At 57.7% G+C, this 55,772-nt stretch carries 51 protein-coding genes, 2 tRNA genes and 1 pseudogene; 35 read left to right on the top strand and 19 right to left on the bottom strand.

Annotated features, from left to right (window positions below):
• Both AB3U87_RS20035 and AB3U87_RS20030 read left to right on the top strand, forming a co-directional pair.
• Nucleotides 1–77: transfer RNA gene (locus AB3U87_RS20035), tRNA-Pro, on the top strand.
• 68 nt (nucleotides 78–145) lie between these two features.
• Nucleotides 146–222: transfer RNA gene (locus AB3U87_RS20030), tRNA-Pro, on the top strand.
• Nucleotides 223–889: 667 nt separating this feature from the next.
• On the opposite strand, the gene hemY is transcribed toward AB3U87_RS20030, so the two are convergent.
• Genes hemY through hemC form a run of 4 tightly spaced genes read right to left on the bottom strand, consistent with a single transcriptional unit; the run spans nucleotide 890 to nucleotide 4,912 of the window.
• The gene (hemY, locus tag AB3U87_RS20025; RefSeq protein ID WP_394150251.1) at nucleotides 890–2,080 is read right to left on the bottom strand and encodes a protoheme IX biogenesis protein HemY; all 1,191 of its coding nucleotides are present in this window, start codon (nucleotides 2,078–2,080) and stop codon (nucleotides 890–892) included.
• 2 nt (nucleotides 2,081–2,082) lie between these two features.
• Nucleotides 2,083–3,210 (bottom strand): uroporphyrinogen-III C-methyltransferase, encoded by a 1,128-nt coding sequence (gene hemX / locus AB3U87_RS20020; protein WP_394150249.1) that lies wholly within the window; start codon nucleotides 3,208–3,210, stop codon nucleotides 2,083–2,085.
• 23 nt (nucleotides 3,211–3,233) lie between these two features.
• Nucleotides 3,234–3,974 (bottom strand): uroporphyrinogen-III synthase, encoded by a 741-nt coding sequence (gene hemD / locus AB3U87_RS20015; RefSeq protein WP_253457220.1) that lies wholly within the window; start codon nucleotides 3,972–3,974, stop codon nucleotides 3,234–3,236.
• The gene (gene hemC / locus AB3U87_RS20010) at nucleotides 3,971–4,912 is read right to left on the bottom strand and encodes a hydroxymethylbilane synthase (RefSeq protein WP_125290718.1); all 942 of its coding nucleotides are present in this window, start codon (nucleotides 4,910–4,912) and stop codon (nucleotides 3,971–3,973) included. Before hemC ends, hemD begins: the two co-directional genes overlap by 4 nt.
• 287 nt (nucleotides 4,913–5,199) lie before the next feature.
• Here hemC and AB3U87_RS20005 point away from each other — a divergent pair, with 287 nt between their 5' ends.
• The 3 genes from AB3U87_RS20005 (at nucleotide 5,200) to AB3U87_RS19995 (ending at nucleotide 10,482) form a co-directional block, all read left to right on the top strand.
• Entirely contained in the window at nucleotides 5,200–7,749 is a 2,550-nt protein-coding gene (locus AB3U87_RS20005; RefSeq protein WP_253457223.1) for a class I adenylate cyclase, read from the top strand.
• Between the two features lie 168 nt (nucleotides 7,750–7,917).
• A complete protein-coding gene (locus tag AB3U87_RS20000) occupies nucleotides 7,918–9,180 on the top strand; it encodes an MFS transporter (RefSeq protein ID WP_253457226.1) in 1,263 nt (420 codons plus the stop codon).
• A 3-nt stretch (nucleotides 9,181–9,183) separates the two neighbouring features.
• A complete protein-coding gene (locus tag AB3U87_RS19995) occupies nucleotides 9,184–10,482 on the top strand; it encodes a BNR repeat-containing protein (RefSeq protein WP_394150246.1) in 1,299 nt (432 codons plus the stop codon).
• An 11-nt stretch (nucleotides 10,483–10,493) separates the two neighbouring features.
• Here the strand turns inward: AB3U87_RS19995 and AB3U87_RS19990 are convergent, their stop codons facing one another.
• Nucleotides 10,494–11,306: a helix-turn-helix domain-containing protein gene (locus AB3U87_RS19990; RefSeq protein ID WP_394150244.1), complete on the bottom strand. Its 813-nt coding sequence runs from the start codon at nucleotides 11,304–11,306 to the stop codon at nucleotides 10,494–10,496.
• Nucleotides 11,307–11,570: 264 nt separating this feature from the next.
• Between AB3U87_RS19990 and AB3U87_RS19985 the strand changes: the two genes are divergently transcribed.
• The 9 genes from AB3U87_RS19985 (at nucleotide 11,571) to corA (ending at nucleotide 18,966) form a co-directional block, all read left to right on the top strand.
• Nucleotides 11,571–11,891, top strand: a complete 321-nt coding sequence (locus AB3U87_RS19985; RefSeq protein WP_301253042.1) for a cupin domain-containing protein — start codon at nucleotides 11,571–11,573, stop codon at nucleotides 11,889–11,891.
• A 156-nt stretch (nucleotides 11,892–12,047) separates the two neighbouring features.
• Nucleotides 12,048–12,257 (top strand): LPS translocon maturation chaperone LptM, encoded by a 210-nt coding sequence (gene lptM / locus AB3U87_RS19980; RefSeq protein ID WP_253461191.1) that lies wholly within the window; start codon nucleotides 12,048–12,050, stop codon nucleotides 12,255–12,257.
• A 27-nt stretch (nucleotides 12,258–12,284) separates the two neighbouring features.
• On the top strand, nucleotides 12,285–13,109 hold the full coding sequence (dapF, locus tag AB3U87_RS19975) for a diaminopimelate epimerase (RefSeq protein WP_253457236.1): 825 nt from the start codon (nucleotides 12,285–12,287) through the stop codon (nucleotides 13,107–13,109).
• Nucleotides 13,106–13,807: a DUF484 domain-containing protein gene (locus AB3U87_RS19970; protein ID WP_253457239.1), complete on the top strand. Its 702-nt coding sequence runs from the start codon at nucleotides 13,106–13,108 to the stop codon at nucleotides 13,805–13,807. Before dapF ends, AB3U87_RS19970 begins: the two co-directional genes overlap by 4 nt.
• Complete coding sequence (gene xerC / locus AB3U87_RS19965; RefSeq protein ID WP_253457242.1) at nucleotides 13,804–14,709, top strand: tyrosine recombinase XerC; 906 nt, start codon at nucleotides 13,804–13,806, stop codon at nucleotides 14,707–14,709. Before AB3U87_RS19970 ends, xerC begins: the two co-directional genes overlap by 4 nt.
• Entirely contained in the window at nucleotides 14,709–15,425 is a 717-nt protein-coding gene (yigB, locus tag AB3U87_RS19960; protein ID WP_253457245.1) for a 5-amino-6-(5-phospho-D-ribitylamino)uracil phosphatase YigB, read from the top strand. The genes xerC and yigB overlap by 1 nt, the downstream gene beginning before the upstream one ends.
• Before the next feature lie 54 nt (nucleotides 15,426–15,479).
• Nucleotides 15,480–17,642 carry a DNA helicase II gene (gene uvrD / locus AB3U87_RS19955; protein WP_253457248.1) on the top strand — a complete coding sequence of 721 codons (2,163 nt, stop codon included), beginning with the start codon at nucleotides 15,480–15,482 and terminating at the stop codon, nucleotides 17,640–17,642.
• A 194-nt stretch (nucleotides 17,643–17,836) separates the two neighbouring features.
• Nucleotides 17,837–17,893: a YsgD/CorL family protein gene (gene ysgD / locus AB3U87_RS19950; RefSeq protein WP_367317867.1), complete on the top strand. Its 57-nt coding sequence runs from the start codon at nucleotides 17,837–17,839 to the stop codon at nucleotides 17,891–17,893.
• A gap of 119 nt (nucleotides 17,894–18,012) precedes the next feature.
• Nucleotides 18,013–18,966 carry a magnesium/cobalt transporter CorA gene (corA, locus tag AB3U87_RS19945; protein ID WP_253457251.1) on the top strand — a complete coding sequence of 318 codons (954 nt, stop codon included), beginning with the start codon at nucleotides 18,013–18,015 and terminating at the stop codon, nucleotides 18,964–18,966.
• Nucleotides 18,967–19,003: 37 nt separating this feature from the next.
• On the opposite strand, the gene mdtI is transcribed toward corA, so the two are convergent.
• From mdtI to AB3U87_RS19925, 4 genes are all read right to left on the bottom strand, one after another.
• Nucleotides 19,004–19,333: a multidrug/spermidine efflux SMR transporter subunit MdtI gene (gene mdtI, locus AB3U87_RS19940; protein ID WP_301731022.1), complete on the bottom strand. Its 330-nt coding sequence runs from the start codon at nucleotides 19,331–19,333 to the stop codon at nucleotides 19,004–19,006.
• Nucleotides 19,320–19,670 (bottom strand): multidrug/spermidine efflux SMR transporter subunit MdtJ, encoded by a 351-nt coding sequence (mdtJ, locus tag AB3U87_RS19935; RefSeq protein WP_394150239.1) that lies wholly within the window; start codon nucleotides 19,668–19,670, stop codon nucleotides 19,320–19,322. Before mdtJ ends, mdtI begins: the two co-directional genes overlap by 14 nt.
• A 374-nt stretch (nucleotides 19,671–20,044) precedes the next feature.
• Nucleotides 20,045–20,944: an EamA family transporter RarD gene (gene rarD, locus AB3U87_RS19930; protein ID WP_253457257.1), complete on the bottom strand. Its 900-nt coding sequence runs from the start codon at nucleotides 20,942–20,944 to the stop codon at nucleotides 20,045–20,047.
• 28 nt (nucleotides 20,945–20,972) lie between these two features.
• Nucleotides 20,973–21,446: a thioesterase family protein gene (locus AB3U87_RS19925; RefSeq protein ID WP_125290702.1), complete on the bottom strand. Its 474-nt coding sequence runs from the start codon at nucleotides 21,444–21,446 to the stop codon at nucleotides 20,973–20,975.
• Nucleotides 21,447–21,607: 161 nt separating this feature from the next.
• On the opposite strand from AB3U87_RS19925, the gene pldA reads away from it, so the two are divergent.
• Both pldA and recQ read left to right on the top strand, forming a co-directional pair.
• Nucleotides 21,608–22,486: a phospholipase A gene (gene pldA / locus AB3U87_RS19920; protein WP_253457259.1), complete on the top strand. Its 879-nt coding sequence runs from the start codon at nucleotides 21,608–21,610 to the stop codon at nucleotides 22,484–22,486.
• Nucleotides 22,487–22,536: 50 nt separating this feature from the next.
• The gene (recQ, locus tag AB3U87_RS19915) at nucleotides 22,537–24,363 is read left to right on the top strand and encodes an ATP-dependent DNA helicase RecQ (protein WP_253457261.1); all 1,827 of its coding nucleotides are present in this window, start codon (nucleotides 22,537–22,539) and stop codon (nucleotides 24,361–24,363) included.
• A 77-nt stretch (nucleotides 24,364–24,440) separates the two neighbouring features.
• Here recQ and rhtB read toward each other — a convergent pair whose 3' ends face one another.
• Nucleotides 24,441–25,064, bottom strand: coding sequence for a homoserine/homoserine lactone efflux protein (gene rhtB / locus AB3U87_RS19910; protein WP_125290699.1), 624 nt, complete (start codon nucleotides 25,062–25,064; stop codon nucleotides 24,441–24,443).
• Between the two features lie 103 nt (nucleotides 25,065–25,167).
• Here rhtB and pldB point away from each other — a divergent pair, with 103 nt between their 5' ends.
• Nucleotides 25,168–26,148, top strand: coding sequence for a lysophospholipase L2 (gene pldB, locus AB3U87_RS19905; protein ID WP_253457263.1), 981 nt, complete (start codon nucleotides 25,168–25,170; stop codon nucleotides 26,146–26,148).
• Nucleotides 26,149–26,197: 49 nt separating this feature from the next.
• Nucleotides 26,198–26,998: a sugar/pyridoxal phosphate phosphatase YigL gene (gene yigL, locus AB3U87_RS19900; RefSeq protein WP_253457265.1), complete on the top strand. Its 801-nt coding sequence runs from the start codon at nucleotides 26,198–26,200 to the stop codon at nucleotides 26,996–26,998.
• Nucleotides 26,999–27,038: 40 nt separating this feature from the next.
• Here yigL and glpQ read toward each other — a convergent pair whose 3' ends face one another.
• Entirely contained in the window at nucleotides 27,039–28,067 is a 1,029-nt protein-coding gene (gene glpQ / locus AB3U87_RS19895; RefSeq protein ID WP_394150253.1) for a glycerophosphodiester phosphodiesterase, read from the bottom strand.
• A 14-nt stretch (nucleotides 28,068–28,081) separates the two neighbouring features.
• Nucleotides 28,082–29,425: a glycerol-3-phosphate transporter gene (glpT, locus tag AB3U87_RS19890; protein WP_253457269.1), complete on the bottom strand. Its 1,344-nt coding sequence runs from the start codon at nucleotides 29,423–29,425 to the stop codon at nucleotides 28,082–28,084.
• Between the two features lie 329 nt (nucleotides 29,426–29,754).
• Here glpT and AB3U87_RS19885 point away from each other — a divergent pair, with 329 nt between their 5' ends.
• Nucleotides 29,755–30,606 (top strand): carboxylate/amino acid/amine transporter, encoded by an 852-nt coding sequence (locus tag AB3U87_RS19885; protein WP_253457272.1) that lies wholly within the window; start codon nucleotides 29,755–29,757, stop codon nucleotides 30,604–30,606.
• A gap of 441 nt (nucleotides 30,607–31,047) precedes the next feature.
• On the opposite strand, the gene AB3U87_RS19880 is transcribed toward AB3U87_RS19885, so the two are convergent.
• A complete protein-coding gene (locus AB3U87_RS19880; RefSeq protein WP_301253051.1) occupies nucleotides 31,048–31,527 on the bottom strand; it encodes a YehS family protein in 480 nt (159 codons plus the stop codon).
• Nucleotides 31,528–31,685: 158 nt separating this feature from the next.
• Nucleotides 31,686–32,627 carry an HTH-type transcriptional regulator MetR gene (gene metR, locus AB3U87_RS19875; protein WP_253457277.1) on the bottom strand — a complete coding sequence of 314 codons (942 nt, stop codon included), beginning with the start codon at nucleotides 32,625–32,627 and terminating at the stop codon, nucleotides 31,686–31,688.
• A 135-nt stretch (nucleotides 32,628–32,762) separates the two neighbouring features.
• Between metR and metE the strand changes: the two genes are divergently transcribed.
• Nucleotides 32,763–35,033 carry a 5-methyltetrahydropteroyltriglutamate--homocysteine S-methyltransferase gene (gene metE / locus AB3U87_RS19870; protein WP_394150234.1) on the top strand — a complete coding sequence of 757 codons (2,271 nt, stop codon included), beginning with the start codon at nucleotides 32,763–32,765 and terminating at the stop codon, nucleotides 35,031–35,033.
• Nucleotides 35,034–35,415: 382 nt separating this feature from the next.
• Here the strand turns inward: metE and AB3U87_RS19865 are convergent, their stop codons facing one another.
• The gene (locus AB3U87_RS19865) at nucleotides 35,416–36,243 is read right to left on the bottom strand and encodes a dienelactone hydrolase family protein (protein ID WP_394150232.1); all 828 of its coding nucleotides are present in this window, start codon (nucleotides 36,241–36,243) and stop codon (nucleotides 35,416–35,418) included.
• Nucleotides 36,244–36,511: 268 nt separating this feature from the next.
• Here AB3U87_RS19865 and udp point away from each other — a divergent pair, with 268 nt between their 5' ends.
• The 9 genes and pseudogenes from udp to tatD all read left to right on the top strand — a co-directional run bounded on the left by udp (nucleotide 36,512) and on the right by tatD (nucleotide 45,003).
• A complete protein-coding gene (gene udp, locus AB3U87_RS19860) occupies nucleotides 36,512–37,273 on the top strand; it encodes a uridine phosphorylase (RefSeq protein WP_253457286.1) in 762 nt (253 codons plus the stop codon).
• A gap of 252 nt (nucleotides 37,274–37,525) precedes the next feature.
• Complete coding sequence (rmuC, locus tag AB3U87_RS19855) at nucleotides 37,526–39,058, top strand: DNA recombination protein RmuC (RefSeq protein WP_301253054.1); 1,533 nt, start codon at nucleotides 37,526–37,528, stop codon at nucleotides 39,056–39,058.
• A gap of 74 nt (nucleotides 39,059–39,132) precedes the next feature.
• Nucleotides 39,133–39,888: a bifunctional demethylmenaquinone methyltransferase/2-methoxy-6-polyprenyl-1,4-benzoquinol methylase UbiE gene (gene ubiE, locus AB3U87_RS19850; protein WP_125290686.1), complete on the top strand. Its 756-nt coding sequence runs from the start codon at nucleotides 39,133–39,135 to the stop codon at nucleotides 39,886–39,888.
• Between the two features lie 12 nt (nucleotides 39,889–39,900).
• On the top strand, nucleotides 39,901–40,506 hold the full coding sequence (gene ubiJ, locus AB3U87_RS19845) for a ubiquinone biosynthesis protein UbiJ (RefSeq protein WP_394150229.1): 606 nt from the start codon (nucleotides 39,901–39,903) through the stop codon (nucleotides 40,504–40,506).
• Nucleotides 40,503–42,140 carry a ubiquinone biosynthesis regulatory protein kinase UbiB gene (gene ubiB / locus AB3U87_RS19840; protein WP_253457296.1) on the top strand — a complete coding sequence of 546 codons (1,638 nt, stop codon included), beginning with the start codon at nucleotides 40,503–40,505 and terminating at the stop codon, nucleotides 42,138–42,140. The genes ubiJ and ubiB overlap by 4 nt, the downstream gene beginning before the upstream one ends.
• Nucleotides 42,141–42,239: 99 nt before the next feature.
• Nucleotides 42,240–42,485 (top strand): Sec-independent protein translocase subunit TatA, encoded by a 246-nt coding sequence (tatA, locus tag AB3U87_RS19835; protein ID WP_125290683.1) that lies wholly within the window; start codon nucleotides 42,240–42,242, stop codon nucleotides 42,483–42,485.
• Nucleotides 42,486–42,488: 3 nt separating this feature from the next.
• A pseudogene (tatB, locus tag AB3U87_RS19830) lies at nucleotides 42,489–42,998 on the top strand (Sec-independent protein translocase protein TatB); the annotation flags it as partial.
• 401 nt (nucleotides 42,999–43,399) lie between these two features.
• A complete protein-coding gene (gene tatC / locus AB3U87_RS19825; protein WP_253457299.1) occupies nucleotides 43,400–44,149 on the top strand; it encodes a Sec-independent protein translocase subunit TatC in 750 nt (249 codons plus the stop codon).
• Between the two features lie 65 nt (nucleotides 44,150–44,214).
• Nucleotides 44,215–45,003 carry a 3'-5' ssDNA/RNA exonuclease TatD gene (gene tatD, locus AB3U87_RS19820; protein WP_253457301.1) on the top strand — a complete coding sequence of 263 codons (789 nt, stop codon included), beginning with the start codon at nucleotides 44,215–44,217 and terminating at the stop codon, nucleotides 45,001–45,003.
• A 2-nt stretch (nucleotides 45,004–45,005) separates the two neighbouring features.
• On the opposite strand, the gene rfaH is transcribed toward tatD, so the two are convergent.
• On the bottom strand, nucleotides 45,006–45,494 hold the full coding sequence (rfaH, locus tag AB3U87_RS19815; protein WP_253457303.1) for a transcription/translation regulatory transformer protein RfaH: 489 nt from the start codon (nucleotides 45,492–45,494) through the stop codon (nucleotides 45,006–45,008).
• Between the two features lie 290 nt (nucleotides 45,495–45,784).
• Between rfaH and ubiD the strand changes: the two genes are divergently transcribed.
• Both ubiD and fre read left to right on the top strand, forming a co-directional pair.
• Complete coding sequence (ubiD, locus tag AB3U87_RS19810; protein ID WP_253457306.1) at nucleotides 45,785–47,287, top strand: 4-hydroxy-3-polyprenylbenzoate decarboxylase; 1,503 nt, start codon at nucleotides 45,785–45,787, stop codon at nucleotides 47,285–47,287.
• Between the two features lie 21 nt (nucleotides 47,288–47,308).
• Complete coding sequence (fre, locus tag AB3U87_RS19805; RefSeq protein WP_253457309.1) at nucleotides 47,309–48,010, top strand: NAD(P)H-flavin reductase; 702 nt, start codon at nucleotides 47,309–47,311, stop codon at nucleotides 48,008–48,010.
• Nucleotides 48,011–48,055: 45 nt separating this feature from the next.
• On the opposite strand, the gene fadA is transcribed toward fre, so the two are convergent.
• Nucleotides 48,056–49,219 (bottom strand): acetyl-CoA C-acyltransferase FadA, encoded by a 1,164-nt coding sequence (gene fadA, locus AB3U87_RS19800; RefSeq protein ID WP_253457311.1) that lies wholly within the window; start codon nucleotides 49,217–49,219, stop codon nucleotides 48,056–48,058.
• Between the two features lie 10 nt (nucleotides 49,220–49,229).
• Complete coding sequence (gene fadB, locus AB3U87_RS19795; protein ID WP_394150224.1) at nucleotides 49,230–51,413, bottom strand: fatty acid oxidation complex subunit alpha FadB; 2,184 nt, start codon at nucleotides 51,411–51,413, stop codon at nucleotides 49,230–49,232.
• Between the two features lie 179 nt (nucleotides 51,414–51,592).
• Between fadB and pepQ the strand changes: the two genes are divergently transcribed.
• The 4 genes from pepQ to hemG are packed head-to-tail and all read left to right on the top strand — an operon-like array spanning nucleotide 51,593 to nucleotide 55,565.
• Nucleotides 51,593–52,924 carry a Xaa-Pro dipeptidase gene (gene pepQ, locus AB3U87_RS19790; RefSeq protein ID WP_301253065.1) on the top strand — a complete coding sequence of 444 codons (1,332 nt, stop codon included), beginning with the start codon at nucleotides 51,593–51,595 and terminating at the stop codon, nucleotides 52,922–52,924.
• The gene (locus AB3U87_RS19785; protein ID WP_253457317.1) at nucleotides 52,924–53,535 is read left to right on the top strand and encodes an IMPACT family protein; all 612 of its coding nucleotides are present in this window, start codon (nucleotides 52,924–52,926) and stop codon (nucleotides 53,533–53,535) included. Before pepQ ends, AB3U87_RS19785 begins: the two co-directional genes overlap by 1 nt.
• Nucleotides 53,536–53,561: 26 nt before the next feature.
• Entirely contained in the window at nucleotides 53,562–55,013 is a 1,452-nt protein-coding gene (gene trkH / locus AB3U87_RS19780) for a Trk system potassium transporter TrkH (RefSeq protein WP_125290673.1), read from the top strand.
• Nucleotides 55,014–55,028: 15 nt separating this feature from the next.
• The gene (gene hemG / locus AB3U87_RS19775; RefSeq protein WP_253457320.1) at nucleotides 55,029–55,565 is read left to right on the top strand and encodes a menaquinone-dependent protoporphyrinogen IX dehydrogenase; all 537 of its coding nucleotides are present in this window, start codon (nucleotides 55,029–55,031) and stop codon (nucleotides 55,563–55,565) included.
• Here hemG and AB3U87_RS19770 read toward each other — a convergent pair.
• Nucleotides 55,548–55,772: hypothetical protein (locus tag AB3U87_RS19770; protein ID WP_394150221.1), on the bottom strand; the 225-nt coding region annotated here is incomplete at its 5' end. The genes hemG and AB3U87_RS19770 overlap by 18 nt on opposite strands.

Here is a 55,772-nt window from a genome sequence, read left to right as displayed (position 1 = left end):
CGGCGAGTAGCGCAGCTTGGTAGCGCAACTGGTTTGGGACCAGTGGGTCGGAGGTTCGAATCCTCTCTCGCCGACCATATTCCTGAAACCTTGCCGAGGCAGGGTTTTCGCTTAAAGCGATTTAAGCCGCAGTAAAAGCAGTATTCGGCGAGTAGCGCAGCTTGGTAGCGCAACTGGTTTGGGACCAGTGGGTCGGAGGTTCGAATCCTCTCTCGCCGACCACTTTAAGAAAAAGCCAGCTCTCGAGCTGGCTTTTTTGTCTCTGTAGCTTCCAGAGGATGAGAAGCTCCGAAGGAGGTTTGCGCCGAGCGCAGCGAGACAACGTTGCTTCCCGCCTTCATAACGTCCCGGCTTTCGTGCGTTTTACAGTAAACAGCGCTTCCGGCGAGGGCTTCTCTGCTTTGTCTCTGAAAGACGACATTCATCTCATTGTTATTTAAAAGGTTTACCCGCCTGTACATAAGCTGTCGCTGACTGACGACGCTGTAAACGGCCTCTGTTGTTTTTTAGCGACGGCCCCTGAAAAGTAATATAAGAATATTTTCAGGATAACAGGCTGAATTTAATAAAAATAAGCATTGTTCACAGGCGTAGCTGAAGACCTGGCACGGTATATGCTACAATCCCCCTGTAGAATGCTCATTCCATCTCTTATGTTCGCGTAAGCTTCATAAACCCGGGAATGATGCAGAGCCATTAGGGTACCTGTTGTCCATCTGCCGCTATCGCCGTCAGGCCTTAACGGAGGTTCAGGGCAAAACGTTGAGTCAGGTACCAGCCGGTCTTTCGGCCTGTTTATTTACACCCGCCAAATCGGCGGGTGTTTTTTTATCGGGCTACAGGTAAAAAAAAGCCGGGCAGGGCGCCCGGCTCGTTAATCCAGCCTGGATCAGGGATTGTTTTTCAGCGTTAGCAGCAAACCGTCGCGACGCATTTGCGCGGCTTCTTCCGGCTTGTGCTGACGATCCAGCGTGTCGGCCAGCCAGGCGTAGTCAAACGCGTCAGGACGCTGCTTCAGCGCCTCACGGAAAGCTTCGCTCGCCTGCTCCCACTCGCCGTGCTTCATCAACAGCTGACCCAGCGTACTGTGCAGCAGCGGCGTAGCGCCGTGCTGCTTGATCTGCTGGCGGAGCGCTTTTTCAAGCTGTTCAGGATTGCCGGTTTTCAGGCGCGGCATCAGCAGCACCAGTCGCTCATCGTAACCGCGCTTCAGGCCGTCCAGCACGATGGTCTGCGCGCTGTCATGATCGTCACAAACGATCAGATGATCCGCCATTGCCACCTGCAATGCCGTTTCCTGACGCGTTTTACGACTCTGGCCATGCCACCAGCGCTTCAGGCCTTCGCTGCCCTGATCGGCCATCGCCTGATTCATCAGGCCCAGCCAGGCCTGCTGCTGTAGCGCCAGACGGTGCGTTTCATCGGCAACGTGCGCTTTTTCCATAGCGGGCAGGATATCCAGCAAGGCGCTCCATGCGCCGGTGCGAACGTAGGCCTGCTCGGCCAGACGCAGCACTTCCGGATGGCGAGGCGCGACCTCCAGCAGGCGATCAACGCCGTTACGCGCAGCATGATCTTCATTACGCGCCAGCTGTAAACGCACGCGCGTAATTTCCACCGGCAGCTGATCGTTGCCGGCCAGCTCGGTAGCGCGTTCCAGATGCTGATTAGCGCGCGCCTCATCGTTACGCTGCTGAGCGGCTTCCGCCGCCAGCAAATAGTTAACCATCGGCTGTTCAGCGTGATCCGCATTGCGCGACAGCAGCTTTTCAACCTGACGATGATCGCCTTCCGCCAGTTTGATCAGCGCGGCGTTAGTCTGCTTACGCGCCCGGCTGCGCTTGCGTCCCTTAAACCAGCCGCGGGTTTTGGCGCCGGTGCGGAATAAACGGCGCAGGATCCACTCGACGAACAGGATCACCAGCAGCGAAAGGATCAGCACGATCGCCAGCCCTGTGACGCTGGTTTCAATATTCCAGTTGTCGGTCTGGATCAGCACGTAACCCTGATGGCCCGCCAGCATCGGGCCAAGCACGACGCCGACCATCAGCAAGACAAAAATAATCAGTACTTTAAGCATGCTCATTCTCCCTGCTGCTGTTGGACACCCGGCTGGGCCAGCAGGTTGCGCACGCGCGTTTGCATCAGCTTATCCAGCATCGGCTGGCTTTGCAGCGTATCCGGCACGTCCATCGACACGCTCTGCTGGCTCAGCTCGTCCAGCTGGCTCAGGAAGGCTTTAGTCGCCGCATCGTTAGTGTCGAACCAGGCACGTACCCAGGCAGAAACCGTATCAATAGACTGCTTATAAACCTGATCCTGATGACGCGGTACGGCCTGAGCGGCAATCAGCAGGCGCGAACGGATGTTTTCCCGCAGGTAAATATCCTGATTAGGGGCCAGCAGCGGCTCAGCGGTGGTGTCGCGGCGGCGGATGGTGATGAAATCATCCATAAAGTTATGCCAGCTTTTCACCAGGTTCTGTCGCCACTCGCGTAGCGAAGAGGAAAGCTCACCGCTGTCGGCGTCCATCGGCGCGTCGTCGCTGTCGTTATCGGCCAGGCGCAGATTATCCACGCCGTTGGAGAGCTGGTTCAGCTTGAGGATAATGCCGTCGTAGTCGACCTGACTGACGGCGGAGAGCGAACTGATATCCTGGGTTAACGCGCGACGCGCGTCGATCAGGCTGGGATCGTTCATATCGGCCAGGCTGGCATCGGCGCTTTTCAGCAGCGCGGCGGCCGTGGTCACATCCTGATCGCTCCACAGTTTGCGCCCGGCCAGCTTGACCAGGTAATCCGCCTGCGCCAGCAGCCAGGTGTGTGCGTCATTGCCGGAGATAGTCGCCACTTTCTCTTTCAGCTCTTCCAGCTGCTTGCTCGTGGCCGCCTGCTGAGCGCGTGCGGTATCCAGCGCGCTGCTCTGCGTGGCCAGCTGACGCACCAGATTCTGTTTTTCGCCAGCGGCGTCCTGCTGCAAACTGGCAAGCTGGTCAGCCAGCGCCTGGTTGGTCGCGGCCTGCTGCTGAGCCTGAGTGCGGGCGTGGAAATAGAGGCCTGCGCCCGTAGCCAGCGCAATCGCAATCGCCAGCACGGCCAGCGCCGTACCGGCATTGCGCGGCTTACGGTCGGGCTGTTGCTTTGGCGTTAAGGTCGCTTCCTCCGGGGTGGTTGCTTCAACCATGGCAGAGGACTCTTTTTGTTCCGTCATTGTGGCACATCCCATATTTAAGTTTATTGTAACGCGCGCAGTAAGGCGTCGTTATCGGCACCCTCGGCCACCCTGATATCGCGCCAGCCCAGTTCTGCGGCACGGGTAGCCAGGCGTTCACTGACGACAATCAGCCGACAGTGCAGAAGCCATTCCTCGCGATCGATCTCCGGGAACAGCGAATAAAGCTGCTGTAGCATTTCGCCGCTGGTAACCACCAGCGTATCCACCTGCCGGTCACGCCAGCGGCGGCCTTCAATGGCGCCCTGATAAATTTTCGCACAGCGTTGATAGCATTCAACAAACTGTACATCAGCGCCGCGCTGTTGCAAGGTTTCCGCCAGTAATTCCCGCCCGCCGTTGCCGCGCAGGATCAGCGCGCGTTTGCCGGCTACCTGCTGTAAGGCAGGAAGCTGGATTAAGATCTCACTGGTTTCGCGCTCGTGCGGCCAGACGACATCGTGTCCGCTGACGGTATGCAAGGCGAGCGCGGTAGTGCGGCCTATAGCATAGTAGTGCAGTGAAGCGGGCCACGACACGCCGGCTCGCACTAAGGCGGGATGAGCGTAATGGATCGCATGCTGCGACAGAAGAAAAACCAGATCGCCGCTTTGCAACGACGTCAGCTGGTTCGGGAGATCGTCCAGACCGGTGCCCGGCGTAAATTCAATCAGCGGCATCGCCCAGGCAACCCGGCCAGCGGTACGTAAACGGCTGACCAACTCTTCGGCCGCCGGTGTCGGACGGGTTACCAGGATGCTCATCTGGGCGGATTTCCTTTATACACTTCCGCCAGAATTTCGCGCGCGCCATTATTCAGCAGCTCTTCCGCCAGCGAGATGCCCATCTTTTCGGCGTCTTCGCGCGGGCCACGGCGCTCGCCACGGATCATAGCGCGCCCGTCCGGCGAGCCGACCAGGCCGCGCAGCCACAGCTCGTCGCCTTCCAGCTCGGCAAAGCTGCCGATCGGCACCTGACAGCCGCCTTCCAGCCGGGTATTCATCGCCCGCTCGGCCTTGACGCGCACCGCGGTGTCTTCATCATTCAGCGCGGCGAGCAGCGTAATGGTCTGCGCGTCGTCAAGACGGCATTCGATCCCGACCGCGCCCTGGCCGACCGCAGGCAGCGACTCTTCCGCAGGCATGGCATGGCGAATACGATCGCCCATGCCCAGACGCTTCAGTCCGGCGACAGCAAGGATAATGGCGTCGTATTCGCCCGCATCCAGCTTGCTTAAGCGGGTGCCGACGTTCCCGCGCAGCGAGCGGATAACCAGATCCGGACGGCGCGCGCTCAGCTGACACTGGCGGCGCAGGCTGCTGGTGCCGACCACCGCGCCCTGAGGCAGCGCGTCCACGGAATCAAAGCGATGGGAAACAAAGGCGTCCAGCGGATCTTCGCGCTCGCAAATCGTGACCAGCCCCAGGCCCTGGGGAAACTCGACCGGCACATCCTTCATGGAGTGAACGGCAATATCTGCACGGCCGTCCAGCAGCGCCTGTTCCAGCTCTTTCACGAACAGGCCCTTGCCGCCGACCTTGGCCAGCGGCGTATCTAAAATGATGTCGCCTTTGGTGACCATGGGCACCAGCTCAACGCTCAGCCCCGGATGACAGGCCATCAGGCGCTGCTGAACATAGTGCGCCTGCCACAGCGCAAGTGGACTCTGGCGGGTAGCTATTCTTAAAATTTTGTCTGACATGCTGGTTACCGTTTTTATCGTTCACTGATTATCCTATCATTGATACGGGAAGGCTGACAGTTTCCGCCGCCTGAAACGGCAGGCGCGGGCGGTATGCGGGCTTTTTCGGTCGGGGTGATGGTAAAACGTGCTAAACTGTTTGGTAGCGCAACTTTCTTTACGGTCAACCGACCAGGTGTTAGATTGATCACGTTTCCAGCAATTATTCGCACGACTATTTTTAAAGCAAGCGGCGGATGTCGGGAACGGGGTTTTTTGCAGGCACTGGGATAATCAGGCGAGACGTCTTGTACCTCTACATTGAGACACTGAAACAGAGACTGGATGCCATCAACCAGCTACGCGTCGATCGCGCGCTGGCGGCCATGGGACCTGCTTTTCAACAGGTTTACAGTCTGCTGCCGACCTTATTACATTATCATCATCCGTTGATGCCGGGTTACCTTGCAGGTAACGTTCCACATGGCATCAGCTTCTACACGCCTGATGAAAGCCAAAAAAATTATCTTTATGATTTAGAAGGCAAATCTGGATCCCTCGCCGCGCTGACGCCGCAGGGCGAGATGCCGATCACCGGCGTTTACTCCATGGGCAGCACTTCTTCCGTCGGCCAGAACGCCACTTCCGACCTGGATATCTGGGTCTGCCATCAATCCTGGCTGGATAACGAAGAGCGGCTGGCGCTGCAAAAGAAATGCACGCTGCTGCAAAAATGGTGCGCCGGTATGGGCGTCGATGCCAGCTTCTTTCTGATCGACGAAAACCGCTTCCGTCATAACGAAAGCGGCAGCCTGGGCGGCGAAGACTGCGGTTCCACGCAGCATATCCTGCTGCTGGACGAATTCTATCGCACCGCGGTACGCATGGCCGGCAAACGCATTCTGTGGAATATGGTGCCGGGCGAAGAAGAAGAGCATTACGACGACTACGTGATGTCGCTGTATCAAAAAGGCGTGCTGACCCCGAACGAGTGGCTTGATTTGGGCGGTCTGAGCACGCTTTCCGCCGAGGAGTATTTCGGCGCGAGCCTGTGGCAGCTCTATAAAAGCATCGACTCGCCCTATAAGGCGGTGCTGAAGACGCTGCTGCTGGAAGCCTACTCCTGGGAGTATCCGGGCACCCGGCTGCTGGCGATGGATATCAAACAGCGCCTGCACGACGGCGAAATCGTCTCTTATGGTCTGGATCCCTACTGCATGATGCTGGAACGCGTCACGCACTATCTCACCAGCATTGACGATCATGCGCGTCTGGATTTGGTACGCCGCTGCTTCTATCTGAAGGTGCGCGAAAAACTTTCCGTCGACAGCGATCCGGGCTGGCGGCGCGAAATTCTCAGCCAGCTGGTCAGTGAATGGGGCTGGGACAAAGAGCGGCTCACAATGCTGGACAGCCGCGCCGAGTGGAAAATCGGCCGCGTACGTGAAGCGCACAACGAGCTGCTGGACGCGATGATGCAGAGCTACCGCAACCTGATCCGCTTTGCCCGCCGCAATAATCTGAGCGTCAGCGCCAGCCCGCAGGATATCGGCGTGCTGACGCGCAAACTCTACGCCGCTTTCGAGGCGCTGCCGGGCAAGGTGACGCTGGTCAATCCACAGATTTCGCCCGATCTTTCCGAGCCGCATCTGACCTTTATTCACGTGCCGCACGGCCGCGCCAACCGCGCCGGCTGGTATCTTTATAATCAGTCGCCGGATATGCAGTCCATCATCAGCCATCAGCCGCTGGAATATAACCGCTACCTGAACAAGCTGGTGGCGTGGGCGTGGTTCAACGGCCTGCTGACCAGCAAAACGCGACTGCATATTAAAGGCAATGAGATTTGCGATCTGGCCAGGTTACAGGAGCTGGTGACGGACGTGTCGCACCATTTCCCGCTGCGGCTGCCCGCGCCGACGGCAAAGGCGCTTTACAGCCCGTGCGAGATCCGCCATCTGGCAATCATCGTTAACCTGGAACACGATCCTACGGCGGCCTTCCGCAATCAGGTGGTGCATTTTGACTTCCGCAAGCTGGACGTGTTCAGCTTTGGGCAGCAGCAGCAGTGCCTGATCGGCAGCATCGATCTGCTTTACCGCAACTCGTGGAATGAAGTCCGTACGCTGCATTTCAACGGCGAGCAGGCGATGATCGAGGCGCTGAAAACCATCCTGGGTAAAATGCATCAGGATGCGGCGCCGCCGGATAACGTCGAGGTCTTTTGTTACAGCCAGCATCTGCGCGGCCTGATCCGCACTCGCGTGCAGCAGCTGGTGTCGGAGTGTATCGAGCTGCGCCTCTCCAGCACGCGCCAGGAACCCGGTCGGTTTAAAGCCGTGCGCGTGGCCGGACAAACCTGGGGACTGTTCTTTGAGCGGCTGAGCGTCTCGGTGCAAAAGCTGGAAAACGCCGTGGAGTTTTATGGCGCCATCTCCAACAACAAGCTGCACGGCCTGTCGATCAAGGTGGAAACCGATCAGACGCGGCTGCCGTCGGTAGTCAACGGCTACGCCAGCGAAGGCATCATCCAGTTTTTCTTTGAGGATACGAAAGACGATCGCGGCTTTAATATCTACATCCTGGATGAGACCAATCGGGTGGAGATCTATCATCACTGCGAGGGCAGCAAAGAGGAGCTGGTACGCGACGTCAGCCGCTTCTACTCCTCCTCGCACGATCGCTTTACCTACGGCTCCAGCTTTATCAACTTTAACCTGCCGCAGTTCTATCAGATTGTGCAGGTGGACGATCGTTTTCAGGTTATCCCTTTCCGCAGCCAGACGCTGACGCAGCTGTGCGCGACCGATTCAGACAACGATCCCAGCGACTACACGCCGCGTTATCAGATGCATTGATACTGCCCGCCATCTGCGGGCAAATGCCATTTCTTCCGCCGTTCTGGCGCTGAAGTACAAATCGCCATGATGCTATTCACAGAGTAAATCATCCCGCGCTCTTGCCCGATATCATCCATTTTATACTCGCGCCGTATTCTCATTTAAAGGCATTACCGCGAGGGATATATGGAAAAAGGACAGGCATTACTCACCAGGGAAGGAAATAAGTTCGGCCTTTTTATTTCTCTGCTTCTGCTCTTGCTCGGCTGCATTCTGTTTTTCTTCTCTTTTGATCGGCAAATCGTTTCCATTCTTAAAACCACGCTGATGCATGAAATGGGCGTGGGCAATAAAGAGTATTCGCTGCTGATTACCGCTTTTATGCTGCCCTATATCGTGATGTATTTTTTCTCGGGCGCGCTGGTGGATAAATTCGGCAGCCGCTGCGTGCTGACCTTTTTAATGCTGCTAATGTCGATAGCCACGCTGATCACCGGCCTGGCGCATTCGCTGACCGGGATGCTGATTGGCCGCTTTATTCTTGGCATAGCGGAGTCCGGCGTCGTGCCCGCCTTGACGCTGGCGATATTTACCTGGTTTAGAGCGGAGCAGCGCGCTTTCGCTTTTCAGCTGACCAATATTATTCAGTCGCTGGGCCTGATCGTTGCGCCGCCTTTTATTGCCTGGGTCACGCTGGCGGGCGGCTGGCGCTGGGCATTCTTTATTCCGGCCGCGGCGGGCATCGTGGTCGGCCTGCTGTGGTTTCTGGCCAGCCGTCGCCAGCCGACGTCGGCGGAGCCGCTGCCGGAAAAAGAGGACGACCGCGTCTCCACGCTGCAACGCTATAAATTGGTGCTGGCTTCCGCGCCCGTCTGGACGCTGATTATCGCGCGGCTGCTGACCGATCCTTTCTGGTTCTTTTATCAATACTGGCAGATCGGCTTTATGCAGGAAAAGCTGGGGCTGAGCCTGGCACGCGTCGGCGAGCTGATGTGGTTTCCGCCGCTGGCGGCGGTGTTTGGCGTGCTGCTGGTGTGCCGGATCTCCGATCGGCTGGTGGCGCGCGGCGTCGAGCCAACCCGGGCGCGGCTGAATCTGATCTGGACGGTAACCTGTCTGGCGCCGCTGATTTTTTTACTGCCCACGGTACAAAACATCTGGCTGGCGGTAGGCATTATGACCGTGATTAATTTTATGTGCACCGCCTGGCTGAGCATGGTGACCATCATGATGGGCGGGCTGGTGCCGCGCGCGGCCATCGCTACCGCTATCGGTATCATGAGCGCGCTCGGCGGCATCAGCGCCATTCTCTTCAACGGCTTTGTCGGCACCATTATTGATGCCTTTGGCTATGCCGTACCGATCTATATCGGCGCGATGCTTCATCCCGCCGGTGCCATCGTGCTGGCCGTTTATTTCCTGCGCCGTAAAAATAATCAAGGAGAATGAAAGATGAGTACAGAGGTTCATGTCTCTGCCGTGGGTGAGGCCTGCGCAGATTTTAACGTGCTCTATTGCCTGCTGCATCATGAGGGGACGCTATTTGCCGCCTGGTACGACGCCGCGCATCGCATCACCGTGGGATGCCGTCGTGCAGGCGTAGCGACATGGGAAACTTTTCAGCCGGAAGGCTTCTGGCTGGCGTCACGCAACCGTGACGCCAACGTCACCGATTACGATTCACATAACTACCTGACGATGGCCGTAGACAGCGAAGGCTACCTGCACCTTTCCGGCAATATGCATGTCGATCCGCTGATCTATTTTCGCTCCGAACGCCCGCTGGATATTTATTCGCTGCGCGTGGTCAGAGCGATGACCGGCGCACGTGAAGCGCGCACGACTTATCCGCTGTTTTTTAAAGACGCGCAGGGACGTTTACTGTTCCGCTATCGCGACGGCTGTAGCGGCAACGGCGACGATATCTATAACGTATATGATACGGTGCGGCGGCAGTGGTCGCGCCTGTTGGACACGCCGCTGCTGGACGGCGAAGGCTTACGCAACGGCTACGCGCGGCCGCCGGTAGCCGGGCCGGATGGCTGGTGGCATCTGGTCTGGATGTGGCGCGAAACCCCGCACTGTGAAACCAACAACAATTTATCCTATGCGCGAAGCCGCGACCTGCAACGCTGGGAAACCTCTGCCGGACAGCACCTGACGCTGCCCATCTCGCGGGAACGAGGCGAAATTGTTGACAGCGCCGGGGTTGGCGAAGGGCTGATTAATATGGTGCAGGAAATCGGCTTTGACAGTCAGGGAAGGCCGCTGCTGATTTATCACCGCTACGACCAGAACGGCTGCTCGCAGGCTTATCTCGCCAGGCCGGACGGCACGGGAAACTGGCAGAGAAGCCAGCTCAGCCAGTGGCGTTTTCGCTGGGACTTCAACGGGCCTGGTTCTATTCCGCCGAATCTTGTTTTGCAGCCGCCGCGCGTGACCGCCGAAGGCCAGCTGGAAGTGGCGTGGCGTTCGCTATGGAGCGGCGCAGGGCGCTGGCTGATTGATGAAGCATCCTTAACCGTGACGGCAACGCTCCCCGCCCGCGTAACGCTGCCGGAAACGCTGTTGCGGCCGCGCCAGCAGCTGCATCCGCAGGCCGAGGTGCAGCTGCTGGCGGCGCAAAACAGCGACTATAGCCCGCAGCATCGCTACTGGCTGCGCTGGGAGGCGCTGCCGATCTGCCGCGACGAACCTTATCCGGCGACGGTGGCGCCGGGCAGGCTGGAACTGGTCGAAGCGCAGGGCTAACTGCTTTGGGCTTAACGGCACTGGCCGGGCGACAGGCCAAACTGCTTGCGAAACAGACGGGAAAAATAGCTGACCTCGTTAAAGCCGACCCGCTTTCCCGCTTCGGAGATGGTCATATCATTGTATTGCAGGTGATATCTTGCCTGGAGCAGCCTGGTGGTGGTCAGATATTGCTGCGGCGAGACACCCGTATAGTCGACAAACCCCCGTTGCAGCGTGCGGCGGGAAATCGCAAACGTCTGGCAGAGGCGCTCCATATCCAGCGGCTCGGCCAGATGACTATTCAGCCAGATAATAATCTGGCTGATGCGATCGTCGCTGGAGGCGAAATCCTGGGTTTTATAGCGCCACTGGTTCAGCGTATGCAGCGTTTCCAGAAAAATAGCTTCCTTATGGCTTTCGCCAAGCAGCTTGTTTTCGTACTTTGTGGCCGAATGCGCCATTAATCTGGCCATGATCTGCTTTATTACCCGTATATTTATCTGCCAGACGCGGCTTTCACCCGGCTGAATCAATAAGTGCTCAATATTTTTTAGCACGTTAAAACGATCGGGAGCCAGATAAAGTAAATTCACCTGCCTGATATTTTTCATCTCTTCGAAAAGGTGATAATCGTGACGGTTGAGATAACACAATGTGCCTGCGGTTAATAAGTAGGGTTTTTCATTAATAACGTGGATGCCGCTGCCTTTTTCCACCAGAAACAGTTCGCAATACTCATGCCGGTGCTCCTGACACAGGCTCTTTTCCGGCCGCCAGAAATGAAAAATAACTTTTTCATCGGGATGGCGGAAATGCGTCTCGCGTGGAAGCGTAATCGTCATGGCTTTATATCCTTATCGCGGGCGTCGTTTGCAAATAAATCGTCATCTTCAGCCAGGCTGCCCGCCCTGTAATTGCCGCCCATCACAAAATGGTAAAAAATTAACCCGCCTCGCGGCGGGAATAACTATTACGCCATCCCAACTCATCCGTTTGCGCTTTTGTACAAATCGGCATGATAGCCGTCACAGTTGGTTTTGCGTTGCCTGGAAAATTGCCGCTGCCGGAGCAGAATAGCGGCCAATTTTATTGTAAGGAGAACACGCATGTTTTTCTTTTATAAAGATTCACGGCAGGAAAGAGCGGGTGAAGGCGTCGCCCGTCGCGTGCTGGCGCACGGCGGCAAGCTGATGTGCGTGGAGGTCAGTTTTGAGCAGGGCGCGATTGGCCCGATGCACAGCCATCCTCATGAACAGCTAACCTGGGTGCGTTCCGGCGTCTTTCTGTTCACTATCGGTAAGGAACAGCGCGAGGTGAGAGCGGGCGACAGCTTATATAAGCAGCCGAATATACCGCATGGATGCGTCTGCCTGGAAAGCGGCGTGCTGATCGATCTCTTTACGCCACAGCGCGAAGACTTTTTGTAGCCCATCGCCGCCGCTGCTTTTTGCCCGGCACGGCAAACAGGATGCCGTGCCTTTTACCGCTTTCCTTTCTGCAACCTTCGCCTTTTTCCTGTTGCTTTTAGCACTTCACCTGCGATGATAGTCTACCAACAGGCAGCAATGATGAGCAGAACAAGCATGAAGAAGATGATTTGCCGGATGGCGCTGGCGCTGGCCGTGGTCAGCCTGGCGGGATGCGGACTGAAAGGCCCTCTCTATTTTCCAAAGCAGGAGCAGCCGCCAAAAAACGCCGGCGCGACGACACCGCCAAAAACCGCCAGCGGTACGGCGTCCGGCGCGCAGCAGCAGTCAACGACTACCGATGCGGAACAGCAATCGGCTCAGTAACTCATGACGCACTCGCTGGAGCCAAACATGCAGTTCTCCAAAATGCACGGTCTGGGCAATGACTTTATGGTGGTCGATGCCGTGACGCAAAACGTCTATTTTTCTCCTGAACTGATCCGGCGACTGGCGGATCGGCATCTGGGGATCGGCTTCGATCAGCTGCTGATCGTGGAACCGCCTTACGATCCCGACCTGGATTTTCACTACCGCATTTTCAACGCCGACGGCAGTGAAGTGGCACAGTGCGGCAACGGCGCGCGCTGCTTCGCCCGCTTTGTGCGTCTGAAAGGGCTGACCAATAAAAGCGAGATCCGCGTCAGCACGCAGACCGGGCGCATGGTGCTGAGCGTCACGCCGGATGAGCTGGTGTGCGTCAACATGGGCGAGCCAAATTTTGAGCCGCAGCAGGTGCCTTTTCGCGCTAACAAGGCGGAAAGCCTCTATCTGATGCGCGCGGCGGAGCAAACGGTGATGTGCGGCGTGGTATCGATGGGCAATCCGCACTGCGTATTACAGGTCGACAGCGTGAAAACGGCGCGAGTGGAAAGCTTAGGGCCGGTGCTGGAAAGCCACGAGCGTTTTCCCGAACGCGTTAACGTCGGCTTTATGGAAGTGGTCAGCCGCGAGCATATCCGCCTGCGCGTCTACGAGCGCGGCGCGGGCGAAACGCAGGCGTGCGGCAGCGGCGCCTGTGCGGCGGTAGCGGTCGGCATTCAGCAAACCCTGCTGGCGGAAAAGGTTCGCGTCGATCTGCCCGGCGGCAGCCTGCATATCGCCTGGAAAGGGCCGGGACATCCGCTCTATATGACCGGCCCGGCCACTCACGTTTACGACGGATTTATTCATCTATGAAACATGTCAGCGAGGCCGCCAGCGATATCCTGTTGGACGATCGCGCGGTGAGCGATTACCTGCTGCAAAACCCGGATTTCTTTATCCGCAACGCTCGCCAGGTCGAGCAAATGATTGTGCCGCATCCGGTACGCGGCACGGTTTCGCTGGTGGAGTGGCAGCTCAGCCGCCAGCGTCACCAGATTGCGCAGCTGGAAGAGGAAATAACGCTGCTGATGGAGCAGGCCAGCGCCAATCATCGGCTGTTCGAACAGCTGCTGACCTTGCAGACGCGGCTGGCGGCGGCCGACAGCCTGCACGAGATGCTCAACCGCCTGCATCGCTGGGCGCGCGAGCTGGGGCTGGCGGGCGCCAACGTGCGGCTGTTCAGCGAAAAGTGGCGGATTGGCGCGCCGTCCGACTTCACGCAGCTGGCGCTGTCGCGGCAGGCGTTCGAGCCGGTACGTATTCAGCGGCTGGGCAAGCAGCAGCACTATCTGGGCAGCCTTAACGGCCCGGAACTGCTGCTGCTGCTGCCGCAGGCCAAAGCGGTCGGCTCGGTGGCGATGTCGCTGCTGGGCGAGCGCGGCGAGCTGGGCGTGCTGATCTTCAGCAGCCGCGACAGCCAGCACTATCAGTCCGGCATGGGCACGGTGCTGTTGCAGCACCTCTCGCATATGCTGCCGGAACTGCTGCAGCGCTGGGTGGAAAGGGCATGAACGCGTCTCCTCTACAGCCAGCCGTAGAGGGCTTCCTGCGCTACCTGAAAGTCGAGCGCCAGCTCAGCCCGCTCACGCAGATTAGCTACGAGCGGCAGCTGAGCGCCTGTATTATCCTGCTGGATGAGATGAAGCTTGCCGCCTGGGAGAAGCTGGACGCCGCCCAGGTACGCGCGCTGGCCGCACGCAGCCGCCGTGGCGGCCTTAAGCCCGCGAGCCTGGCGCTACGCCTTTCCGCGCTGCGCAGCTTTCTGGACTGGCAAATCAGCCAGGGCAAGCTGAAAGCCAACCCGGCCAAGGGCGTCGCCACGCCGCGCGCTTCCCGGCATCTGCCGAAAAATATCGATGTGGACGAGGTTAACCGCCTGCTGGATATCGATCTGAACGATCCGCTGGCGGTGCGCGATCGCGCCATGCTGGAAGTCATGTACGGCGCCGGGCTGCGCCTTTCTGAACTGGTCGGCATCGATATTTCCCATCTCGATCTGGCTTCCGGCGAAGTATGGGTTTCCGGCAAGGGCAGCAAAGAGCGTCGTCTGCCGATTGGCCGCATGGCGGTGGAATGGACGGAGCGCTGGCTGGCGCTGCGCGAGCTGTTCGCGCCATCCGATAACGCGCTGTTTCTGTCAAAACAGGGCAAGCGCATTTCCACCCGCAATGTGCAAAAGCGTTTTGCGGAGTGGGGCGTGAAGCAGGGGCTGTCCAGCCATATTCATCCGCACAAGCTGCGTCACTCCTTTGCGACGCATATGCTGGAGTCGAGCGGCGATTTGCGCGCGGTACAGGAGCTGCTGGGCCACGCCAATCTCACCACGACCCAAATCTATACCCACCTTGATTTTCAACATCTGGCCTCGGTTTACGATGCCGCGCATCCCCGTGCCAAACGAGGAAAAACCTGATGCATTTTTACCGTTCGCTGCGGCCGATCGCGGCCATGACCTTCGATCTGGACGATACGCTGTACGACAATCGGCCGGTAATCAGCCGCACCGCTAAAGAAACCCACGCGTTTTTGCAGGCCTATCATCCGGCGCTGAACGAGTTCAGTCCCTTACAGTATCAGCAGCTGCGTGACAGTCTGCTTGAGCAGGAGCCGGACATTTATCACGACGTCAGCGAATGGCGTCGCCGCGCGGTGGAGCTGGCAATGCTGAATAGCGGCCTTGACGCTTCGGAAGCGGAAAAAGGCTCGCGCGCGGTGATGGCGCATTTCGCCCACTGGCGCAGCCAGATCGAGGTGCCGGCCGAAACGCACAGCACGCTGGCCGCACTGGCGGCGAAAATCCCGCTGGTGGCGATCACCAACGGCAACGCTGAGCCGCACCTGTTCGGGCTGGATAAATACTTTAAATTTATTCTGCGAGCCGGGCCGCACGGCCGCGCCAAGCCTTATCACGATATGTATCACCTGGCGGCAGAAAAGCTTAACCTGCCTTTACACAGTATTCTGCACGTGGGCGACGATCTCACGACGGACGTGGCTGGCGCGGTGCGCTGCGGGATGCAGGCGTGCTGGATCAACCTGCATCATCACAACCTGATGCAGGCCAGCGACAGCCGCCTGCTGCCCACGCTGGAAATTTCGCAGTTGGCATCCCTGACCGCGTTGTTATAATACGCTGGTTAAATATCCAGTGGAGCAACAGCTTCCCCTAACCTGACGGTGCTTATGGACGTTTCTGACCTTCTCGACGGCTTGAATGACAAACAACGCGAGGCCGTAGCCGCGCCGCGCAGCAATTTGCTGGTGCTTGCGGGGGCGGGCAGCGGCAAGACTCGCGTGCTGGTTCACCGCATCGCCTGGCTGCTGGGGGTTGAAAACTGTTCGCCTTACTCCATCATGGCCGTGACCTTTACCAATAAGGCCGCCGCCGAGATGCGCCACCGCATTGAGCAGCTGATCGGCACCAGCCAGGGCGGCATGTGGATCGGCACCTTCCACGGCCTGGCGCACCGCCTGCTGCGCGCGCACCACCTGGACGCCAACCTGCCGCAGGATTTTCAAATCCTCGACAGCGAAGATCAGATGCGCTTATTAAAACGCCTGATCAAAGCGATGAATCTGGATGAGAAGCAGTGGCCCGCCCGCCAGGCCATGTGGTACATCAACGGCAAAAAAGATGAAGGGCTGCGGCCAAAGCATATTGAGAGCTACGGCAATCCCGTTGAGCAGACGTGGCTGCGCATCTATCAGGCCTACCAGGAAGCCTGCGATCGCGCCGGGCTGGTGGATTTCGCCGAGCTGCTGCTGCGCGCGCACGAGCTGTGGCTGAATAAACCGCATATCCTTAACCACTACCGCGAGCGCTTCACCAATATCCTGGTGGACGAATTTCAGGATACCAACAATATCCAGTATGCCTGGATCCGGATGCTGGCGGGCGACAGCGGAAAAGTGATCATCGTAGGCGACGACGATCAGTCGATCTACGGCTGGCGCGGCGCGCAGGTTGAGAACATCCAGCGCTTCCTTAACGATTTTCATGGCGCGCAGACCATCCGTCTGGAGCAGAACTACCGCTCCACCAACAATATTCTGAAGGCGGCCAACGCCCTGATCGCCAACAATAACGGTCGTCTGGGGAAAGAGCTGTGGACGGACGGCAGCGACGGCGAGCCGATCTCTATTTACTGTGCGTTCAACGAGCTGGATGAAGCCCGCTTCGTGGTGAACCGCATCAAGGTGTGGATGGAAAACGGCGGCGCGCTGAACGACTGCGCCATTCTCTATCGCAGCAACGCCCAGTCGCGCGTGCTGGAAGAAGCGCTGCTGCAAACCAGTATGCCTTACCGCATCTACGGCGGAATGCGCTTCTTCGAGCGTCAGGAAATCAAAGACTCGCTGGCCTATCTACGGCTGATCGCCAACCGTAACGACGACGCCGCTTTCGAGCGCGTGGTCAATACGCCGACTCGCGGCATTGGCGACCGCACGCTGGACGTGGTGCGGCAAACGGCGCGTGAGCGCCAGCTGACGCTGTGGCAGACCGCCCGCGTTCTGCTTCAGGAGAAAGCGCTGGCCGGTCGTGCCGCCTCGGCGCTGCAACGCTTTACCGAACTGGTGGACTCGCTGGCGCAGGAAACCAGCGAAATGCCGCTGCACGTGCAGACCGACCGGGTGATCAAAGATTCCGGCCTGTGGCTGATGTACGAGCAGGAAAAAGGCGAAAAGGGCCAGGCGCGTATCGAAAACCTTGAGGAACTGGTCAACGCCACGCGGCAGTACAGCTATCAGGATGAAGACGAAGACCTGATGCCGCTACAGGCTTTTCTTTCCCACGCGGCGCTGGAAGCGGGCGAAGGTCAGGCGGATAAATGGCAGGATGCGGTGCAGTTGATGACCATGCACGCGGCCAAAGGCCTGGAGTTCCGCCAGGTCTTTATCGTAGGGATGGAAGAAGGCATGTTCCCAAGCCAGATGTCGCTGGAAGAGGGCGGCAGGCTGGAGGAAGAGCGTCGCCTGGCCTATGTGGGCGTCACGCGCGCCATGCAGAAGCTGACGCTGACCTATGCGGAAACGCGTCGGCTGTATGGGAAAGAGGTGTATCACCGGCCATCGCGTTTTGTCGGCGAGCTGCCGGAAGAGTGCGTGGAGGAAGTGCGCCTGCGCGCCAGCGTCAGCCGTCCGGTCAACCATCAGCGAATGGGCACGCCAGTTACGCAAAACGACAGCGGCTTTGCGCTCGGCCAGCGCGTGCGCCACGCTAAATTCGGCGAGGGGACCATCGTCAATCTGGAAGGCAGCGGCGATCACAGCCGGTTACAGGTTGCTTTCCAGGGCCAGGGCATCAAATGGCTGGTGGCCGCCTACGCGAAGTTAGAAACGGTTTGATCCCGCTGCGGCGCGCCTAACCCCGCGCCGCCTTTACGGTTTTCCCCTTCACTGCTTCAACGTCGCCCGCGCGCTTTCTCAGGCAGTCGGCGGGGATGCCCGTGCCTGCCGCTTCGTTTCTCCCGGCTGGCTGTTGACGCCATTTTCAGCACAGCGTAACATGCGCGCACTATCACCCTCAGAGGACATTCGCCTTGGACACACCCAGTAGATACTGGCTCATTGACCTGGAAAACAGGTACAACTCCTAAGGCTATCCTCCTCTGCCGATAGCCTTCGTGGTTGTTGGCGACCCGCATCCCGCTTCGCTCTGAGTCAGATTCCCCGTGTTCAGGCGCGTCCCACGCTATGACGAATTGGGAGTACAGCTATGCTGAGCGCATTTAAACTTGATCAAAGCCGCCTTGCCCGCCTGGAGCTGGAAGAAACCACGGACGAACTGTCCAGTTCGGTCTGGGTCGATCTGATCGAACCAGAAGAAAATGAGCGCGATCGCGTGCAGAACGAGCTGGGCCAAAGCCTGGCGACCCGTCCCGAGCTGGAAGATATCGAGGCCTCCGCACGCTTTTTTGAAGATGAAGACGGTCTGCATATCCACTCCTTTTTCTTCTACGAAGATGCAGAAGATCACGCGGGCAACTCCACCGTAGCCTTTACCATCCGCGACGGCCGCCTCTATACGCTGCGCGAGCGCGAACTGCCCGCGTTCCGTCTTTATCGTATGCGCGCGCGTAACCAGGTTCTGACCGACGGCAACGCGTATGAGCTGCTGCTGGATCTGTTTGAAACCAAAATCGAACAGCTGGCGGACGAAATCGAAAACATTTACAGCGATCTGGAAAAGCTCAGCCGCGTGATTATGGAAGGCCAGCAGGGCGATGAGTTCGATGCCGCGCTCTCCACGCTGGCCGAGCTGGAAGATATTGGCTGGAAGGTGCGCCTGTGCCTGATGGATACCCAGCGCGCGTTAAACTTCCTGGTGCGCAAGGCGCGTCTGCCGGGCAATCAGCTGGAGCAGGCGCGCGAGATCCTGCGCGATATCGAATCGCTGCTGCCGCATAACGAATCGCTGTTCCAGAAGGTCAACTTCCTGATGCAGGCGGCGATGGGCTTTATCAATATCGAGCAGAACCGCATTATCAAAATCTTCTCGGTGGTATCGGTCGTGTTTCTGCCGCCAACGCTGGTGGCTTCCAGCTACGGCATGAACTTTGAGTTTATGCCGGAGCTGAAGTGGAGCTTCGGCTATCCGGGCGCTATCTGCCTGATGATCCTGGCGGGCCTGGCGCCTTACGCCTATTTCAAGCGTAAAAACTGGCTGTAGCAGACGATAAGAGAGCGTTCGAGGACGCTCTCCACTCTCAGGCAAGCTTGATCAACACCATGCCGACCAGCAGTACGAGCAGGCCGAACCAGCCGCGACGGTTCAGACGCTGACCGAACAGTATCCAGCCCGCCGTCGCCGTAGCGACGATGCCGAAGCCTCCCCACAGCGCATAGGCTACCGACAGATCGATACCTTTAACTGCCTGCGCCAGCGCGCTAAAGGCCGCCAGCACGGCAACAATCGACGACAGGCCATACAGCGGGCGGCGAAAGCCGTTCGAATATTTAAGAAAAATATTGGCTAAAATTTCCAGCACCACGGCGAGCGCCAGCCAGGCAATATGCGTCCCGTTAAGCGGCAGCATGGCTGGCCTCCTTGCGGCTTATCGTCCCCGACTTCACCAGGGCAATACCGGTCACCAGCGTCGCCAGTCCGGCCACTTTCATCAGGGGCAGCGCCTCGTCAAACAGCATGACGCTGAACAGCGTAATACACAGCACGCCGACGCCTTCCCAAATAGCATAGGCCACGCCCAGCGCAATTTTTTTAACGGCGAAACACAAAGTAATATAAGAAAGGGCGATCATTGCCAGCATAAAAAAATAACCGGCAACGTGGCCGTTAAGGCTGGCCCATTTCATGGCCAGCGTGCCAACAATTTCAAAAACGATGGCAAGCGCCAATAATAACCAATAAAACATTTTCTCTCTCCGGAAACAGAAATAATTAGCGCAATCGATGCGCGGCAGAAAATCCGTAGAGAGTGCGCTACAGCGCGAAACGCCAGTGCTGGTCAGCGACGGGACGGCAGGCAAGCCGGAGGGGGGAAAATGCAGGAAGTATCAGGGAAATGAACAAACTGTCCATAGATTTACAACTCATCCACGCTATTGCTTCTCATCCTGGTGGAGTGAATATTGTCCTCAGTAGTTAAACACGCGTCTATTCTGGCATTATCCTGACGTACTGTGCCAAAAGATTTGCACTGATTTACGATGGGTACGTCAGGTTATAAAGTTTTTACTTAAGTGTTACTTTCCCCGGCCAGGCCGCAACCGGGGAAAGCAATTAACGGTCAGACCTCGGCGGGCCGCCTGCGTTTCAACGTTATAAGCGCATCGAAAATAAATAAGGCCAGCGCCGCCCAGATAAAGCTGAACGTCACCACTTTATCCGGCGTCATTTTCTCGCCGTAAAAGATCACCGCCAGCAGGAACATCAGCGTTGGGCCAAGATACTGGAAAAACCCAACGGTAGAGAGGCGCAGGCGCGTGCAGGCGGCGGTAAACAGCATCAGCGGCACGGTGGTTATCACGCCAGCAGCGATCAGCAGCAGGTTTAACGACGAGGGATTCTGCGTCAGATGGCTGGTGCTGCTGTCCGCAATGCCGAAAAGATAAATAGCGGCGAAGGGCAACAGCCAGCTGGTTTCAATCATCATACCGGTCTGCGCGTCGACGGCGATTTTTTTGCGCATCAGGCCGTACAGCGAAAAGGTCACCGCCAGACCCAGCGCAATGACCGGCACCGACCCAAATTTCCAGAGTTGGATAATCACGCCGCAGACGGCCAGCGCCACCGCCAGCCATTGCAGACGCCGGAAGCGTTCGCCCAGAAACAGCATCCCTACCAGCACGTTTAACAGCGGGTTGATAAAATAGCCCAGGCTGGCTTCGAGAATATGCTGGTTATTCACCGCCCAGATAAAGATCAGCCAGTTGCTGCACACCAGCGTGGCGGAAACCGCCAGCAGCAGCACCTTCTTCGGCGTTTTAAAAATCGCTTTTACGTTGCCCCAGCTGCGGCTGACGCTCAGCAACAGCAGCATAAAAAAGAACGACCAGATCACCCGATGGGTGATGATTTCGCCCGGTGCGACCTGCTGAAGAAGCTTGAAATAGGCAGGTGCTATGCCCCAGATAAAATAAGCGCCGAGGGCATAAAAAATGCCCTGACGAGTTTGCTGCGCATCCATGTAACATCACTCCGTTAATGTTGGGAAATCAACCTACAAGATAGGTTGCCGTAGTGCTGGCAATATAAAGACCAGCGTCATTATGCAGCTCAACCCGTGCCACCGCGACCTTATTGCCGCCGCGCAGCAGGCTACTGGTCGCGATAAAGCGTTCGCCCCGGCCGGGCCGCAGGTAGTCGACCCGCAGATCGATAGTGCCCATGCGCGACAGGCGCTGCCGCAGCTCTTCTTCCGTAATGGTTTCCTGGCGGGTCAGCGAGCTGCTGACGCAGACCAGACCGGCCGCCACGTCCAGTACGGCCGCAATCACGCCGCCGTGCAGAATCTTTTGTGCGATGTTGCCCACCAGCTGCGGCTGGTTTGCGAAGCTCAGCTCCGCATAATCCGGCTCCAGCCGATCCAGCGTGAGGCCAAGCGTGCGGTTAAACGGCATATCATAAACAAAGATGTCGCCAATCAGGCGGCGAGCGGCCTGCCGATCGAGCGGCGCAGATGAAGTCATAGCAAAATTCCTTTACAACGTAAGTCGCTTATCAGATTGACTATTTTTATCCGTTGTTAACGGGTCGTTTACTTTACAAAAACAGCACTAATGCCGACCAGCAATTCTGTGTAGAATGGCGTGCTTTTTATCCATCACCCTTATCAGTTCTGGAGAATCTTATGTCGATGCTGAAAGGCCCGCTGGCTGCAGCGCTCCTTTTTCCCTGTCTGACCCTGGCGCAAGAGGCTCAGGTCACAGAGGTGCATGACCAGCCCGCGGTGCGTGGCAGTATTATTGCTAATCTTCTGGAAAAGCATGACAACCCTTTTGTGCTTTTTCCTTATGAAAGCAACTATCTGCTGTACACCGATACCAGCAACATCAACAAAGAGGCGATTGATTCCTATAACTGGTCGAATAAGGCGAAGCACGATGAGGTAAAATTCCAGCTGAGCCTGGCCTTTCCTCTCTGGCGGGGCATTTTAGGTGACAACTCGGTGCTTGCCGCCTCTTATACTCAGTCCTCCTGGTGGCAGCTCTCTAACCGTGGCGCCTCGTCGCCGTTCCGTGAAACGGATTATCAGCCGCAGATTTTCCTGGGCTGGGCCACCGACTACAGCTTCGCCGGCTGGACGTTGCGCGATGTGGAGCTGGGCCTGAACCACCAGTCCAACGGCCGCTCGGAGCCGACCTCCCGCAGCTGGAACCGCGTTTACGCTCGCCTGATGGCGCAGAACGGCAACTGGATGGTGGAAGCCAAACCCTGGTATCGCCTTCCGGAAGGTGAAAATGATGACGATAACCCTGATATCACTAAGTACATGGGGTATTATCGCATGACGGTCGGCTATCAGCTGGGCGAAAGCGTCTTCAGCCTCCAGGGCAACTACAACTGGAACAGCGGTTTCGGCGGCGCGCAGGCAGGCTGGAGCTACCCGATTACCGAACATGTCCGTTTCTATACGCAAGTCTTTAGCGGCTATGGTGAATCATTGATTGACTATAACCATCGTCAGACCAGGGTCGGCGTCGGCGTCATTCTGAACGACCTGTTTTAATGCTTTCCGGGCGGCCATCACGCGTCGCCCGCCATCAAGTTGGAGTACACGTGTCTACGGCTGCAGTGATCAATCAGGAGATGCTGACGCAACAGGTTTTGCAGGAAACCTTCGGCTATCAGCAATTTCGTCCGGGGCAGCAAACCATTATTCAGGCGTCGCTGAAAGGGCGCGACTGTCTGGTGGTCATGCCGACCGGCGGCGGCAAATCGCTTTGCTATCAGATCCCGGCGCTGGTGCGCGAAGGGCTGACGCTGGTGGTGTCGCCGCTGATCTCGTTGATGAAGGATCAGGTCGACCAGCTGCTGGCTAACGGCGTGGCCGCCGCCTGTCTGAACTCAACGCAGACGCGGGAAGAGCAGCAGGAGGTCTTCGCCGGCTGCCGCACGGGCCGGATCAAGCTGCTTTATATCGCGCCTGAACGCCTGATGATGGATAACTTCCTGGATAATCTGGCGCACTGGAATCCGGCGATGCTGGCCGTAGACGAGGCCCACTGTATTTCGCAATGGGGCCACGATTTCCGTCCGGAATACGGCGCGCTGGGCCAGCTGCGTCAGCGGCTGCCGGACGTGCCGGTGATGGCGCTGACCGCCACCGCCGACGAAACCACCCGTAACGATATCGCGCGCCTGCTCCAGCTTGACGATCCGCTGATCCAGGTCAGCAGCTTCGACCGTCCCAATATCCGCTATACGCTGGTGGAAAAATTCAAGCCGACGGATCAGCTGATCCGCTACGTGCAGGATCAGCGCGGCAAATGCGGCATCATCTACTGCAACAGCCGCGCGAAGGTGGAAGACACCGCCGCGCGTTTGCAAAGCCGTGGCCTGAGCGTCGGCGCCTATCATGCCGGAATGGATAACGTGCATCGCGCCCGCGTGCAGGAAGCCTTCCAGCGTGACGATCTCCAGATCGTCGTCGCCACGGTCGCCTTCGGCATGGGCATCAACAAGCCCAACGTGCGCTTTGTGGTGCACTTTGATATCCCACGCAATATCGAATCCTACTATCAGGAAACGGGCCGCGCCGGGCGCGACGGCCTGCCGGCGGAGGCGCTGATGCTGTACGATCCGGCCGATATGGCCTGGCTGCGCCGCTGCCTGGAAGAGAAAGCGCCGGGGCCGTTGCAGGATATTGAACGCCACAAGCTGAACGCGATGGGCGCTTTTGCGGAAGCGCAGACCTGCCGCCGTCTGGTGCTGCTGAACTACTTTGGCGAAGGGCGGCAGCAGCCCTGCGACAACTGCGATATCTGTCTCGATCCGCCGCGTCGTTACGACGGCACGGTAGAGGCGCAAAAGGCGCTTTCCTGCATTTATCGTGTCGGCCAGCGGTTTGGTATGGGCTACGTGGTGGAGGTGCTGCGCGGTGCCAACAATCAGCGTATTCGCGATATGCAGCACGACAAGCTGCCGGTTTACGGCATTGGCCGCGATCAGAGCCACGAGCACTGGATAAGCGTGATCCGTCAACTTATTCATCTGGGCTTTGCGACACAAAATATTGCGATGCATTCCGCGCTTCAGTTAACGGAAGCGGCGCGTCCCCTGCTGCGTGGCGAAGTGCCGTTGCTGCTGGCGGTGCCGCGCATGGTCAGCGTCAAGCCGCGCAACAGCAATCAGAAATCGTTTGGCGGCAACTACGATCGCAAGCTGTTCGCCAAGCTGCGTAAGCTGCGTAAAGCCATTGCCGATGAAGAGAACATTCCGCCTTACGTGGTGTTTAACGACGCCACGCTGATAGAAATGGCCGAGCAGATGCCGCTGACCGCCTCAGAAATGCTGAGCGTCAACGGCGTTGGTCAGCGCAAGCTGGAGCGCTTCGGCAAGCCGTTTATGGTGATGATCCGCGAGCACGTCGACGGCGAAGAGTAGGCCGGGCGTGCGGCCGGAGAACGGGGAAGACGCGGGCTGGCATGGACGGCGCGTCCTCCATGCCAGCCTTTAATGCATCAGGCAATACGCCGCGCGGAAGCCAGCAGCGCGCCGACCGCCATAAACATGCCGCCAAACAGGCGGTTTAACAGCTTCATCTGTTTTGGCCCTTTAATCCAGGCCGCAATCCGCTGCGCCAGCGTGGCGTAGCCGATCATCACGATGATATCGACCACCACCGTCGTCACGCCCAGCACCAGATACTGCATCGCCTGCGGCTGGTGCGGGATGATAAACTGCGGAAAGAGCGCCGCCAGAAAAACAATGCTTTTTGGGTTGGTCAGGTTCACCAGCACCGCACGCTTAAACAGCCTGCGGCGCGGCATCGCTTTGGCGACCGCCTGAAGATCTATCGCGCCTGCCGAGCGCCACTGCTGGATGCCCAGCCAGATCAGGTAAGCCGCGCCCGCCCATTTCAGCACTTCAAAAGCCAGCACGGATTGGGAAAACAGCGCGCCCAGGCCGATGCCAACCAGCAGAATATGCACCGCCAGCCCAACCTGCAGGCCGGAAATAGAGGCCGCCGCGCCGCGATAGCCGTGGCTGATGCCGGTACTCATGGTATTGATTGCGCCGGAACCCGGCGAAAGGCTTAAGATGCTGGTCGTTAACAGATAGGCCAGCCACCACTGCATGGTCATTGGGTCAGACTCCCTGATAGCACAGAAGTATGACACAATACGCCATTGCGGCTGCGCAGGCTACGGGGCCGGGCGGAATGTGAAAAAAGCGGAGGTCGGGTCAATGAAAAAGCATGGCTGGCGAAATCGTGAAAAAGCTTTTGCCGCTTTCGCCACCGGCCCGCTGCTGGATTTCTGGCGGCGGAGGGAAGAAGACGAGTTTATCGGCGTGGAAAACGTGCCCATTCGCTACGTTCGCTTCACGTCATCGCAACACAACCGCGTTATCCTGATTTGCCCCGGACGTATCGAAAGCTACGTAAAATATCCGGAGCTGGCCTACGACCTGTTTCACTGCGGCTATGATGTGATTATTGTCGATCATCGCGGGCAGGGCCGTTCCGGCAGGCTGCTGCAGGATAGCCATCGCGGCCATGTGGAGCTGTTCGACCACTATGTTGAAGATCTGGAGACGCTCTATCTGAAAGCGATCCTCAGCCGTCACTATCAGCATCGCTATGCGCTGGCGCACTCAATGGGCGGCGCGATCCTGACGCTGATGCTGGCCAGGCAGCCGCAGGCCTTTAACGCCGTGGCGCTGGCCGCGCCGATGTTCGGGATCTTCCTGCCGATGCCGCTGTGGATGACGCACTGTATTCTGAACTGGGCGGAAAAGCGTCCCGTGGTGCGCGACGGTTACGCGATCGGCACCGGCCAGTGGCAGCCCAGGCCGTTCGGGATGAACCAGCTGACCCACAGCCGCGAGCGCTACCGGCGCAACCTGCGCTTTTACGCCGACGATCCGGGGCTGCGCGTCGGCGGGCCGACTTATCACTGGGTCAGAGAAGGCATTCTGGCCGGCAAAAACATTCTGGCTCAGGCAAAAGAGATAAAGACGCCGCTGCTGCTGTTACAGGCCAGCGCGGATAAGGTGGTGGATAACCGCGCTCAGGATCTCTTTTGCCAGGCCATGAAAGCGGCGGGAAACCCCTGCGAGGGCCCGCTGATTATCGCAGGCGCGCGTCATGAGATCTTGTTTGAAAAAGACAGCATGCGCGCCGAGGCGCTGGAGGCCATTACGGCGTTTTTTGCCCGGCATCCCTGATTTTACTGCTCAGATATAGCAACCGTAGCTCACCATTAACAGAGGTTTTATGTACCCGATTGTTGCTTCCGATCTCGACGGCACGCTGCTGTCGCCGGATCACCGTTTATCCGCTTTCGCCCGTGAAACGCTCCAGCTGCTGACGCAAAAGGGCGTCCATTTTGTGTTCGCCACCGGTCGCCATCACATTGATGTCGGGCAGATGCGTGACAGCCTGGGTATTGATGCCTATATGATCACCTCGAACGGCGCGCGCGTGCACAATACCGCAGGCGAGCTGATCTTCAGCCATAACCTGGAAGAAGACATTGCCCGTGAGCTTTTTGCTTTGCATCACAGCCACCAGGATATCTATACCAACGTCTACCGCGATGAAGAGTGGTTCCTTAACCGCCACCGCCCGGAAGAGATGGATTTTTTCCGCGAGTCCAATTTTAACTACCAGACCTATCAGCCGGATTCGCTGCCAACCGACGGCATCAGCAAAGTGTTCTTTACCTGCGCTAAGCCGGAACTGCTGATCCCGCTGGAAGAGGCGCTGATGGCGCGCTGGGGCGATCGGGTTAACGTCAGCTTCTCGCTGCCGACCTGTCTGGAAGTGATGGCGGGCGGCGTTTCCAAAGGTCACGCGCTGGACGCGGTATCCCGACTACTGGGCTTTACGCTGGCGGACTGCATCTCTTTTGGTGACGGCATGAACGACAAAGAGATGCTGAACATGGCGGGCAAAGGCTGCATCATGAGCAACTCGCATCAGCGCCTGAAGGATCTGCTGCCGGAACTGGAAGTGATTGGCAGCAATGCGGATAACGCGGTGCCGAACTATCTGCGCAAGCTTTATAACGTCTGAAGCCGGTAAAAGCCGCCTCTGGTTACAGAGGCGGCAACGCTTACCGCTTCAGGAAGCGCACGGCCTTGTCCGGGAAGTCGGTAAACAGACCGTCCACGCCCCCCTGGTTATAGAGCGCGTCGTACAGCTCGTCCACGTTATCCACCCAGCCGGGCAGCTGGTCGGCCCGCACGGTATAGGGATGCACGACCAGGCCATTCTGATGCGCCTCCTTCACCATCGGCGTAAAGTGAACCGCGCCTTTGGTCGAGCCGTTGGCAATCAGCATATGATAATCAGGGCCGATGCCGTCGACGTAACGGGCCAGCGTTTTCATCGCGCCCGGTTGCAGCATCCAGTCATAGCTGTAGTTCACCCATTTCCCGTCTTGCTGCTCCTGCGTCTCTTTTGAGTCCGTTTCGGTGATCAGCTGCACCAGTTTGACGTCCATGCCTCTTTGCGGCTCCAGCTCCGTTTTAATGCGTTTGAGTTCGTTATGGTCAAAGCATTGCAGGTAGACGTTGTCGCTTTTCGAGCTATAGCCGTACTGCTTAAGCACATCCAGCACCCTGGCGGAGATATCTTTGCCTTCCTGGCGGTGAAACCACGGCGCTTTAATTTCGGTGTAGATGCCGATATTTTTGCCCGTCGAGTGGTTCAGGCCCTGAATAAATTCAATCTCTTCGGCAAAGGTATGCACGTGGAAGTCCGATTTGCCCATCGGGAAACGCTGCGGATAAGTCTGCACTTTCTTACCGTCTTTTAGCGTAAAGCCTTCCGTAAACTTCAGCCCCTTGATTTCGGCCAGCGTAAAGTCGATGGCATAGTAACGTCCATCCTTTCTGGCGCGGTCGGGATAGCGTTCCGCCACGTCCGTTACGCGATCCAGATAGTGATCGTGCAGCACCACCAGCCGATCGTCGCGGGTCATCACCAGATCCTGCTCAAGGAAGTCGGATCCCTGCGCGTAAGCCATCGCTTTGGCGGGCAGCGTGTGTTCCGGCAGGTAGCCGCTCGCGCCACGATGGGCAATTACAATCTTGTGTGTTTCCGCGGCTACTGCGCCGAACGAAGCGCCCAGCAGCAGCATAGCTATTAGCTTTTTCATTGCGTTGCCTCTTTTTTGTGCCTGTGTTCGTTCAGCATGGTGATAACCAGCAGGATAACGGCCAGCACGCCGCCGCCGATCATCACGATAAAGCCGCCGTCCCAGCCGAAGTAATCTACGGTGTAGCCGACAATAGCGCTGGCGGCCACCGAGCCGCCAAGATAGCCGAACAGCCCGGTGAAGCCCGCCGCCGTTCCCGCGGCTTTCTTCGGCGCCAGCTCCAGGGCGTGCAGCCCAATCAGCATTACTGGCCCATAAATCAGAAAGCCGATTACAATCATGCAGGTAATATCCACGCCCGGATTGCCGGGAGGATTCAGCCAGTAAACCACGGTGGCGATCGTCACCAGCACCATAAAAAAGACGCCGGTCGCGCCACGATTGCCTCTGAACACCTTATCGGACATCCAGCCGCACAGCAGCGTGCCGGGAATGCCGGCGTACTCATAAAGAAAGTAGGCCCAGGAGGATTTATCCAGCGTAAAGTGCTTCACCTCTTTTAAATAGGTCGGTGACCAGTCGAGAATGCCGTAGCGCAGCAGATAGACAAACACGTTGGCCAGCGCGATATACCAGAGCAGCCGGTTGGGCAGTACGTACTGCATAAAAATTTGCCTGGCGGTCAGCTCCTCTTCCTGGCTTTTATCATAGTCGGGCGGATAGTCGTTTTTATACTCTTCAATCGGCGGCAGACCGCAGGATTGCGGCGTGTCGCGCATTAACGCAAAGGCGATGACGGCCACCAGAATGGCGGCGAAAGCGGGCATATAAAGCGACGCTTTCCAGTCGTTAAACCAGTACATGCCCAGCAGAAACAGCAGCGGAGGCAGGCCGCCGCCGACGTTGTGCGCGCAGTTCCAGACGGAAACGATACCGCCGCGCTCCTTGTGCGACCACCAGTGCACCATAGTGCGTCCACAGGGCGGCCAGCCCATGCCCTGGAACCAGCCGCATAAAAACAGCAGCACGAACATCACGGTAATGCTGGAGGTGGCCCAGGGAACGAATCCCATAAACAACATGACCGCCGCCGCCAGAATTAAACCGGCGGGCAAAAAGTAGCGTGGATTCGAGCGATCGGAAACGGATCCCATAATAAATTTAGAAAATCCGTAGGCGATGGAAATACCTGAAAGGGCAAAGCCTAAATCCCCCCGAGAAAAACCCTGCTCGATCAGCGAAGGCATCGCCAGCGCAAAGTTTTTCCGCACCAGATAATAGGCAGCATAGCCGAAGAAAATACCAAAAAATATCTGCCAGCGTAATTTACGATAAAGCGGATCGATTTCGCTGGTGTCAACGCGCGTTCGATGCGACGCAGGTTTAAAAACAGATAACATAACAGCCTCCAATGGCAATTTATATTCGTTTTTTTCGTCGTGCAGCAACAGATAAACGCGATCCGTAGCGGAAGGAGCCTAAAAGAAAACGCGCGGCCCCGCTGTGAAGAAGAACCCAAAGGTTACATTTTTATGACAATCAAACGAATTATGCGGCACGCTTCTCTGAATGCTTGTAGCCATGCCGGCAAGGAGTGTGAGCAGGCTCACTCAAACGGCAGGATAAAAACAGGTGCGTACATTTTGCAATCAGATGTCAACCAGATATTTCCCCGCGTCCACGCCGATTTCGCTACACTGTGCGCACTTTTCACCAGCGAGTTTTTATCGTGATCTTACTGATAATCACCACTATCCTGTGGGCCTTTTCGTTCAGCCTGATCGGCGAATATCTGGCAGGCCAGGTCGACAGCGTCTTTTCCGTGCTGATCCGTCTGCTGCTGGCCGCCGTGGTTTTCCTGCCGTTTCTGCGCTGGCGCGGTTATCGGCCGTCAACGCTGCTGCTCTATATGGGCGTAGGCGCGCTGCAGCTGGGTATTATGTATCTGTTCAGCTTTGAGGCTTACCTCTACCTCAGCGTTTCCGAGCTGCTGCTGTTTACGGTGATGACGCCGCTCTATATCACCCTGATTTATGACCTGATGAGCGGAAGAGGCGTGCGCCCCGGCTATGCACTGAGCGCGCTGCTGGCGGTGGCGGGCGCGGCGATTATTCGCTACGACAAGGTCAGCGACCACTTCTGGTTTGGCCTGCTGCTGGTGCAGCTTGCCAACCTTTGCTTTGCCGTTGGCATGGTGGGCTACAAGCGCCTGCAGGAAACGCGTCCGATGCCGCAGCACGCCGCCTTTTCCTGGTTTTATATGGGCGCGGCGCTCGTCGCGATTATCGCCTGGTGCCTGTGGGGCAATCCGCAGAAGCTGCCGACCACCACGCTACAGTGGAGCATCCTGATCTGGCTGGGCGTGGCGGCTTCCGGGCTGGGTTACTTTATGTGGAACTACGGCGCGACGCAGGTTGATGCCGGCACGCTGGGCATTATGAATAATATGCACGTGCCCGCCGGATTGCTGGTTAACCTTGCAATCTGGCAGCAGCAGCCGCACTGGCCGAGCTTTATCGTTGGCGCAGCGGTAATTTTCGCCTCGCTATGGGTACACCGACACTGGGTGATCAAAAAATAGCACGACGATAAAAAGCGGGGCGCGACACGCCCTGCTTAACGCCTTTGCCTGGCTCGTTAGTGAACCAGGTGCGGCCGTGATTTACTGACCAGCAGATTCACATTCGTTTTACTGGTTTTGCCAATACGGCTACCGCTATCTTCCCCCGCTGTCGTTACCTGCCCGCTGCTATAACTCAGCGCTGACGGGGAAAGCAGCCTATAAATTTTAGAAAATAGCGTGCCGAAAATAGTTTTGGTAGTGTCGTGGTTTTTACCTGCGCTGCTGATAGTTGCGCTCTCATAATATATCTTCTTTCATGGTTCGCTATATTTACAATGTGTAAATATCAGGCGGATATTATGAGGAGTGACTTGCCCTGTAAAGGCAGGAAGGGAATATAAATAATGCATTTTTTGATAGCGTTTTAAATAGCAGGCAGCCCGAAGGCTGCACTAATATTTAAGCTTTTTTAACAGGGGCAGGGCGTAATTTCATTGTCATTCCCTTCAGGAAATTCCTTAAAATCTGATCGCCGCATTCACGGTAATTTTTATGCCCTGGCTTTCGGAAAATAGCGCCAATTTCAGACTGGCCCACGGCGAAGTCCGCCAGCTTAAGCACGTCAATAATATCCGTAGTTTTTAAATCGAAAGCGATGCGCAGTTTTTTAATAATAATATTATTCGTCATCTTGCGTTCGACAGAAGGCTCAGGCGCATCTTCGCTTTTGCCACGGCGCTGAAAAATCAGCCCGTTCAGGAAATAGCCCATTACCACGTCAGGACAGGCGCGAAAGCCCGCTTCGTCTTCTTTTTTCAGGAAGCTTTGCATTTCCGCTTCGCTGACTTCACTTTCCGCCAGCGCCAGGATGCCAACCATCTGAGCATCGCTCAGGCTCAGCATGTAGCGCACGCTGCGCAAAACGTCATTATTGGTCATAAAAATCTCATTGGTTCAGGATCGTTGGCCGCATTATAGAGACAAATGGCGCTGGATAAAGGAATACCGTCAGCAAAAAGGCAGGCGGCCAGCGCGTTATAAGGGCGCGGCTGCGCTAAAAGGGCCACCGCGCAAAAGCGATCGCCCGTACTGGCCGCTCAGGAATGATGCAAAGAGGTCGGCAGCGGCGTGCCCGGCGCGGAAGCGTCCCTGACCAGCGGCAGATGCTCGCAGGCGTGCTGGCGGGCGGAGCGGATAAAAGCTTCGACTACTGCCTGACGCTGCTCGCCGTCGCGCACGGCGGCATATAAACGGCTCCATAAACCCTGGCCGAGCGTTTTGGTCACCACCAGCCCCTGATGCTCAAAGCTTTCCACAACCCAGTGCGGCAGGGCGGCGATGCCCATGCCCGCGGACACCATCTGGATCAGCAGCAGCGTATTATCCACGCTTTTTAACGCCGGGCTGACGCCTGCGGGCTGCAAGAAATGCCGCCAGATATCCAGGCGCTGCCGCTGCACCGGATAAATCATCAGCACTTCGCTGGCCAGATCTTCCGGTGAAATATGATCAACCTGCGCCAGCGGATGGTCGGGCGCCAGCACCAGGCGAACTTCAAAATCAAACATTGGCGAATAGAACAGCCCGCTGCGCGGCAAAATATCGGAGGTGAGCACCACGTCCAGCTCCCCCTGTTGAAGCGCGGGCTGGGGATCGAAAGTCACCCCGGATTTAAAATCCATCACCACCTGCGGCCAGCTCTGACGGAAGTTGCTCAACGCTGGCGTCAGCCATTGAATACAGCTGTGGCACTCGATAGCGATACGCAGCGTGGCCTGATGCGGTTCGTGGCAGGCCTGTAAAGCGTGCTGGATCTGCGGCAGCACCTGCTCGGCAAGCTGCAGCAAGATTTCGCCCTGCGGCGTAAAGCGCAGCGGCTGGCTTTTACGCACAAACAGGCGGAAGCCCAGGCGCTGCTCCAGATCGCTGAACTGATGGGACAGGGCCGACTGTGTCTGATGAAGCTGAGCGGCGGCGGCGGCCAGCGAACCGCTGTTGCGCAGCGCTTGCAGCGTCCGCAGGTGTTTGAGTTCGATCATGAGAGTCCTTCACATCGACAATGAACAATTTGCGCTTGTGGTGAATACAGTACCTGCGGATTATAGATGTGTAAACATCTGGACGTCTAAAAGCCCGATTGCCACGACAGCGGGCGGTAACTGAGGAACGCATTGATGACTATTCTGAACCATACGCTCGGCTTCCCCCGCGTTGGCCTGCGTCGCGAACTAAAAAAAGCACAGGAAAGCTACTGGGCGGGCAACAGCACGCAGGAAGCGCTGCTGGCGGTAGGCCGTGAACTGCGCGCCCGCCACTGGGAACAGCAGAAACAGGCTGGGGTAGACTATGTACCGGTCGGCGATTTCGCCTGGTACGATCATGTGCTGACTACCAGCCTGCTGCTGGGCAACGTGCCTGCCCGTCATCAAAATAAAGATGGCTCTGTCGATCTGGATACGTTGTTCCGTCTGGGCCGTGGCCGTGCGCCGACCGGCGAACCTGCGGCGGCGGCTGAAATGACCAAATGGTTTAACACTAACTATCACTATATGGTGCCGGAATTTACCCGGGGGCAGCAGTTTAAGCTTAGCTGGACGCAGATCCTGGACGAAGTGGACGAAGCGCTGGCGCTGGGCCATAAAGTGAAGCCCGTGCTGCTTGGCCCGGTGACCTATCTGTGGCTGGGTAAAGTCAAGGGCGAGCCGTTCGACCGTCTGAGCCTGTTAACCGAAATTCTGCCGGTTTACCAGCAGGTGCTGAGCGAGCTGGCGAAGCGCGATATCGAATGGGTGCAGATCGACGAGCCTGCGCTGGTGCTGGAGCTGCCGCAGGCGTGGCTCAACGCCTTTAAACCGGCTTACGAGGCGCTGCAAGGGCAAACCAAACTGCTGCTGACCACCTACTTTGACAGCGTCGGCACCAACCTGGACGCTATCGTTAAGCTGCCGGTTCAGGGTCTGCATGTTGATTTGGTACACGGCAAGGACGATATCGCCGCGCTGAACGCTAAAGTGCCGGCCGACTGGTTGCTTTCCGTCGGCGTAATCAACGGCCGTAACGTGTGGCGCGCCGATCTCAGCAGCTGGTTTGAGCGTTTACAGCCGCTGGTCGGCAAGCGTCAGCGGCTATGGATCGGCTCTTCCTGCTCGTTGCTGCACAGCCCCATCGATTTAAGTACCGAAACCCGCCTGGATGAAGAAGTAAAAAGCTGGTTCGCCTTTGCGCTACAGAAATGCCAGGAGCTGGCGCTGTTGAGCCATGCGTTAAACCACAATGACGCGCGGTCGCTGGAAGCCTGGAGCGCGCCCATTCGCGCCCGCCGGGACTCTGCGCGCGTGCATAACGAGGCCGTCAGCAAACGGCTGGCCGCTATCACCGCGAAAGACAGCGAGCGCCACAGCAGCTATAAGGCGCGTGCCGAAGCCCAGCGCCAGCGCTTTCAGCTGCCGGCCTGGCCGACCACCACTATCGGCTCTTTCCCGCAGACCACCGAAATCCGTGGCCTGCGCCTGGATTTCAAACAGGGGCGTCTGGACGGAAAGAGCTACCGCACCGGCATTGCTGAACATATCAAACAGGCGATCGTGGAGCAGGAGCGGCTGGGGCTGGACGTGCTGGTTCACGGCGAGGCGGAGCGCAACGACATGGTGGAATACTTCGGCGAAAACCTGGACGGTTTTGCCTTTACGCAAAACGGCTGGGTACAGAGCTACGGCTCCCGCTGCGTGAAGCCGCCGGTGATTATCGGTGACGTCAGTCGGCCGGAAGCGATCACCGTCGAGTGGGCGAAATACGCGCAGTCGCTGACCGACAAGCCGGTAAAAGGGATGCTGACCGGCCCGGTAACCATTCTTTGCTGGTCTTTCCCTCGTGAAGACGTGTCGCGTGAAACCATCGCTAAGCAGATCGCGCTGGCGCTGAGGGACGAAGTGGCCGATCTGGAAAAAGCCGGTATCGGCATTATCCAGATTGATGAGCCGGCGCTGCGTGAAGGCCTGCCGCTGCGGCGGTCAGAGTGGGCTGCCTATCTGGAGTGGGCCGTAGACGCGTTCCGCCTGAACGCCGCCGTGGCGCAGGATGCTACCCAAATCCACACCCATATGTGCTATTGCGAATTCAACGACATCATGGACGCCATTGCCGCGCTGGATGCGGATGTGATCACCATCGAAACCTCACGTTCTGATATGGAACTGCTGGAATCGTTCGAGGAATTTGACTATCCGAACGAAATCGGCCCGGGCGTTTACGACATTCACTCGCCAAACGTGCCAAGCGTGGCATGGATAGAGGCGCTGCTGCTGAAAGCGGCGAAGCGTATTCCGGTGGAGCGTCTGTGGGTGAACCCGGACTGCGGCCTGAAAACGCGCGGCTGGCCGGAAACCCGTCAGGCGCTGGCTAATATGGTGGAGGCGGCACGCAATCTTCGCAAAGCCGCTGCCTGATGGCGGTGTTGCCCGTGGACCTCTCATTTATTGATAACGTTTAGCGGCGTTTGGAATGTACGGGCGATGAAGCTGGTGCTGCGCCCGCCGCGAGGGTGGCATAAAAAAAGCCCGCCGATTGAGGCGGGCTCAGACTGCTGACAAACCTAAATAGCGGATGCATCCTGGTGTTTCTTACAGCAACCCAGCTGTTTCACGGTGGCAGAGGCTGAGCGGATAAGCGGACCTTTTTCGCGCATGGACGCGCGAAACGAGCCTACATGGACGTATCTACGGCGTGTCCGTGTTCCGATCTGCCTCTGCCGCTTTTCATCAATTTGCAAGCGGCCTAAGTTTGAGTTTGTCAGCAACCTCAGCCCGCCGATTGAGGCGGGCCTGAGCGTTAGCTGACGCCGTGCTGCCTGAACCAGGCCAGCATTCGCTGCCAGCCGTCTTTGGCCGACTCTTCGTGATAGCTGGGACGATAATCGGCGTTAAACGCGTGCCCGGCCTCGGGATAAACCACGATTTCCGATTTGGCGTTCGCCGCCCGCAGCGCCTGGCGCATGGTTTCCACGCTTTCTAACGGAATGCCGTCATCCAGCGCGCCGTACAGCCCCAATACCGGCGCGTTCAGGTCAACTGCGACGTCAACCGGGTGCTTCTGCTGCTGCAAGGTTTTATCGCCTGTCAGCTTGCCATACCAGGCGACTCCTGCTTTCAGCTGAGGATTGTGCGCGGCGTAGAGCCAGGTTATCCGGCCGCCCCAGCAAAAGCCGGTAATGGCCATATTGCGCATATCGCCGCCATGGCGCGATGCCCAGTTGGCTACGTGATCCAGATCCGCCAGCACCTGGCTATCCGGCACCTTGCTGACCAGCTCTTTAAACAGCGTAGGAATATCATCGTACTCGGCGGGATCGCCCTCGCGAAAATAGAGTTCGGGCGCGACGGCAAGATAGCCTTCGGTCGCCAGGCGACGGCAGATATCGCGAATATGCTCGTGCACGCCAAAAATTTCCTGCACGACCAGCACCACCGGTAGCGGGCCATCGGCCTGACGCGGTCTGGCGTGGAAAGCAGGCATATTCTCGCCCTGCGTTGGAATTGACGTTTCGCCGGAAACGATGTCGGCGCTGTCGGTAATGATGGTGGTCGATGCGGCAGGTGAAACCGCAGGAGCGAATCCCTTATTGCTCAATGTTTGAGTCGGATTATCGTCGCTTTTCATTGTCCTCTCCATACATGCAGTAGCGCAATCAGCTAACTATAGCCAGGATTACGTTTCGATCGGGTGAAGGTCAGCCTGTCATCTTCGACGGCGTTATCGGTTTCCGACAGCGCGATTCGTGCGGGAAGGCTTTTTTGTGTGATTACCGTCACGATTCAATAGACTCCAAATGTAACTTTCATTACTCAGAGTGAATTTACTCACATAAATTCACACAGCTTTGCGCTACTGTAAGCGCTTCATCGCCTTTTAATTACAGGATCTTGTCATGGCACAGTCAGACGTTTTTCACCTGGGTTTAACCAAAGCCGATCTTCAGGGCGCCACCCTTGCCATTGTGCCAGGCGACCCCGAGCGCGTTAAAAAGATTGCCGCGCTGATGGATAATCCGGTTCATCTGGCGTCGCACCGCGAATTCACCACCTGGCGCGCCGACATTGACGGCAAGGCCGTTATCGTCTGTTCAACCGGTATCGGCGGCCCTTCCACCTCCATCGCGGTAGAAGAGCTGGCGCAGCTGGGCATCCGTACTTTTCTGCGCGTAGGTACAACTGGCGCTATCCAGCCTGACATCAGCGTGGGCGACGTGCTGGTAACCACCGGCTCTGTGCGTCTGGATGGTGCGAGTCTGCACTTTGCGCCGCTGGAATTCCCGGCGGTGGCCGATTTTACCTGCACCACCGCGCTGGTCGAAGCGGCGAAAGCGCTTGGCGCGACCACGCATATCGGCGTCACCGCGTCTTCCGACACTTTTTATCCGGGACAGGAGCGTTACGACACCTTTTCTGGCCGCGTAGTGAGCCGTTTCCAGAACTCCATGAAAGAGTGGCAGCAAATGGGCGTGCTGAACTACGAAATGGAATCCGCCACGCTGCTGACCATGTGCGCCAGCCAGGGTCTGCGTGCCGGCATGGTGGCGGGCGTGATCGTGAACCGCACCCAGCAGGAAATTCCCGATGCGGAAACCATGAAGAAAACCGAAAGCGATGCGGTGCGTATCGTAGTTGAGGCGGCGCGCCGTCTGATCTAGACGTTGAGATCGGCCTCGCCAACCTCTGGCCTGGCCGTTGAGACCAGTTTCGCTAACTTCTTCAGCCTTCATTAAGGGAGCGCGGCTCCCTTAATGGTTTCGCCCTTGCGCTACCCACGGCAAATTTTTCGAGCCGTCTCTGACATCCTGATGAAAACCTCCTCGATCCCGTTACATCGCGCTTTTTAACTCGACATTGCCACGGCCTGCCCTTACCTTTTCTGCCAGAGAAGCCTGGACGGGAGAAGGCGCGTGGATGCAATAATCGGTTACGGCATTGGCTCAGGCCTGGCGGGCGCGCTGGTCGGCTGGCTTATCGCCTGGTATCACAGCCAGCAGCGCGCGGCGCACCAGGAAACGGAGCGCAGGCTGCTGCAACAGGCCAGCGAGCAGCTGAAGCAGGAGCGCGATCGCCTGACGCAGCAACAGAGCCAGCAGCAGCAGGCGCAAAAACAGCAGGAGCTGGAGCTGCGTCAGCTGCACGGCACGCTCGCCGCTACCCAGGAGAAACTCACCCAGCTTGACCACTGGCGCGGCGAGGCCGAACAGCTGGCGCGCGAACTGCGCACCCAGCTGGAGATCAACAGCGCCCAGGAGGCGGAACTGCGCGAGGTCACCATTCGGCTTGAAGAGAGCAGAATGGCGGCGGAAGAGAAGCAGCGCCTGCTGGTCAACAGCGAACAGCGGCTGAACGCGCAGTTTGAACACCTTGCCAACCGTATTTTCGAACACAGCAACCGCCGTGTCGATGAGCAGAACCGCCAGAGCCTGGACGGGCTGCTCTCGCCGCTGCGCGAACAGCTGGAAGGGTTTCGTCGCCAGGTTCAGGAAGGCTTCGGCCAGGAGGCGCGCGAGCGCCATACGCTTTCTCATGAAATCCGCAATCTGCAACAGCTCAATGCCCAAATGGCGCAGGAAGCGATTAACCTGACCAAGGCCCTGAAGGGCGACAATAAAATGCAGGGAAACTGGGGCGAAGTCGTGCTCAGCCGCGTGCTGGAAGCCTCCGGCCTGCGGGAAGGGCACGAATATGAAACCCAGGTCAATATTCAGCTGGAGCATAACGCCCGTATGCAGCCGGACGTGATTGTGCGTCTGCCGCAGGGCAAAGACGTGGTGATCGACGCGAAGATGACGCTGGTGGCTTACGAACGCTATTTCAACGGCGAAGATGAAGCCACGCGCGAAACGGCCATCGGCGAGCACGTTGCGGCCATTCGCAGCCATATCCGCCTGCTGAGCCGCAAAGATTATCAGCAGCTGCCCGGCCTGCGATCGCTGGACTACGTGCTGATGTTTATTCCGGTCGAACCCGCTTTTCTGGTCGCTATTGACCGTCAGCCGGAACTGATCAACGAGGCGCTGGGTCAAAACATCATGCTGGTCAGCCCCACCACGTTGCTGGTGGCGCTACGTACCATCAATAACCTGTGGCGCTACGAGCACCAAAGCCGTCATGCCCAGCGCATCGCCGACAGAGCGGCTAAGCTCTATGACAAAATGCGCCTGTTTGTCGACGACATGTCGGCAATGGGGCAAAGCCTCGATAAGGCCAGCGAAAGCTATCGTCAGGCCATGAAGAAGCTGGCGGAAGGGCGGGGCAACCTGATCGCGCAGACGGAAAGTTTTCGGCAGCTGGGCGTGGCCATCAAGCGGCCTATTAATCCCCGCCTGGTCGCGCAGGCGATGCCGGATGAGGCTGACGAGCAAGAGAACGAAGATGAGGAAGATGTCGCGTATCTGGCGACGCAAACCGGGCCAGGCGCGGCCCGAGTTAATGAATAACCCGCAAGGCTGTGCCTGGCCTGCGGGACTCTGATACACTTGGCAGATAACTGATTGCAGAGCAGGCAAAACAAATGGCAGATGAATCAAAGGATACCACGCACTTCGGCTTTCGCACGGTAGCGAAAAGCGACAAAGCTGAAATGGTGGCTGATGTTTTCCATTCCGTTGCGGCCAAATATGACCTGATGAACGATCTGATGTCGTTCGGCATCCACCGTGTCTGGAAACGTTTTACTATCGATTGCAGCGGCGTGCGTCGCGGACAGCGCGTCCTGGATCTGGCCGGCGGTACCGGCGATCTGACCGCTAAATTCTCTCGCCTGGTAGGTGAAACGGGTGAAGTGGTGCTAGCGGATATCAACAGCTCCATGCTGAAAGTAGGCCGTGAGAAACTGCGTAACAACGGGATCATCGGCAACGTGAACTATGTGCAGGCTAACGCCGAAGCGCTGCCGTTCCCGGACAATCATTTCGACTGCATCACTATCGCTTTCGGCCTGCGTAACGTCACCGAAAAAGAGAAGGCGCTGGCCTCGATGTTCCGCGTGCTGAAGCCGGGCGGACGCCTGCTGGTGCTGGAGTTTTCCAAACCGCTGCTGGAGCCGCTAAGCAAGGCGTATGACGCCTACTCATTCCACGTGCTGCCGCGTATCGGCGAGCTGGTGGCGAAAGATTCCGAAAGCTACCGCTATCTGGCCGAATCTATCCGAATGCATCCGGATCAGGATACGTTAAAGCAGATGATGGATGATGTCGGCTTCGAGAATACTACCTATCACAATCTTACCGGTGGCATCGTTGCGCTGCACCGCGGATTCAAGTTCTGAACAGGATAGCGAATGACCTTAACGCCGCTGTTAACCGCAGGGCTGGAAACGGCGCTCAATCAGATCCTTTATCGCGATCGCGGCCTGAAAGCCGCGCGTCAGCGTCTTAACGGCCGCAGCCTGGCCATTGAGCTGGCCGAGCTGAAGCAGCCGCTGATCTTTATCTTCAGCGACCAACAGGTCGATGTGCTGGGCGACTGGTGCGACACGCCGGACTGCAAGGTGAAAACCCGTCTGGCGACGCTGCGCAAGCTGCGCGATCGTCAGCAGTTAACCAGCCTGATCCGCAGCGGCGAGCTGGAGGTTGAGGGCGATCTACAGGTCGTCCAGCAGTTCTCCGCGCTGATCGATCTGGCCGAGCTTGACCCTGCCGAATATCTCGCGCCCTGGATTGGCGATATTGCCGCTCAGGGCATCAGCCAGGCCGCCCGTCGCGGGTTGCAGCTGGTGCGCGGCAATCTTGACCGTAAACAGAGCTACCTTGGTCAGGCGCTGACGGAAGAGTGGCGCCTGGCGCCGGGCGGCCTGGAGCTTGCCTTGTTTGCTGAAGAAGTCGACGCCGCCGCTCGCGAGCTGGCTGCGCTGGAAACCCGCCTTAAACAACTGGAGGGCAAATGACCCTCGGAGAAATACGTCGTCTCTATTTTATTATCCGTATCTTTTTGAGCTATGGACTGGATGAGCTAATCCCGAAAACCCGGCTGGCGCTGCCGCTGCGCCTGTGGCGCCGGACGCTGTTCTGGATGCCTAATTTGCACAAAGAGCGTCAGCTTGGCGAGCGTATCAGGTTAGCCATGGAGCAGCTTGGCCCGGTGTGGATCAAATTTGGTCAGATGATGTCCACGCGACGCGATCTTTTTCCGCCGCATATCGCCGATCAGCTGGCGATGCTGCAGGACAAGGTCGCGCCTTTCGATGGCGTACAGGCGAAAAAACAGATTGAGATGTCGCTTGGCTGCAAGGTGGAAACCCTGTTTGATGACTTTGTGATCACGCCGCTTGCTTCCGCTTCCATCGCGCAGGTACACACCGCCACGCTGAAGGAAAACGGCAGGGAAGTGGTCATTAAGGTTATTCGTCCGGATATCCTGCCGGTGATCAAAGCCGATATGAAGCTGATCAACCGCATGGCGGCCTGGGTGCCTCGCCTGTTACCGGACGGGCGCCGCCTGCGTCCGCAGGAAGTGGTGGCCGATTACGAAAAAACGCTGATAGACGAACTGAACCTGCTGCGCGAAGCGGCTAACGCCATTCAGCTGCGCCGTAATTTCGAAGGCAGCAACATGCTTTACGTGCCGGAAATCTATTCCGACTACTGTAGCGAAACCATGCTGGTGATGGAGCGCATTTACGGCATTCCAATCTCCGATGTGGTGCAGCTCGAACAGCGCGGCGTCAACATGAAGCTGCTGGCCGAGCGCGGCGTGCAGGTCTTCTTTACCCAGGTGTTCCGCGACAGCTTTTTCCACGCCGATATGCATCCGGGCAACATTTTTGTCAGCTATGAGCATCCTGAAGATCCGCAATATATCGGTATCGACTGCGGTATCGTCGGCTCGCTGAATAAAGAAGATAAGCGGTATCTGGCGGAGAACTTTATCGCCTTCTTCAACCGCGATTACCGCAAGGTTGCCGAGCTGCACGTTGATTCCGGCTGGGTGCCGGCGGATACCAACGTAGAGGATTTCGAGTTCGCTATTCGTACCGTTTGCGAACCGATTTTTGAAAAGCCGCTGGCGGAAATCTCCTTCGGTCACGTGCTGCTGAACCTCTTTAATACGGCGCGCCGCTTCAACATGGAAGTGCAGCCTCAGCTGGTGCTGTTACAGAAAACTCTACTGTATGTGGAAGGCGTTGGACGACAGCTTTATCCGCAGCTCGACCTGTGGAAAACCGCCAAGCCGTTCCTGGAAGACTGGATCAAAGATCAGATTGGCATTCCGGCTATCGTGCGCGCGCTGAAAGAAAAAGCGCCGTTCTGGGCGGAAAAACTGCCGGAGCTGCCGGAGCTGGTTTACGAAAGCCTGAAGCGACACAAGCATCTGCAGCACAGCGTCGATAAGCTTTCTTACGATCTGCGCAACGACCGGGTGCGGCATCATCAGTCGCGCTATCTGTTCGGTATTGGCGCCACGCTGCTGCTGAGCGGCACGGCTATTCTGCTGACCAGACCGCAGTGGGATTTGCTGTCGGCGGTTATGGTCGCTGGCGGTCTGGTAAGCTGGCTGGTCGGCTGGCGTAAAACCGACTGACTGTCATGAAAGGTAAAGAGGGGCTGGCAGCGCTTTGCGCGCGGTCAGCCCGGCTTATATACTGCGAAACCTGCATTAACTGACATCTGAGGCAAAATTATGGGCGGTATTAGTATCTGGCAATTGTTAATTATTGCCGTAATCGTTGTGCTGCTCTTCGGCACGAAGAAACTGCGCGGGCTGGGTTCCGATCTCGGTTCATCAATCAAAGGCTTTAAAAAAGCCATGAGTGACGATGACGAAAAGCCAAAAACACATGCCGACGATGCTGATTTTAAAGCCACTCTGGCCGACAAACAGCACGCAGAAGCGAAGAAAGAAGACGTTAAGAACGACAAGGTGTAAGCCGTGTTCGACATAGGTTTTAGTGAACTGATTCTGGTGTTTATTATCGGGCTGGTAGTGCTGGGTCCGCAGCGTTTGCCGGTTGCGGTAAAAACCGTGGTCGGCTGGATCCGCGCGCTGCGCTCGCTGGCGGCTAATGTGCAAAACGAACTGGCGCAGGAGCTGAAACTCCAGGAGCTGCAGGACAGCCTGAAGAAGGTGGAAGAGGCCAGTAAAAACAGCCTGTCGCCGGAGCTGAAAGCCTCGATGGAAGAGCTGAAGCAGTCGGCGGAATCCATGAAGCGTACCTATCTGGGCGAGAACGAAAAAGCGGACGACGAAGCTAACACTATCCACAATCCGCTGGTGAAAAACGCCGAGGATTCTCATGAAGGCGTGACGCCTGCTGCGGCCGATCATCAGGCCAGCGCCCCGGCGCAGGCGCCAGAGGCAGCAACCAGTGCAGCGCCACAGCCTGCGGTGCAGCAGGAACAGCATACGCCAGTCGTGCATGTTTCGCCTGCGGCGAGCGATATGGCAGCAGCGCACTCTGCTACGGTTCGCGTTGCTGAGCCAGCCGCAAGCGGTGTAGCCCAGGTTGCTGAAACTGTTTCGCCTGTCGCAAGCGATGCGGCTGTAGCACCGTCCGCTGCGGTTCACGTTGCCGAACCTGCCACAAGCGGGGTAGCCCAGGTCGCTGAACCTGCTTCGTCTGCTGCAAGCGATGCGGCCGTAGCAAAATCCGCGACGGCCAGGGCTGCTGAAGCGCCTGCCGCCGCCAGCGCGCCTTATGAAACCGCCGCCGGAAAGCCGGACGCCGCGTCGAATACGGCGCCTGCCGCCGCGCCTGAAAAGCCAAAGGCCGTTAAAGACGAAGCGCCGACGCTTTCCAGCCGTGCGCCTGTTTCCACCACCCAACCGGATGAACGCTAAACATGGCTGTTGAAGATACCCAACCGCTTATCAGCCATCTGATTGAGCTGCGTAAGCGCCTGCTGAACTGCATTATCGCCGTGGTGGCGATTTTCCTTTGCCTGGCGTACTTTTCCAACGATATTTATCAGCTGGTTTCCGCGCCGCTGATCGAGCAGATGCCAGCGGGCGCCAGCATGATCGCGACCGACGTGGCTTCGCCTTTTTTCGCGCCGGTCAAGCTGACCATGATCGTTTCCGTCTTCCTTGCGGTACCGGTGATCCTTTACCAAATCTGGGCCTTTATCGCGCCCGCGCTTTACCGCCACGAACGCAGGCTGGTGGTGCCGCTGCTGATTTCCAGTTCATTCCTATTCTATATAGGGATGGCTTTCGCCTACTTTGTTGTCTTCCCGTTGGCCTTTGGGTTCTTCGCTAAAACCGCGCCGCACGGCGTGCAGATCGCTACCGATATCAATAACTATCTCGATTTCGTAATGGCGTTGTTTATGGCGTTTGGCGTCTCTTTCGAGGTGCCGATTGCTATCGTGCTGCTGTGCTGGACCGGTGTGACCACGCCGGAGGAACTGAAGGCGAAGCGGCCTTATGTTCTGGTCGGCGCTTTTATCGTAGGTATGCTGTTGACGCCGCCGGATGTGCTTTCCCAGACGCTGCTGGCCATTCCGATGTACTGCCTGTTTGAGGTCGGCGTGTTCTTCTCCCGTTTCTATACCGGATTACGGCGGGAAGAGAGTGACCAGGAGACGGAGTAGCCGCGAAGGCCTGCCCACATTAAAAAATAACCGCCCGTAAGGGCGGTTACTGTTTGGAACACGCTATGTTTGATATTGGGGTCAATCTGACCAGCACGCAGTTCGCCAAAGATCGCGACAAGGTTGTAAAACGCGCCGTTGATGCGGGCGTCACCGGCATTCTGATTACCGGCACCAACGCGCTGGAGAGCCAGCAGGCGCAGAGCCTGGCGAAACGTCGTTCCGGCTACTGCTGGTCTACGGCAGGCGTTCATCCGCATCACGCCAGCGAATGGTCGGCGGAAACGGCCGCCACCTTAAGAAGGCTGGCGGAAAGCCCGGAAGTGGCGGCGATTGGCGAGTGCGGGCTGGATTTCAACCGCAACATCTGCGGGCCGGAACAGCAGGCTTACGCCTTTAATGCTCAGCTTGAGCTGGCGGCCGATCTGCAGCTGCCCGTTTTTCTGCACTGCCGCGAAGCGCACGATCGCTTTCTCGCTATCCTGACGCCCTGGCTACCAAAGCTGCCCGGCGCGGTCGTACACTGTTTTACCGGCACGAAAGCGGAGCTGGAAGCCTGTCTGGCTGCCGGGCTTTATATCGGCATTACGGGATGGGTGTGCGATGAACGTCGCGGACTTGAGCTGCGCGAGCTGATGCCGCTTATTCCTGCTGACAGGCTGCTGCTGGAAACGGACGCGCCTTATTTGCTGCCGCGCGACATGCGTCCCCGCCCTGCATCGCGACGTAACGAGCCGTGCTTTCTGCCGCATATCGTAGAACAGGTCGCGCTACTGCGCGGCGAAGAGGCGGCTACCCTGGGGCAGCAGTGCGACAGCAATGCGCGAGCGCTTTTCCGTCTGAACGCGCAGTAGCCTCAGAGTTTCTGGAACTGCCGATTGTCCAGGCTGCGGACGATCTGCTTATTCAGCAGGTTAAGCAGCAGCATAGAACGCGCCTCGCCGTCCGGCTCGGTAAAAATTGCCTTCAGGCCTTCGAAAGCGCCAGCGGTAATCAATACTCTGTCGCCGGGCTGCGGTAGCGTCGGTGCGGGCAGCGTTACCGTCGCCTGCGTTTGCAGCGCTTCGATCACGTCCTGCGGCACGGTCGCGGGCAGATTGCCGAAGCGAACGAAATGGCTGACGCCGCGCGTGGCGCTGATGGTCGTGGTATGAATCGCTTCCGGATCGAACTCAATAAAAAGGTAGTTCGGGAACAGCGGCTCATTTACCTGAGTACGCTTGCCGCGCACCAGTTTCTCTAAGGCAATCATGGGGCTGAGACAATGCACCGCCTGGCGCTCAAGATGTTCTTTCGCGCGGGTAAGCTGGCCACGTTTGCAATAAAGTAAATACCAGGATTCCATAACGTCACTTTGCAATTACAGGGTCGCTAAGAATAACAAAAATAGCGTGATAGTTATAGCAACATGCAGGCCAGAAGGCGCCTGAAATCGCGATGAATGAACGGACAGCGTTAAGCATAAAGCTTATTAACTGTAGTTATCAGCGGATCGGTTGATGAGTCGGGATGCCGGAAGAAAAAATTTTTGGCGGTCGCAGCGTGAGCGCGCCGACCTCCTGCCGCGAAAAACTAAGCACGAGAGCTTAATCCTCCCTATAATGGCCGATTCACTGACCGTATTGATGAGAAGTCATGAAATACCACGACCTACGCGACTTCCTTTCCCTGCTGGAGCAGCGCGGGGAATTAAAACGCATTAAGCAAGAGATCGATCCCGATCTTGAAATGACCGAAATTGCCGATCGCACTCTGCGAGCCGGCGGGCCGGCGCTGCTGTTTGAAAACCCCAAAGGCTATAATATGCCGGTGCTGTGCAACCTTTTCGGCACGCCGGATCGCGTTGCGCTGGGCATGGGCCAGGAAGACGTGAAGGCGCTGCGTGAAGTGGGCCGCCTGCTCGCCTTTTTGAAAGAGCCGGAACCGCCGCGCGGTTTTCGCGACTTTTTCGACAAAATGCCGCAGTGGAAGCAGGTGCTGAATATGCCGACGAAGCGCCTGCGCGACGCGCCGTGCCAGCAGCAAATCTGGCAGGGCGATGAAGTCGATCTGAGCCGCATTCCGGTGATGAAGTGCTGGCCGGAAGATGCCGCGCCGCTGATCACCTGGGGCCTGACGGTTACGCGCGGCCCGCACAAAGAGCGGCAGAACCTGGGCATCTATCGCCAGCAGGTTATTGGTAAGAACAAACTCATTATGCGCTGGCTGTCGCATCGCGGCGGCGCGCTGGATTTCCAGGAGTGGACGCAGCAGCATCCCGGCGAGCGCTTCCCGGTCTCCGTCGCGCTGGGCGCCGATCCCGCCACCATTTTGGGCGCGGTCACGCCGGTTCCCGATACGCTTTCTGAATATGCTTTTGCGGGACTGCTGCGCGGCACCAAAACCGAAGTCGTGAAGTGCGTCTCCAACGATCTGGAAGTGCCGGCCAGCGCGGAAATCGTGCTGGAAGGCTATATCGAGGCGGGCGAAGTGGCGCCGGAAGGGCCGTATGGCGACCATACCGGCTACTATAATGAAGTCGATAACTTCCCGGTGTTTACCGTAACGCACATTACGCAGCGCCGCGACGCCATCTATCATTCCACCTATACCGGGCGTCCGCCGGATGAGCCAGCCGTGCTTGGCGTGGCGCTGAATGAAGTCTTCGTGCCGATCCTGCAAAAGCAGTTCCCGGAAATCGTCGATTTTTATCTGCCGCCGGAAGGTTGTTCCTATCGTCTGGCGATCGTTACGATGAAAAAGCAGTACGCAGGCCATGCCAAGCGGGTGATGATGGGCGTTTGGTCATTTTTGCGCCAGTTTATGTACACTAAGTTTGTTATCGTATGTGACGACGATGTGAACGCGCGCGACTGGAACGACGTTATCTGGGCCATTACCACCCGGATGGATCCGGCCAGGGATACGGTGCTGGTAGAGAACACGCCTATCGACTACCTGGATTTCGCTTCGCCGGTTTCCGGGTTAGGCTCGAAAATGGGCCTGGACGCCACCAACAAGTGGCCCGGAGAAACCCAGCGCGAATGGGGCCGCCCTATTCGCAAAGATCCCGCCGTCACCGCGCGCATTGATGCCATATGGGACGAGTTAGGCATCTTCAGTGAGTCGCCCACGCGCAAAAACGCGCCCGGCAAATAATCGACCCGACAGAGGGAACGCATGACAACGTTAAGCTGTAAAGTGATCTCGGTAGAGGCGATAACCGATACCGTTTACCGAGTCCGTATGGTGCCGGAAGCCGATTTCAGCTTCCGGGCCGGTCAGTATCTGATGGTAGTGATGGACGAGCGCGACAAACGCCCGTTCTCGCTGGCTTCCACGCCGATGGAAAAAGAGATTATTGAGCTGCATATTGGCGCTTCGGAACTCAATCTCTACGCGATGGCGGTGATGGAACGGATCCAGGAGCAGCGCAGCATTACCGTGGATATTCCGCACGGCGACGCGTGGCTGCGTGAAGAGAGCGACCGTCCGCTGATCCTGATTGCGGGCGGCACGGGCTTCTCCTACGCCCGTTCGATCCTGCTGACCGCGCTGGCGCAGCGGCCGGAGCGTCATATCGAAATTTACTGGGGCGGCCGTGAACTGAAGCACCTCTACGATATGGACGAACTGGAAGCGCTGGCGGTGAAGCACCCGAACCTGAAGGTGATCCCGGTGGTGGAACAGCCTGAGCCGGGCTGGGAAGGGCGTAGCGGCACCGTGCTGACGGCGGTTATGAACGACCACCGCAGCCTGGCCGAGTACGAGATCTATATCGCGGGCCGTTTTGAAATGGCGAAAATCGCGCGCGAACGCTTCTGTGCCGAGCGCGAGGCGAAAGCGGAACAGATGTTTGGCGACGCCTTCGCCTTTATCTGAGCCGGAACGATTGCGTAAAAAAGCCGCCCGTCACGGGCGGCTGCATCAAACCCTTTCCAGTACGGTAGCGATGCCCTGTCCCAAACCGATACACATGGTCGCCAGACCAAACTGTGCGTCGCGTCGCTCCATCAGGTTCAACAACGTCGTGGCGATCCGCGCGCCGGAACAGCCCAGCGGATGACCCAGCGCGATAGCGCCGCCGTTCAGATTGATTTTGTTATCCAGCTCCTCCATCAATCCCAGCTCCTTAATACACGGCAGCACCTGCGCGGCGAACGCTTCGTTCATCTCAAACAGATCGATATCGCTGACGTTCAGTCCTGCTTTCTTCAGCGCCAGCCGGGAGGCGGGCACCGGGCCAAAGCCCATAATCGACGGATCGCAGCCGACCACTGCCATCGAGCGGATCCGCGCCCGCGCTTTCAGGCCTAGCTCGCGAGCGCGTGATTCGCTCATCAGCAGCATCGCCGCCGCGCCGTCGGAGAGCGCCGAGGAGCTGCCCGCCGTTACCGTGCCGTTAACCGGATCGAAGGCGGGCTTCAGCGCGGCCAGACCCGCTGTGGTGGTATCGGGACGGATCACTTCATCAAAATCATAGCGCTTGAGCACGCCGTCGCCGTCATGGCCACTGGTCGCGACGATCTCCGCAGCAAAGTGACCCGCCTGCGTGGCGGCCCAGGCGCGCTGGTGCGAGCGGGCGGCAAATTCATCCTGCCTTTCCCGACCGATCTGGTGCATACGCGCCAGCATTTCCGCCGTCAGGCCCATCATGCCGGCGGCTTTCGCCACGGTTTTGCTCAGGCCGGGATGAAAATCGACGCCGTGGCTCATCGGCACGTGGCCCATATGCTCCACGCCGCCCACCAGGCAGGCGCTGGCGTCGCCAACCATGATGGCGCGCGCGGCATCGTGCATTGCCTGCATCGAGGAGCCGCAAAGGCGGTTGACGGTGGTAGCGGGCACCCGATGCGGGATTTCCGCCAGCAGGGCGGCATTACGGGCGATGTTAAAACCCTGCTCCAGCGTTTGCTGCACGCAGCCCCAGTAAATATCATCCAGGCTTGCCGCCGCCAGCGCCGGGTTGCGGCTCAGCAGCGAGCGCATCAGATGCGCCGAAAGATCTTCCGCCCGGACATGGCGAAAAGCGCCGCCTTTGGAGCGGCCCATCGGCGTGCGGATGGCATCAACAATTACGACTTTTTCCATTTCTCTTTCCTTACGCCGTTTTCAGGACGTCATCGGCCGGTTGAACCTGCGGATACCACTGCGTTTTATGCTGCGCTTTTTCCTGCAGGCTGGCCGGCAGCTGATAAAGCGGGCCGAGCGCGGCAAAGAAGGCCGCCTGGCTGGCAAAGCGGGCGCTGCCCTGCGTATCCAGATAGCGGAAAACGCCGCCGCGAAACGGCGGGAAGCCCAGCCCGTAAACCAGCGCCATATCCGCTTCGGCCGGCGTGGCGATAATGTTTTCTTCCAGGCAGAGCACCACTTCGTTAACCATCGGGATCATCATTCGGGCCACAATTTCTTCATCGCTGAAAACGCGCTGCGGCTGGCTGACGCTTTGCAGCAGTTTATCGACTTCGGGATCGACAATTTTCTTCTGTTTGCCTTTGCTGTCCTTCTCCCAGCGATAAAACCCGGCCTGATTTTTTTGTCCGAACCGTTTCGCCTCGAACAGCACGTCGATGGCATCACGGTAATCCTTTTTCATACGGTTCGGGAAACCGTCAGCCATTACGCTCTGCGCGTGATGCGCGGTATCAATGCCGACCACGTCCAGCAGCCAGGCAGGCCCCATCGGCCAGCCGAAATGCTTTTCCATGACTTTATCTATCTGACGATAATCCGCACCGTCGCGCAGCAGCAGGCTGAAGCCGGCAAAATAGGGGAACAGCACGCGGTTGACGAAAAAACCGGGACAGTCGTTCACCACGATGGGCGTCTTGCCCATTTGGTCGGCCCAGGCCACCACTTTCGCCAGCGTGGCGTCCGAGGTTTTTGCACCCCGGATCACTTCAACCAGCGGCATGCGGTGCACCGGATTAAAAAAGTGCATTCCGCAGAAGTTTTCCGGGCGCTGCAGCGCATCAGCAAGCTGGCTGATGGGAATAGTCGAGGTATTGGAAGCCAGAACGGCATCCTGACGAAGATGCTGTTCCGTCTCTGCCAGCACCGCCGCTTTAACGCGCGGGTTTTCCACCACGGCCTCGACGACCATATCGGCACGTTCAAATCCTTCATAGCTCAGGGTTGGATGGATAGCGCCGATGATGCCCGCCAGCTGCATCGCGTCAATTTTCCCTCGCGTCAGCTGCTTATTCAGCAGCCCGGCCGCTTCGGTCATACCGAGTTCCAGCGAGGCCGGATTGATATCCTTCATTAATACCGGTACGCCTTTGCTGGCCGCCTGATAAGCGATGCCGCCGCCCATAATGCCCGCGCCCAATACGGCAGCCTGCTTCGGTAGCGCGCTATTCTGCGCCAGCTTTTTCGCTTTCGCCTTCAGCGCGCGATCGTTAAGGAACAGGCCGACCAGCGCACGCGCCTCGTCGGAACGGGCCAGCGGGACAAAAGCCTGCGTTTCCAGCAGCAAAGCTTCATCACGGCCCAGCGCAGCAGCGGCCTCAATCGTTTTTACCGCCGTCAGCGGAGCAGGGTAGTGCTTGCCCGCGGTTTGCAGCACCACGCCTTTGGCGGTGGTAAAACTCATCATCGCCTCAATTTTATTGAGCTTCAGCGGTTGCAGCTTCGGCTCGCGACGTTCGCGCCACGGCTGTTTGCCGCTAATGGCCTCGCGCAGGATGGCGATGCCCGCATCGCGCAGCTTATCAGCCGCCACAACGGCATCCACCAGGCCCAGCGCCAGCGCTTTTTGCGCATCGACATCTTTTCCGGCGGCGATAATTTCCAGCGCGCTGTCGGCGCCCAGCAGACGCGGCAGGCGCACCGAGCCGCCAAAGCCGGGCATGATCCCCAGCTTCGTTTCCGGCAGGCCAATACGCGCGTCCGGCGTGGCGATACGGAAGTCCGTTGCCAGGATACATTCACAGCCGCCGCCCAGCGCATAGCCCTGTACGGCCGACAAGGTCGGCACCGGCAGATCCTCAAGCCGATTAAAGATAGCGTTGGCGTAATGCAGCCACTGCGTCAGCTGTTCCTCCGGGGCGGCGAACAGCGATAAAAATTCGGTAATATCCGCGCCGACGATAAACGCCGGTTTGCGCGAACTGAGCAGAACCGCCTGCAGATCCGGCTGCCGCTCCAGCACGGCTATCGCCTCGCCCAGGCTGGCGACGGTTTGCGTATCCAGTTTGTTAACTGAACCGGGCGCATCAAAAACCAGTTCAGCAATACCATTTTCCAGCCAGTTCAGGGTCAGGGTGTCGCCTTGGTAAAGCATTCTTCTCTCCTGCTGCCGCGCTAAAGGGATCTGGTCATACCAGATGATCGAGAGTGTGGAGTTGATGTTAATTATTTGCAAACGAGAGTTTGCTTATTTGCAAACAAGATCACAGGCGCGGCAAAACGATCTCGCCGTGCTAAGATGCGCCTGATTACGTGATTAACGGAGGTAAAGTGATGGACTCGTTGAGCGCCCTTTATCATGAGCATCTGAAGACGCTACAGGCGCGCGCGCAGCAGGTGCTGGCCCGCTTTAAGCTGGATGCCATGCTGATCCATTCCGGCGAACTGCTGACGGTTTTTCTGGATGACCACGACTACCCTTTCAAAGTAAACCCGCAGTTTAAAGCCTGGCTGCCGGTGACCACCGTGCCCAACTGCTGGCTGTGGGTCGACGGCGTGAACAAGCCGAAGCTCTGGTTTTATTCGCCGGTGGATTACTGGCACAACGTCGAGCCGCTGCCGCAAAGCTTCTGGACGGACGGCATGGAGATTACGGCGCTGAAAAAAGCGGATGAAATCGGCCAGCTGTTGCCGACAAACCGTGAAAACGTTGCCTATATCGGCCCGGTGCCGCAGCGTGCCGCCCAGCTTGGCATCAACGCCGCCGCGATCAACCCAAAAGGGGTGATCGACTTTCTGCATTATCATCGCTCTTATAAAACCGATTACGAACTTTACTGCCTGCGCGAAGCGCAAAAGACGGCGGTGATCGGTCATCGCGCAGCGAAGGAAGCCTTTCTTTCCGGCATGAGCGAGTTCGATATTAATATTGCTTACCTCAGCGCTACCGGCCATCGCGATATCGACGTGCCTTACGGCAATATCGTCGCGCTGAACGAACATGCCGCCGTGCTGCACTACACTAAGCTTGATCAATTGCCGCCGGAACAGCCGCGCAGCTTTCTGCTGGATGCAGGCACGGAATATAACGGTTATGCAGCGGATCTGACGCGCAGCTACGCTTACGATCCCGCCAGCGACTATGCGACGCTTATTCAGGATATGAATGAAGAAGAGCTGGCGCTGATTGCCACGCTGAAGGCGGGCGTGCGCTATACCGACTACCATCAGCAGATGCATCAGCGGCTGGCGAAACTGCTGCTGAAACATCAGCTGGTCAAAGGGCTGAGCGAAGAGGCGATGGTGGCGGAAAACCTTACCGGGCCGTTTATGCCGCACGGCGTGGGTCATCCGCTTGGCCTACAGGTGCATGACGTCGCCGGTTTTATGCAGGATGACAGCGGCACCCATCTGGCCGCGCCGCAGCAGTATCCCTTTTTACGCTGCACGCGCATCCTTGAACCGCGCATGGTACTGACGATTGAACCCGGCATCTACTTTATCGAGTCGCTGCTCGCGCCATGGCGCGAAGGCAAGTTCAGCCAGCACTTCGACTGGGCGCGCATTGAGGCGCTGAAGCCTTATGGCGGTATCCGAATCGAAGATAACGTGGTGATCCATGAACAGGGCGTGGAAAACATGACCCGGGATCTGAAGCTGGATTAATGGACGCCTGGGAGATCCCCGCTGAAACCTTCAGCTTCAGCGAGGAAATAAAAAAAAGCCGCTTTATCACGCTGCTGGCGCATACCGAAGGCGTGGAGGCGGCGCGCGCTTTTGTGCAGCAGGTGAAAGGCGAGCATCCTGCCGCCCGGCATCACTGCTGGGCCTGGGTAGCGGGCGCGCCTGACGATTCGCAGCAGCTGGGTTTCTCGGATGACGGCGAGCCTTCCGGCACGGCGGGCAAACCGATGCTGGCCCAGCTGATGGGCAGCGGCGTGGGCGAGATAACGGCGGTAGTGGTGCGCTATTACGGCGGCATACAGCTGGGCACCGGCGGGCTGGTTAAGGCCTACGGCGGCGGCGTGCAGCAGGCATTAAAATTGCTGCCTCGTGCGCGGAAGGTGCCCATGCTGACCTTTACGCTGGTTTGCGACTATGCGCAGCTGGCGGAAATAGAAAGGATGGTCGCCCGTTTTAACGGTCAGCTGCTGCACAGCGAGTTTTTACAGCGTGTCTCGCTGACGCTGGCGCTGCCCCATGCGCAGGTCGCAGGCTTCACGCGCAATCTCACCGATTTCAGCAGAGGGGCGCTCCATCTGGCCCCGACCGACTAACACCTTGTCAGGAAAGGAAAGGCTACATGCATTTTCGTGCCATCACCCGCATCGTGGGTTTACTGGTCATTTTGTTTTCGGGCACCATGATCGTGCCGGGCCTGGTGGCGCTAATCTACCGTGACGGCGCCGGACGAGCCTTTACGCAAACCTTCTTTATGGCGTTACTGATCGGCTCGCTGCTGTGGTGGCCGAACCGCAAGCAGAAAAGCGAGCTGAAGCCGCGAGAAGGCTTTTTGATCGTCGTGCTGTTCTGGACGGTGCTGGGCAGCGTCGGGGCGATGCCCTTTATCTTTGCCGAACATCCTAACCTGTCGTTAACCGACGCGTTCTTTGAATCTTTCTCCGGCCTGACCACCACGGGCGCCACGACGCTGGTGGGGCTGGATTCCCTGCCCAAAGCCATTCTGTTCTACCGGCAAATGCTGCAATGGCTGGGCGGGATGGGGATCATCGTGCTGGCAGTGGCTATCCTGCCTATACTGGGCGTCGGCGGGATGCAGCTTTACCGTGCGGAGATGCCAGGCCCGCTGAAAGATAACAAGATGCGGCCCCGAATTGCCGAAACGGCAAAAACGCTCTGGCTGATCTACGTGCTGTTAACCGTCATTTGCGCACTGGCGCTCTGGCTGGCCGGGATGCCGCTGTTTGACGCCATCGGCCACAGCTTTTCTACTATAGCTATCGGCGGCTTTTCCACACATGACGCCAGTATCGGCTATTTTCACAGCCCGACCATTAACAGCATTATTGCCATTTTCCTGCTGATTTCCGGCTGTAACTACGGCCTGCACTTCACGCTGCTCAGCGGACGTAATCTGCGTGTTTACTGGCGCGACCCGGAATTCCGTATGTTTATCGGGGTGCAGTTCACGCTGGTTATCATCTGCACGCTGGTGCTTTGGGCGCACAATGTCTATCAAAGCGGGCTGCAGACGCTGAACCAGGCTTTTTTCCAGGTGGTTTCCATGGCGACGACGGCAGGCTTCACTACCGACAGCATCGCCCGTTGGCCGCTCTTCTTACCGGTACTGCTGCTTTGCTCTGCTTTTATCGGCGGCTGTGCGGGATCGACCGGCGGCGGCCTGAAGGTGATCCGCATCCTGCTGCTGTTCAAACAAGGGTCGCGCGAACTGAAGCGGCTGGTGCATCCCAATGCCGTTTACACTATTAAGCTGGGGCAGCGGGCGCTGCCGGAAAGAATACTGGAAGCGGTATGGGGATTCTTCTCCGCCTACGCGCTGGTGTTCCTGCTGAGCATGCTGGCCATTATCGCCACGGGCGTGGACGATTTTTCAGCCTTTGCCGCCGTCGCCGCAACGCTGAACAATCTGGGGCCGGGCTTAGGGGTAGTAGCGGATAACTTCACTACTATGAATGATACGGCGAAATGGATTTTGATTCTGACAATGCTGTTTGGTCGTCTTGAAGTCTTCACGCTGTTGGTTCTGTTTACGCCAACCTTCTGGCGCGAATAACAAAAGTTGGATCTTATGAAAGCACTTATTCTTTATTCCAGCCGTGACGGGCAGACTCGTGAAATCGCGGCTTATATAGCTAACCAGCTCAAAGCGCATCAGGAATGCGATACGATCAATATCCTTCAGGCGGATAACATCGAATGGGCCAGGTACGACAGGGTACTTATCGGCGCTTCTATTCGCTATGGCCACTTCCATCCTAAGGTCGACAAGTTTGTTAAGCAGCATCTGAACGAGCTTACCAAAAGGCCTTCGGGATTCTTCTCGGTTAACCTTACCGCGCGCAAGCCGGAGAAGCGTACGCCGCAGACAAACGCCTACACGCGTAAGTTCCTGCTGAACTCGCCGTGGCAGCCAGACTGCTGCGCCGTGTTCGCGGGCGCGCTGCGCTATCCGCGTTACGGCTTCTTCGACCGCTTTATGATTCAGCTGATTATGCGGATGACCGGCGGCGAAACGGATGCCAGTAAAGAAGTGGAGTATACCGACTGGGAGCAGGTGACGCGTTTTGCCCATGAATTTGCCGCTTTATCAGGCAATGTGAAGTAAAAACGGACGCTTTGTTGAAAAATACGGCTGTCGTTCATTTATTTGTAATAAACGCTTGTCAGCCGTCAAGAACTCCCTATAATGCGCAACCACTGAGACGGCACAACGGCTTACAGGCCAGCGGCTCAGGAGGTTCAGGAAGCTGAATCGCCGGAGAAAACTTCTGAAAAAGAGGTTGACTCTGAAGGAGGAAAGCGTAATATACGC

Source organism: Erwinia plantamica, from assembly GCF_043420595.1.
Lineage (GTDB): Bacteria > Pseudomonadota > Gammaproteobacteria > Enterobacterales > Enterobacteriaceae > Erwinia > Erwinia aeris.
Note: the sequence above shows the minus strand (reverse complement) of the source record. Positions and strands in the feature narration are given on the sequence as shown.

What these genes read in the sequence shown, in the direction of transcription:
- rarD (WP_253457257.1), bottom strand. Translation starts at nt 20,944, where the DNA reads ATGGATGCGCAGCAAACTCGTCAGGGCATTTTTTATGCCCTCGGCGCT.
- metR (WP_253457277.1), bottom strand. Translation starts at nt 32,627, where the DNA reads ATGATCGAACTCAAACACCTGCGGACGCTGCAAGCGCTGCGCAACAGC.
- ubiE (WP_125290686.1), top strand. Translation starts at nt 39,133, where the DNA reads ATGGCAGATGAATCAAAGGATACCACGCACTTCGGCTTTCGCACGGTA.
- uvrD (WP_253457248.1), top strand. Translation starts at nt 15,480, where the DNA reads ATGGACGTTTCTGACCTTCTCGACGGCTTGAATGACAAACAACGCGAG.
- hemD (WP_253457220.1), bottom strand. Translation starts at nt 3,974, where the DNA reads ATGAGCATCCTGGTAACCCGTCCGACACCGGCGGCCGAAGAGTTGGTC.
- metE (WP_394150234.1), top strand. Translation starts at nt 32,763, where the DNA reads ATGACTATTCTGAACCATACGCTCGGCTTCCCCCGCGTTGGCCTGCGT.
- ubiB (WP_253457296.1), top strand. Translation starts at nt 40,503, where the DNA reads ATGACCCTCGGAGAAATACGTCGTCTCTATTTTATTATCCGTATCTTT.
- glpT (WP_253457269.1), bottom strand. Translation starts at nt 29,425, where the DNA reads ATGTTATCTGTTTTTAAACCTGCGTCGCATCGAACGCGCGTTGACACC.
- fre (WP_253457309.1), top strand. Translation starts at nt 47,309, where the DNA reads ATGACAACGTTAAGCTGTAAAGTGATCTCGGTAGAGGCGATAACCGAT.
- glpQ (WP_394150253.1), bottom strand. Translation starts at nt 28,067, where the DNA reads ATGCTGCTGCTGGGCGCTTCGTTCGGCGCAGTAGCCGCGGAAACACAC.
- pepQ (WP_301253065.1), top strand. Translation starts at nt 51,593, where the DNA reads ATGGACTCGTTGAGCGCCCTTTATCATGAGCATCTGAAGACGCTACAG.
- AB3U87_RS19785 (WP_253457317.1), top strand. Translation starts at nt 52,924, where the DNA reads ATGGACGCCTGGGAGATCCCCGCTGAAACCTTCAGCTTCAGCGAGGAA.
- trkH (WP_125290673.1), top strand. Translation starts at nt 53,562, where the DNA reads ATGCATTTTCGTGCCATCACCCGCATCGTGGGTTTACTGGTCATTTTG.
- tatC (WP_253457299.1), top strand. Translation starts at nt 43,400, where the DNA reads ATGGCTGTTGAAGATACCCAACCGCTTATCAGCCATCTGATTGAGCTG.
- rfaH (WP_253457303.1), bottom strand. Translation starts at nt 45,494, where the DNA reads ATGGAATCCTGGTATTTACTTTATTGCAAACGTGGCCAGCTTACCCGC.
- xerC (WP_253457242.1), top strand. Translation starts at nt 13,804, where the DNA reads ATGAACGCGTCTCCTCTACAGCCAGCCGTAGAGGGCTTCCTGCGCTAC.
- AB3U87_RS19970 (WP_253457239.1), top strand. Translation starts at nt 13,106, where the DNA reads ATGAAACATGTCAGCGAGGCCGCCAGCGATATCCTGTTGGACGATCGC.
- pldA (WP_253457259.1), top strand. Translation starts at nt 21,608, where the DNA reads ATGTCGATGCTGAAAGGCCCGCTGGCTGCAGCGCTCCTTTTTCCCTGT.
- hemG (WP_253457320.1), top strand. Translation starts at nt 55,029, where the DNA reads ATGAAAGCACTTATTCTTTATTCCAGCCGTGACGGGCAGACTCGTGAA.
- AB3U87_RS19865 (WP_394150232.1), bottom strand. Translation starts at nt 36,243, where the DNA reads ATGAAAAGCGACGATAATCCGACTCAAACATTGAGCAATAAGGGATTC.
- fadA (WP_253457311.1), bottom strand. Translation starts at nt 49,219, where the DNA reads ATGGAAAAAGTCGTAATTGTTGATGCCATCCGCACGCCGATGGGCCGC.
- udp (WP_253457286.1), top strand. Translation starts at nt 36,512, where the DNA reads ATGGCACAGTCAGACGTTTTTCACCTGGGTTTAACCAAAGCCGATCTT.
- AB3U87_RS19925 (WP_125290702.1), bottom strand. Translation starts at nt 21,446, where the DNA reads ATGACTTCATCTGCGCCGCTCGATCGGCAGGCCGCTCGCCGCCTGATT.
- ubiJ (WP_394150229.1), top strand. Translation starts at nt 39,901, where the DNA reads ATGACCTTAACGCCGCTGTTAACCGCAGGGCTGGAAACGGCGCTCAAT.
- hemC (WP_125290718.1), bottom strand. Translation starts at nt 4,912, where the DNA reads ATGTCAGACAAAATTTTAAGAATAGCTACCCGCCAGAGTCCACTTGCG.
- mdtI (WP_301731022.1), bottom strand. Translation starts at nt 19,333, where the DNA reads ATGCTGCCGCTTAACGGGACGCATATTGCCTGGCTGGCGCTCGCCGTG.
- lptM (WP_253461191.1), top strand. Translation starts at nt 12,048, where the DNA reads ATGAAGAAGATGATTTGCCGGATGGCGCTGGCGCTGGCCGTGGTCAGC.
- AB3U87_RS20000 (WP_253457226.1), top strand. Translation starts at nt 7,918, where the DNA reads ATGGAAAAAGGACAGGCATTACTCACCAGGGAAGGAAATAAGTTCGGC.
- dapF (WP_253457236.1), top strand. Translation starts at nt 12,285, where the DNA reads ATGCAGTTCTCCAAAATGCACGGTCTGGGCAATGACTTTATGGTGGTC.
- yigB (WP_253457245.1), top strand. Translation starts at nt 14,709, where the DNA reads ATGCATTTTTACCGTTCGCTGCGGCCGATCGCGGCCATGACCTTCGAT.
- pldB (WP_253457263.1), top strand. Translation starts at nt 25,168, where the DNA reads ATGAAAAAGCATGGCTGGCGAAATCGTGAAAAAGCTTTTGCCGCTTTC.
- tatA (WP_125290683.1), top strand. Translation starts at nt 42,240, where the DNA reads ATGGGCGGTATTAGTATCTGGCAATTGTTAATTATTGCCGTAATCGTT.
- mdtJ (WP_394150239.1), bottom strand. Translation starts at nt 19,670, where the DNA reads ATGTTTTATTGGTTATTATTGGCGCTTGCCATCGTTTTTGAAATTGTT.
- fadB (WP_394150224.1), bottom strand. Translation starts at nt 51,413, where the DNA reads ATGCTTTACCAAGGCGACACCCTGACCCTGAACTGGCTGGAAAATGGT.
- AB3U87_RS19995 (WP_394150246.1), top strand. Translation starts at nt 9,184, where the DNA reads ATGAGTACAGAGGTTCATGTCTCTGCCGTGGGTGAGGCCTGCGCAGAT.
- hemX (WP_394150249.1), bottom strand. Translation starts at nt 3,210, where the DNA reads ATGACGGAACAAAAAGAGTCCTCTGCCATGGTTGAAGCAACCACCCCG.
- rhtB (WP_125290699.1), bottom strand. Translation starts at nt 25,064, where the DNA reads ATGACCATGCAGTGGTGGCTGGCCTATCTGTTAACGACCAGCATCTTA.
- AB3U87_RS19880 (WP_301253051.1), bottom strand. Translation starts at nt 31,527, where the DNA reads ATGACCAATAATGACGTTTTGCGCAGCGTGCGCTACATGCTGAGCCTG.
- ubiD (WP_253457306.1), top strand. Translation starts at nt 45,785, where the DNA reads ATGAAATACCACGACCTACGCGACTTCCTTTCCCTGCTGGAGCAGCGC.
- AB3U87_RS19990 (WP_394150244.1), bottom strand. Translation starts at nt 11,306, where the DNA reads ATGACGATTACGCTTCCACGCGAGACGCATTTCCGCCATCCCGATGAA.
- tatD (WP_253457301.1), top strand. Translation starts at nt 44,215, where the DNA reads ATGTTTGATATTGGGGTCAATCTGACCAGCACGCAGTTCGCCAAAGAT.
- corA (WP_253457251.1), top strand. Translation starts at nt 18,013, where the DNA reads ATGCTGAGCGCATTTAAACTTGATCAAAGCCGCCTTGCCCGCCTGGAG.
- yigL (WP_253457265.1), top strand. Translation starts at nt 26,198, where the DNA reads ATGTACCCGATTGTTGCTTCCGATCTCGACGGCACGCTGCTGTCGCCG.
- AB3U87_RS19985 (WP_301253042.1), top strand. Translation starts at nt 11,571, where the DNA reads ATGTTTTTCTTTTATAAAGATTCACGGCAGGAAAGAGCGGGTGAAGGC.
- hemY (WP_394150251.1), bottom strand. Translation starts at nt 2,080, where the DNA reads ATGCTTAAAGTACTGATTATTTTTGTCTTGCTGATGGTCGGCGTCGTG.